54 protein-coding genes and 2 pseudogenes (2 of these 56 running past the window's edge) are annotated in these 56,283 nt (G+C 67.7%); 37 read left to right on the forward strand and 19 right to left on the reverse strand.

All coding sequences use genetic code 11. The features are described 5' to 3' along the window. Positions 1-1,244: the 5' portion of a MinD/ParA family ATP-binding protein gene (locus RMCN_RS08655; RefSeq protein ID WP_067388408.1), read on the reverse strand. The gene continues 70 nt to the left of window position 1, outside the view; only the first 1,244 of its 1,314 coding nucleotides appear in the window; it begins with the start codon at positions 1,242-1,244; its stop codon lies off the left edge, out of view. A gap of 503 nt (positions 1,245-1,747) precedes the next feature. Between RMCN_RS08655 and RMCN_RS08660 the strand changes: the two genes are divergently transcribed. The 13 genes from RMCN_RS08660 to eccD all read left to right on the forward strand — a co-directional run bounded on the left by RMCN_RS08660 (position 1,748) and on the right by eccD (position 16,079). Then, positions 1,748-2,074 carry a type VII secretion target gene (locus RMCN_RS08660; RefSeq protein ID WP_067388410.1) on the forward strand — a complete coding sequence of 109 codons (327 nt, stop codon included), beginning with the start codon at positions 1,748-1,750 and terminating at the stop codon, positions 2,072-2,074. A 56-nt stretch (positions 2,075-2,130) separates the two neighbouring features. Continuing rightward, entirely contained in the window at positions 2,131-2,910 is a 780-nt protein-coding gene (locus tag RMCN_RS08665; protein ID WP_110765800.1) for an ESX secretion-associated protein EspG, read from the forward strand. Further along, a complete protein-coding gene (locus RMCN_RS08670) occupies positions 2,903-3,382 on the forward strand; it encodes a secretion protein EspD (protein ID WP_067388414.1) in 480 nt (159 codons plus the stop codon). The genes RMCN_RS08665 and RMCN_RS08670 overlap by 8 nt, the downstream gene beginning before the upstream one ends. Next, positions 3,375-5,096: a type VII secretion AAA-ATPase EccA gene (eccA, locus tag RMCN_RS08675; RefSeq protein ID WP_067388772.1), complete on the forward strand. Its 1,722-nt coding sequence runs from the start codon at positions 3,375-3,377 to the stop codon at positions 5,094-5,096. Before RMCN_RS08670 ends, eccA begins: the two co-directional genes overlap by 8 nt. A 2-nt stretch (positions 5,097-5,098) precedes the next feature. Continuing rightward, complete coding sequence (gene eccB, locus RMCN_RS08680) at positions 5,099-6,574, forward strand: type VII secretion protein EccB (protein ID WP_067388416.1); 1,476 nt, start codon at positions 5,099-5,101, stop codon at positions 6,572-6,574. Then, on the forward strand, positions 6,571-8,802 hold the full coding sequence (gene eccCa, locus RMCN_RS08685; protein WP_067388418.1) for a type VII secretion protein EccCa: 2,232 nt from the start codon (positions 6,571-6,573) through the stop codon (positions 8,800-8,802). The genes eccB and eccCa overlap by 4 nt, the downstream gene beginning before the upstream one ends. Continuing rightward, positions 8,799-10,556, forward strand: a complete 1,758-nt coding sequence (gene eccCb / locus RMCN_RS08690; protein ID WP_067388420.1) for a type VII secretion protein EccCb — start codon at positions 8,799-8,801, stop codon at positions 10,554-10,556. The genes eccCa and eccCb overlap by 4 nt, the downstream gene beginning before the upstream one ends. Positions 10,557-10,723: 167 nt before the next feature. Beyond that, positions 10,724-11,017: a PE family protein gene (locus RMCN_RS08695; RefSeq protein WP_064401019.1), complete on the forward strand. Its 294-nt coding sequence runs from the start codon at positions 10,724-10,726 to the stop codon at positions 11,015-11,017. Between the two features lie 47 nt (positions 11,018-11,064). After that, positions 11,065-12,363 carry a PPE family protein gene (locus RMCN_RS08700; protein WP_067388422.1) on the forward strand — a complete coding sequence of 433 codons (1,299 nt, stop codon included), beginning with the start codon at positions 11,065-11,067 and terminating at the stop codon, positions 12,361-12,363. Between the two features lie 85 nt (positions 12,364-12,448). After that, on the forward strand, positions 12,449-12,748 hold the full coding sequence (locus tag RMCN_RS08705; RefSeq protein WP_064412997.1) for a WXG100 family type VII secretion target: 300 nt from the start codon (positions 12,449-12,451) through the stop codon (positions 12,746-12,748). A gap of 27 nt (positions 12,749-12,775) precedes the next feature. Then, entirely contained in the window at positions 12,776-13,075 is a 300-nt protein-coding gene (locus tag RMCN_RS08710) for a WXG100 family type VII secretion target (protein ID WP_064412998.1), read from the forward strand. 83 nt (positions 13,076-13,158) lie between these two features. Next, positions 13,159-14,556, forward strand: coding sequence for a MinD/ParA family ATP-binding protein (locus tag RMCN_RS08715; protein WP_067388425.1), 1,398 nt, complete (start codon positions 13,159-13,161; stop codon positions 14,554-14,556). Next, the gene (gene eccD, locus RMCN_RS08720) at positions 14,553-16,079 is read left to right on the forward strand and encodes a type VII secretion integral membrane protein EccD (protein WP_067388427.1); all 1,527 of its coding nucleotides are present in this window, start codon (positions 14,553-14,555) and stop codon (positions 16,077-16,079) included. The genes RMCN_RS08715 and eccD overlap by 4 nt, the downstream gene beginning before the upstream one ends. Before the next feature lie 10 nt (positions 16,080-16,089). Here the strand turns inward: eccD and RMCN_RS31950 are convergent, their stop codons facing one another. From RMCN_RS31950 to RMCN_RS08740, 4 genes are all read right to left on the reverse strand, one after another. Further along, positions 16,090-18,114, reverse strand: coding sequence for a serine/threonine-protein kinase (locus RMCN_RS31950; RefSeq protein WP_067388429.1), 2,025 nt, complete (start codon positions 18,112-18,114; stop codon positions 16,090-16,092). A 71-nt stretch (positions 18,115-18,185) separates the two neighbouring features. After that, positions 18,186-19,472 carry a DUF7373 family lipoprotein gene (locus tag RMCN_RS08730; protein WP_084377284.1) on the reverse strand — a complete coding sequence of 429 codons (1,287 nt, stop codon included), beginning with the start codon at positions 19,470-19,472 and terminating at the stop codon, positions 18,186-18,188. Between the two features lie 84 nt (positions 19,473-19,556). Next, positions 19,557-20,291 (reverse strand): sensor domain-containing protein, encoded by a 735-nt coding sequence (locus RMCN_RS08735; RefSeq protein ID WP_064413003.1) that lies wholly within the window; start codon positions 20,289-20,291, stop codon positions 19,557-19,559. Between the two features lie 30 nt (positions 20,292-20,321). Further along, positions 20,322-21,497 carry a sensor domain-containing protein gene (locus RMCN_RS08740; RefSeq protein ID WP_084377286.1) on the reverse strand — a complete coding sequence of 392 codons (1,176 nt, stop codon included), beginning with the start codon at positions 21,495-21,497 and terminating at the stop codon, positions 20,322-20,324. Positions 21,498-21,781: 284 nt separating this feature from the next. Between RMCN_RS08740 and RMCN_RS08745 the strand changes: the two genes are divergently transcribed. Continuing rightward, positions 21,782-22,948 (forward strand): FHA domain-containing protein, encoded by a 1,167-nt coding sequence (locus RMCN_RS08745; protein ID WP_067388434.1) that lies wholly within the window; start codon positions 21,782-21,784, stop codon positions 22,946-22,948. 90 nt (positions 22,949-23,038) lie between these two features. Continuing rightward, entirely contained in the window at positions 23,039-24,517 is a 1,479-nt protein-coding gene (locus RMCN_RS08750; RefSeq protein WP_067388436.1) for a neutral zinc metallopeptidase, read from the forward strand. Positions 24,518-24,529: 12 nt separating this feature from the next. On the opposite strand, the gene RMCN_RS08755 is transcribed toward RMCN_RS08750, so the two are convergent. The 3 genes from RMCN_RS08755 to RMCN_RS08765 all read right to left on the reverse strand — a co-directional run bounded on the left by RMCN_RS08755 (position 24,530) and on the right by RMCN_RS08765 (position 27,158). Continuing rightward, a complete protein-coding gene (locus RMCN_RS08755; RefSeq protein ID WP_067388437.1) occupies positions 24,530-25,342 on the reverse strand; it encodes a DUF427 domain-containing protein in 813 nt (270 codons plus the stop codon). 29 nt (positions 25,343-25,371) lie between these two features. After that, complete coding sequence (locus tag RMCN_RS08760; RefSeq protein ID WP_067388440.1) at positions 25,372-26,754, reverse strand: acyl-CoA dehydrogenase family protein; 1,383 nt, start codon at positions 26,752-26,754, stop codon at positions 25,372-25,374. Positions 26,755-26,858: 104 nt separating this feature from the next. Beyond that, entirely contained in the window at positions 26,859-27,158 is a 300-nt protein-coding gene (locus RMCN_RS08765) for a hypothetical protein (protein ID WP_067388442.1), read from the reverse strand. A 271-nt stretch (positions 27,159-27,429) separates the two neighbouring features. Between RMCN_RS08765 and RMCN_RS08770 the strand changes: the two genes are divergently transcribed. Beyond that, on the forward strand, positions 27,430-27,738 hold the full coding sequence (locus RMCN_RS08770; RefSeq protein ID WP_064413010.1) for a hypothetical protein: 309 nt from the start codon (positions 27,430-27,432) through the stop codon (positions 27,736-27,738). Between the two features lie 69 nt (positions 27,739-27,807). Here the strand turns inward: RMCN_RS08770 and RMCN_RS08775 are convergent, their stop codons facing one another. Next, positions 27,808-28,077 (reverse strand): hypothetical protein, encoded by a 270-nt coding sequence (locus tag RMCN_RS08775; protein ID WP_067388444.1) that lies wholly within the window; start codon positions 28,075-28,077, stop codon positions 27,808-27,810. 99 nt (positions 28,078-28,176) lie between these two features. On the opposite strand from RMCN_RS08775, the gene RMCN_RS08780 reads away from it, so the two are divergent. After that, positions 28,177-29,145: a pirin family protein gene (locus RMCN_RS08780; protein ID WP_067388446.1), complete on the forward strand. Its 969-nt coding sequence runs from the start codon at positions 28,177-28,179 to the stop codon at positions 29,143-29,145. Here RMCN_RS08780 and RMCN_RS08785 read toward each other — a convergent pair. Continuing rightward, positions 29,126-31,294 (reverse strand): FUSC family protein, encoded by a 2,169-nt coding sequence (locus tag RMCN_RS08785; protein WP_067388448.1) that lies wholly within the window; start codon positions 31,292-31,294, stop codon positions 29,126-29,128. The genes RMCN_RS08780 and RMCN_RS08785 overlap by 20 nt on opposite strands. Positions 31,295-31,308: 14 nt before the next feature. Further along, positions 31,309-31,875 carry a TetR/AcrR family transcriptional regulator gene (locus RMCN_RS08790; RefSeq protein WP_067388449.1) on the reverse strand — a complete coding sequence of 189 codons (567 nt, stop codon included), beginning with the start codon at positions 31,873-31,875 and terminating at the stop codon, positions 31,309-31,311. A 145-nt stretch (positions 31,876-32,020) separates the two neighbouring features. Between RMCN_RS08790 and RMCN_RS08795 the strand changes: the two genes are divergently transcribed. The 9 genes and pseudogenes from RMCN_RS08795 to RMCN_RS08835 all read left to right on the forward strand — a co-directional run bounded on the left by RMCN_RS08795 (position 32,021) and on the right by RMCN_RS08835 (position 40,335). Next, entirely contained in the window at positions 32,021-32,656 is a 636-nt protein-coding gene (locus RMCN_RS08795) for a TetR/AcrR family transcriptional regulator (RefSeq protein ID WP_064413115.1), read from the forward strand. A 63-nt stretch (positions 32,657-32,719) separates the two neighbouring features. Then, on the forward strand, positions 32,720-33,655 hold the full coding sequence (locus RMCN_RS08800) for a class I SAM-dependent methyltransferase (protein ID WP_067388451.1): 936 nt from the start codon (positions 32,720-32,722) through the stop codon (positions 33,653-33,655). Positions 33,656-33,847: 192 nt separating this feature from the next. Continuing rightward, on the forward strand, positions 33,848-35,248 hold the full coding sequence (locus tag RMCN_RS08805; RefSeq protein ID WP_067388452.1) for an aldehyde dehydrogenase family protein: 1,401 nt from the start codon (positions 33,848-33,850) through the stop codon (positions 35,246-35,248). A 61-nt stretch (positions 35,249-35,309) separates the two neighbouring features. Beyond that, the gene (locus tag RMCN_RS08810; protein WP_064413017.1) at positions 35,310-36,173 is read left to right on the forward strand and encodes an SDR family oxidoreductase; all 864 of its coding nucleotides are present in this window, start codon (positions 35,310-35,312) and stop codon (positions 36,171-36,173) included. Between the two features lie 5 nt (positions 36,174-36,178). After that, a pseudogene (locus tag RMCN_RS08815) lies at positions 36,179-37,139 on the forward strand (NADPH:quinone oxidoreductase family protein). After that, on the forward strand, positions 37,139-37,846 hold the full coding sequence (locus RMCN_RS08820; protein WP_067388454.1) for a haloacid dehalogenase type II: 708 nt from the start codon (positions 37,139-37,141) through the stop codon (positions 37,844-37,846). The pseudogene RMCN_RS08815 and the gene RMCN_RS08820 overlap by 1 nt, the downstream one beginning before the upstream one ends. Before the next feature lie 77 nt (positions 37,847-37,923). Next, the gene (locus RMCN_RS08825; RefSeq protein WP_067388455.1) at positions 37,924-38,667 is read left to right on the forward strand and encodes a methyltransferase domain-containing protein; all 744 of its coding nucleotides are present in this window, start codon (positions 37,924-37,926) and stop codon (positions 38,665-38,667) included. 9 nt (positions 38,668-38,676) lie between these two features. Then, complete coding sequence (locus RMCN_RS08830) at positions 38,677-39,162, forward strand: DUF456 domain-containing protein (protein ID WP_064413021.1); 486 nt, start codon at positions 38,677-38,679, stop codon at positions 39,160-39,162. A gap of 9 nt (positions 39,163-39,171) precedes the next feature. Further along, on the forward strand, positions 39,172-40,335 hold the full coding sequence (locus RMCN_RS08835) for an LLM class flavin-dependent oxidoreductase (protein ID WP_067388457.1): 1,164 nt from the start codon (positions 39,172-39,174) through the stop codon (positions 40,333-40,335). 7 nt (positions 40,336-40,342) lie between these two features. Here the strand turns inward: RMCN_RS08835 and RMCN_RS08840 are convergent, their stop codons facing one another. The 3 genes from RMCN_RS08840 to RMCN_RS08850 are packed head-to-tail and all read right to left on the reverse strand — an operon-like array spanning position 40,343 to position 42,684. Beyond that, positions 40,343-41,146: a tyrosine-protein phosphatase gene (locus RMCN_RS08840; protein ID WP_067388459.1), complete on the reverse strand. Its 804-nt coding sequence runs from the start codon at positions 41,144-41,146 to the stop codon at positions 40,343-40,345. After that, on the reverse strand, positions 41,147-42,406 hold the full coding sequence (locus RMCN_RS08845; RefSeq protein ID WP_067388461.1) for an acyl-CoA dehydrogenase family protein: 1,260 nt from the start codon (positions 42,404-42,406) through the stop codon (positions 41,147-41,149). Positions 42,407-42,429: 23 nt separating this feature from the next. Then, a complete protein-coding gene (locus RMCN_RS08850) occupies positions 42,430-42,684 on the reverse strand; it encodes a hypothetical protein (RefSeq protein WP_064413025.1) in 255 nt (84 codons plus the stop codon). 216 nt (positions 42,685-42,900) lie between these two features. On the opposite strand from RMCN_RS08850, the gene RMCN_RS08855 reads away from it, so the two are divergent. Both RMCN_RS08855 and ahpD read left to right on the forward strand, forming a co-directional pair. Further along, a complete protein-coding gene (locus RMCN_RS08855; RefSeq protein WP_067388777.1) occupies positions 42,901-43,488 on the forward strand; it encodes a peroxiredoxin in 588 nt (195 codons plus the stop codon). 2 nt (positions 43,489-43,490) lie between these two features. Beyond that, complete coding sequence (gene ahpD, locus RMCN_RS08860; protein WP_067388463.1) at positions 43,491-44,024, forward strand: alkyl hydroperoxide reductase AhpD; 534 nt, start codon at positions 43,491-43,493, stop codon at positions 44,022-44,024. A 54-nt stretch (positions 44,025-44,078) separates the two neighbouring features. Here the strand turns inward: ahpD and RMCN_RS08865 are convergent, their stop codons facing one another. Continuing rightward, positions 44,079-44,321 (reverse strand): hypothetical protein, encoded by a 243-nt coding sequence (locus tag RMCN_RS08865; RefSeq protein ID WP_067388465.1) that lies wholly within the window; start codon positions 44,319-44,321, stop codon positions 44,079-44,081. 180 nt (positions 44,322-44,501) lie between these two features. On the opposite strand from RMCN_RS08865, the gene RMCN_RS08870 reads away from it, so the two are divergent. Together RMCN_RS08870 and RMCN_RS08875 are read left to right on the forward strand one after the other, a co-directional pair. Continuing rightward, complete coding sequence (locus tag RMCN_RS08870; protein ID WP_110765802.1) at positions 44,502-45,152, forward strand: response regulator; 651 nt, start codon at positions 44,502-44,504, stop codon at positions 45,150-45,152. A gap of 7 nt (positions 45,153-45,159) precedes the next feature. Then, complete coding sequence (locus RMCN_RS08875; RefSeq protein WP_067388467.1) at positions 45,160-46,344, forward strand: sensor histidine kinase; 1,185 nt, start codon at positions 45,160-45,162, stop codon at positions 46,342-46,344. Here the strand turns inward: RMCN_RS08875 and RMCN_RS08880 are convergent. Further along, positions 46,341-47,480, reverse strand: coding sequence for an acyl-CoA dehydrogenase family protein (locus tag RMCN_RS08880; RefSeq protein ID WP_067388469.1), 1,140 nt, complete (start codon positions 47,478-47,480; stop codon positions 46,341-46,343). The genes RMCN_RS08875 and RMCN_RS08880 overlap by 4 nt on opposite strands. Positions 47,481-47,549: 69 nt before the next feature. Beyond that, the gene (locus tag RMCN_RS08885) at positions 47,550-48,500 is read right to left on the reverse strand and encodes a DUF4436 domain-containing protein (RefSeq protein ID WP_234787619.1); all 951 of its coding nucleotides are present in this window, start codon (positions 48,498-48,500) and stop codon (positions 47,550-47,552) included. 114 nt (positions 48,501-48,614) lie between these two features. On the opposite strand from RMCN_RS08885, the gene RMCN_RS08890 reads away from it, so the two are divergent. From RMCN_RS08890 to RMCN_RS08910, 5 genes are read left to right on the forward strand one after another with little or no spacing between them, the layout of a single operon-like run. Then, complete coding sequence (locus tag RMCN_RS08890) at positions 48,615-49,730, forward strand: Re/Si-specific NAD(P)(+) transhydrogenase subunit alpha (protein ID WP_067388471.1); 1,116 nt, start codon at positions 48,615-48,617, stop codon at positions 49,728-49,730. Continuing rightward, positions 49,730-50,068 (forward strand): NAD(P) transhydrogenase subunit alpha part 2, encoded by a 339-nt coding sequence (locus tag RMCN_RS08895; protein ID WP_064348579.1) that lies wholly within the window; start codon positions 49,730-49,732, stop codon positions 50,066-50,068. Before RMCN_RS08890 ends, RMCN_RS08895 begins: the two co-directional genes overlap by 1 nt. Then, entirely contained in the window at positions 50,065-51,498 is a 1,434-nt protein-coding gene (locus RMCN_RS08900) for an NAD(P)(+) transhydrogenase (Re/Si-specific) subunit beta (RefSeq protein ID WP_064413031.1), read from the forward strand. The genes RMCN_RS08895 and RMCN_RS08900 overlap by 4 nt, the downstream gene beginning before the upstream one ends. Positions 51,499-51,526: 28 nt before the next feature. Further along, the gene (locus RMCN_RS08905) at positions 51,527-52,144 is read left to right on the forward strand and encodes a DUF3159 domain-containing protein (RefSeq protein ID WP_067388473.1); all 618 of its coding nucleotides are present in this window, start codon (positions 51,527-51,529) and stop codon (positions 52,142-52,144) included. A gap of 43 nt (positions 52,145-52,187) precedes the next feature. Beyond that, positions 52,188-52,715: a DUF2231 domain-containing protein gene (locus tag RMCN_RS08910; protein ID WP_067388475.1), complete on the forward strand. Its 528-nt coding sequence runs from the start codon at positions 52,188-52,190 to the stop codon at positions 52,713-52,715. Here RMCN_RS08910 and RMCN_RS31240 read toward each other — a convergent pair. Beyond that, positions 52,712-52,825: pseudogene (locus tag RMCN_RS31240) on the reverse strand (CAP domain-containing protein); the annotation flags it as partial. The gene RMCN_RS08910 and the pseudogene RMCN_RS31240 overlap by 4 nt on opposite strands. 135 nt (positions 52,826-52,960) lie before the next feature. On the opposite strand from RMCN_RS31240, the gene RMCN_RS08915 reads away from it, so the two are divergent. Together RMCN_RS08915 and RMCN_RS08920 are read left to right on the forward strand one after the other, a co-directional pair. Continuing rightward, positions 52,961-53,644, forward strand: coding sequence for a TetR/AcrR family transcriptional regulator (locus RMCN_RS08915; RefSeq protein ID WP_064413034.1), 684 nt, complete (start codon positions 52,961-52,963; stop codon positions 53,642-53,644). Continuing rightward, entirely contained in the window at positions 53,641-55,437 is a 1,797-nt protein-coding gene (locus RMCN_RS08920; protein ID WP_067388476.1) for an acyl-CoA dehydrogenase, read from the forward strand. The genes RMCN_RS08915 and RMCN_RS08920 overlap by 4 nt, the downstream gene beginning before the upstream one ends. 3 nt (positions 55,438-55,440) lie before the next feature. On the opposite strand, the gene RMCN_RS08925 is transcribed toward RMCN_RS08920, so the two are convergent. Then, on the reverse strand, positions 55,441-56,283 hold the 3' portion of the coding sequence (locus RMCN_RS08925; protein ID WP_067388478.1) for an alcohol dehydrogenase catalytic domain-containing protein. The gene runs 264 nt beyond the window's last position; the window shows 843 of its 1,107 coding nt (coding positions 265-1,107); its start codon lies beyond the right edge, outside the window; the stop codon is at positions 55,441-55,443.

Raw genomic sequence — 56,283 nt, forward strand, 5'->3', positions numbered from 1 at the left:
AACCGCCGCCGGGTCTTGACAGACATCTCCGATGTGCCGTTGATGACACCGCCTGGTCGAAGATGCCCGTCGAACGGAACCTCGATGACTCTTTGACCCTGACCCGAAAACTGTTGGGCCAGAATCGAACGCGTGCGCTTGTCGGCGTGCCCGTCGGAGTCGTTGAGCACGATCACCGTGCGCTGCAGGAGTCGCGTCAGCCCCCGCGCGGCCAACCAGTCCAGTGTCTGGCCTGCCACGGCCGCGCCGTCGACCCACGGTGAGGACACCACGACCATGGCGTCCAGATCGCGAAGCACCTCCTGGGTGACCGGGGAGTCCATCGTCGAACTGCAGTCGATGATCGAGATCGTGAAGTAGCGGTCCAGCCGAGAGGTGGCTTCCCGGTAGATCGCCGGGTCGAGCACGCGGCGGCGCGCGGGCGTGCCTTCACCGGCGAGCACGAACAGCCCGGCGGCGTTGTTTCCGACTCGGCTGCGGACGTCGGCGAAGGTCTCCAGATGCTGGTCGGAGGCCAGTTCCCAGTACGAGCCCGGCGCCTTGGGGTCGACGCGACTGCCCAGCTTGCCGAACGCGGTGTCGGCGTCGATCGCGACGACCCGGTCGTCCTGGCGTATCTCGGCGAATACGGAGCCGATGCTCGCCGAGACGGTCGTCTTACCGACCCCGCCCTTGCCCATCACACCGATCTTGTAGTGACCCCGCAGCGCGCCGCGAATCTTCGCCTCCAACTCGGCCTGGCGCACCTCGTCCGGCCCCGGCCCGAGGTTCAGGTGTCCGAAGGTGGCGCGGTAGAGGGCGAACCGCCACCCACGGGTGGGCGCGGGCTTACGCGGAGGCACCAGTTCGTCGGGCCTGATCCGTTCGGCGTAGGAGCCCGTCGGTTGCGGGACTGCGGCCTGGCCTTGCGGGCCGGGTCCCGGCCAACCGGCAGTGGTCGGCTGGCCGGGCTGCTGCGGAGGGCGAGGCGGCGGCTGCTGCTGTCTGGTCGGATGGCCCCACATCCGTGGGTCGGGGCGCGGCGCGGCAGGCACCGGCCCGGTGTCGCGGAGAGAGTCCGGAGGCGGGCCGAATTGGGACGGCTGTTCGCGGAAACTGGCGCGCGGCGCCTCCGGATCCGGAAAACCCGGTGGCGGCGGCTGCGCCGGCTCGGGTTCGGACGCCGGTGGCGGCGGCTCCGGCTCGGACTCATCGGGGCTCGCCCAGCCGAGTTCTTTCCGCAATGCGTCATCGCGCTCGCTCAATGCGATCTCCTCAAAGAAGTTGTCGGTCGGTCCCCGGGCTCAAGTATCAACCACGGTCCCAGATACCCCTCGTCTGCTCTCTCAGCTAACACCGGCCGAGATTCGCGGTGACCCCTCGCGAGCCGACGTTTGAGCGACCGAGCTGCCGTCGCACGCGCTTGCCGGGGGAAGCGGCTGCTCGCGGCTTCAGCACGGCTGAACGGTGACCAAGCGCATCAACACAGTTAGCTGTAACCGGCATAGGCACGCTTATGCCGCTGGGATGGAACCCTGCACATTAACTGGGATGCGCTGTGCGCGACCGTGGACGGACCCCGAGGAGCCGAAAATTGGTGACTTTGGGGGTGCTCAACCGCTGGTACGCTAGCTCGCGGCGACGGGGCCTGCGTATTCGGTTCCGGCCTTGTGACGGGGTTCGCGGCAAAAGGCTCTCGGTCTGTGCGCAAACGGGCGGTGCCGGCAGATGCTTGTCACCGCACGACGAAGGGAAGGGGTGAACGGCGATGTCCGATGACGATCTGCGGGTCTCCGCCGCGCACCTCGACGATCTGGCCGCCCGGCATGACCGCACGGCCACCGACACGCTGGCGATGAGTCGTATCGCCGACGACCTGCCGGCGGCGATCGCGAACACCCACGGCACGATCGCGGCGCCGACCGCCGGTGCGCTCGATGCCGTCCTGACCTCGCGAGACCACGCGGGCGTCGCGGCCGCGGAATCGTCGACCGCGCTGTCTGACGAGCTGACCGACGCCGCCGCCCGCTACGACCGGGCCGATGAGGCGGCGGCCTCGACGCTGAGCACCCAAATGCGGACGGATCAGCCGTGAGCGCGGAAGCCACGCACATCGACGACGTCGTGGGCGTCGAGGTGACCATCGACGGCATGCTGGTCATCGCCGACCGGCTTGGCCTGATGGAATTCCCCACCGCGTTGGGCATCCGTCCCAACATCCCCCAGCCCGAACTGCGCGACCGCGTGTGGGACCAAGTCGCCCGCGACCTGTCCGCGCAGGGTGTGCTCGACGTGTTCGGTCATCCGCACCCGGAGGTGGCGGCGATGGTCGACACGTTGAGCCGGGCGGACCGCACGTTGGAAGCTCGCTGGTGGCGCCGCGACGTCGGCGGCAAGCTGATCAGGTTCGTGGTCTGTCGCAAGGGAGACCGCCATGTCGTCGCGGCCCGTGACGGCGACATGCTTGTGTTGCAGCGAGTGGCTCCCCAGGTCGGTTTGGCCGGCATGGTAGCGACGGTGCTGGGCACCGCGACACCAGCCGACGTCGAACCGCTGACGGGCGTGGCAAGCAAACTCGCCGCGTGCCGCGACGCAAACCAGATCGCCGCCTACGGAATCGGGCCCTCGTCGGCCCGCGCGTACGCCGAGATCATCGCCGACCCGGCGAGCTGGGCGGAGATCACCGCGATCGAGCGCCATCCCGGCGGCACGTTCACCGCAGCCGGCGTCGCGGCGGGCGTGCTCGACTCCAAGTACGGGCGGATCGTGTCGATTCCCCGGCGGGTCAGCGGTGAACTGTACGGCAGCTTACTGCCCGGCAGCACCGACAACCTGCAGCGCGCACTTGACGGATTGATCGAATTCCTGCCGTCGCGAACGTGGTTCGAGCACGCCACGCTCGATCCCGCGGAGGCTTCGCACGGTGGATGAGACGTCCGAACGCCATCCCGACGACGAGCGCGACGACTTGGCCGCGCTCGATTTCAGCCCGCCGGTCGTATCCGATGACTCCGTGCTCGATGCACTGGATGTCTACGGCCCGGCCGGAACCGGCGGCGCCGAACCCCCGGTGCCCGTCGTCACCGTGACCAATCCGCCGGGAACCGTCTCCGTCAGCGCCTTCCTCGACGGCCGGATCAGTCGAATCGAGCTGTCGCCGAAGGCAAGCGGGCTGACGGAAGCCAAGCTCGCCGAAGAGGTCGTCGTCATCGCGGGGTTCGCCAGTCAAGACGCGAAGAGCGCGCAGTACGTCAGCATGCTCGAGGGCATGCGCCAACAGGGCCACGACGACGCGGCGACCCGCGACTTCCTCACCCGTGATCTCGGCCTTCCGAGCCCGGAACAAGCCCGCGCCGAGCGCACCCGCGTGTTCACGACAAGATATGCCGGTGACCATGACTGAGCACCTCTCCAGCCTGTTCGGAAGCGCGGTCGGCATGTTGGCCAGCACCCCCGCGCGCGCATTCGAGATCTTCACGGAGATCACCACTTTCGACGAATCGGCCTGTGATGCGTGGGTGGGTCGCATCCGTTGCGGCGACACCGACCGGGTCACGTTGTTCCGCGCGTGGTACTCGCGGGCCAACTTCGGTCAGCTCGCCGGCTCGGCCGAGATCTCGATGAACAGCCTCAACGCGCGGGTGCCGATCGGCGGGCCGTTCGGCGACATCACCTACCCGGTGAATTCGCCGCTGGCCATCACCATGGGTTTCGCCGCCAACGAGGCGTCGATCGGCAACTACGCCGACGCGATGGAGGCTCTCGAAGACGCCCCGGCCGCCGGGGCCGAGCACCTGGTGTCCTGGATCAGGGCCGTGATCTACGCCGCCGCCGCGCGCTGGACCGATGTGATCGAACAGGTCCGCGGCGCCGCGGCGTGGCCGGACAAGTTCCTCGCCGCGGCCGCCGGCGTGGCGCACGGCGTCGCGGCGGCCAACCTCGGGCTGTTCACCGAGGCCGAACGACGGCTCACCGAGTCCAACTCCTCACCGGCGGGGGAGGCGTGTGCACCGGCCATCGCGTGGTTCCTGGCGATGACCCGCCGGAGCCAGGGCAACGAAGAGTCGGCGGTCGCGCTGCTGGAGTGGTTGCAGGCCACCCATCCCGACCCCAAAGTCGTTGAAGCGCTCCGTGATCCGTCATACCGGCTCACCACGACGACCGCGGAGCTGATCGCGGCGCGCAGGGATCCGTGGGATCCGGGCAGCGTCGAGGCCGACACGACCGGTCGGGACCGGTTGCTCGCCGACGCGCAAGCCGAACTCGATCGCCAGATCGGGTTGACGCGGGTGAAGGAGCAGATCGAGGCCTACCGCGCCGCGACGCAGATGGCCAAGATCCGCGCGGCGCGCGGTATGAAGGTCGCGCAGACGTCGAAGCACATGATCTTCGCGGGACCGCCCGGCACGGGGAAGACAACGATCGCTCGCGTCGTCGCCAATATCCTGGCGGGGCTTGGCGTCACCGCCGAACCCAAACTCGTGGAATCCTCCCGCAAGGACTTCGTCGCCGAGTACGAAGGGCAGTCGGCCGTCAAGACCAGCCGCACCATCGACCGCGCCCTCGGCGGCGTGTTGTTCATCGACGAGGCCTACACCCTGGTGCAGGAACGCGACGGCCGTGCCGACCCGTTCGGCACCGAGGCGCTGGACACGCTGCTCGCCCGGATGGAGAACGACCGGGACAGGCTGGTGGTGATCATTGCCGGCTACAGCGCCGACATCGACCGCCTTCTGGAATCGAACGACGGTCTGCGCTCGAGATTCGCCACCCGTATCGAGTTCGACTCGTACACCCCCGACGAGATCGTCGAGATCGCCGAAGTCATTGCCCGCGCGAATGATTCGTCGTTGGATGAGCAGGCCGCCAAGCAGGTGCTCGAGGCCGCCACCCTGCTGAGCAGCCGCACACTGAACGGCAAACCCGCGCTCGACATCGCGGGCAACGGCCGCTACGCCCGCCAGCTGGTCGAGGCCGGCGAACAGAACCGTGACATGCGGCTGGCCCGTTCGCTCGACATCGACAGCCTCGGCGACGAACAACTCAGCGAGATCAACGGTGAGGACATGGCCGCCGCCATCGGCGCGGTGCACGCACGTCTGAGCATCGGCGACTAGACATGGCGGGATTCCGGCTCACCACCAAGGTGCAGGTCAGCGGTTGGCGCTTCCTGCTGCGCCGCGTCGAGCACGCGATCGTGCGCCGGGACACCCGGATGTTCGACGACCCGTTGCAGTTCTACAGCCGCGCCGTGTCCGCGGGCGTGGTCATCGCGGTGCTCATCTGCCTGGGCGCCGCCCTGCTGGCGTACTTCAAACCGCTCGGGAAGCAAGGGAACGACACGCTTCTCGTCGATCGCAGCACCAACCAGCTCTACGTGATGCTCCCGGGTAGCGGTCAGTTGCGGCCGGTGTACAACCTGACGTCGGCGCGACTCGTCCTCGGCAACGCCGGAACCCCGGTGGCGGTGAAATCCGACGAGTTGAACCGCATGCCGAAGGGGCAGTCGATCGGGATCCCCGGCGCGCCCTACGCAACGCCGGTCGGCGCCGCGAACTCGATGTGGACACTGTGCGACACCGTCACCAAGCCGCAGAGCGTGGCGCCGAACCTGGAGTCGTCGATCATCGTGCGGCCCCTGGTCGCCGATGCCTCGGTCGCCCCGATGCGCCCCGACCAGGGCATGTTGGTCTCCTACGAGAACGACACGTGGCTGGTGACCGAAAGCGGCAGACACGACATCGATCTCGCTGATCGCGCGCTCACCTCGGCGGTCGGCATCCCGGTGACGGCGAGGGCGACGCCGATCTCGCGGGGCCTGTTCAACGCGCTTCCCAACGCGGGTCCGTGGCGTCTTCCCGACATCCCGTCCTTCGGGGCCCCCAATTCGGTCGGGCTGCCGCCCAACCTCGTGGTGGGCGCGGTGTTCAAGGCGTTGACCGAGGACGGTGAACAGCATTTCGTGGTGCTGCCCGACGGTGTCGCGCAGATCAACGACACCACCGCCGCTGCGCTGCGCGCGACGAATTCGTTCGGGCTCGTCACACCGCCGTCGGTGGAGGCCAGTGTGGTCGCGCGGATCCCCGAACACGTCTTCGCCTCACCACTACCCGACAGACCCTTGGAGATCCTGCTGCGCGATGACGCCCCGACGTTGTGCTGGGCGTGGCAGCGGGAGCCCGGTGATCAGGCGCCGAAGACGACGGTGATCGCGGGGCGGCGACTGCCCATCCCACCATCGGCGATGGGCACCGGGATCAAGCAGATCGGCGGTGATGCAACGGTTTACATCGATGGCGGTCAGTATATCCAGTTGCAGTCGCCCGATCCGCGGTACGGCGAGAGCCTCTACTACATCGACCCCCAAGGTGTGCGGTACGGGCTGCCGAACGAGGACACCGGCAAGACGCTCGGGCTGACCGGTCCGACCACCGCGCCGTGGCAGGTGGTGGGACGTCTGGTGGACGGTCCGGTGCTGTCGCAAGAGGCGGCACTGATCGAACACGACACCCTGCCCCCGAACCCCAACCCGCGAAAGATCGGTGGCGACTCAACTGCGCAACCGGCCGCGGCCCCGTCCGGAGGCGGCGGATGACCACCAAGAAGTTCACCCCGATCATCAAGCGCGGACCGCGGCTGACACCGGGTGAGATCAACGTCGCACCGCCCGAAGACCTGGGCGTCGAGATCCCGCCATCGGGCATCCAGAAGGCGCTGCCGTGGGTGATGGGCGGCGGCATGCTCGGCATGATCGCGATCATGATCTTCACCGGCATCCGGCAGCTCTCGCCGTACATGCTGATGATGCCGTTGATGATGATCATGGCGACCGTCGGGTTCATGGCAGGGGGCGGCCCCGGCGGCAAACGCGTTCCCGAAATCAATGCCGACCGTAAGGAATATCTCCGCTACCTGGCCGGGCTCCGCACGCGGGTCACCTCGTCGGCGGCCGCTCAGGTGACGTTCTTCAACTATCACGCGCCGCACCCAGAGGATCTGCTGTCGCTCATCGGTGGCAACCGCCAGTGGTCCCGGCAGACCAACGCCGACTTCTTCGCCGCGACCCGAATCGGACTGGGCACGGAGCCTGCGGTCGACCGACTGCTCAAGCCCGCCGTCGGCGGAGAACTGGCGGGTCCGCAGGGCGCGCCGCAGCCGCACCTGGAACCCGTGAGCCACATGTGGGTGACGAAGTTCCTGCGCACCCACGGACTCATCCATGACTGCCCGAAACTCCTGCAGCTGCGCACGTTTCCGACCATCGCCATCGGCGGCGATCCCGACGGCGCGGCGGGTCTGCTCACGGCCATGGTCTGTCACCTCGCGGTGTTCCACCCGCCGGACCTCCTGCAGATGCGGGTGCTCATCGACAATCCCGAAGACCCGAACTGGTCCTGGCTCAAGTGGTTACCGCATCTGCAGCATCAGACCGACACGGACGCCGCGGGTCCCACCCGCATGATCTTCACCCGGCCCGACGGCCTGAGCGACCTGACCGCACGCGGCCCCCACACCGCCGATGCGGCGCCGAGCGGACCCTATGTCGTCGTCTTCGACCTCACGGGCGGCAAGGCCGGCTTCCCGGTCGACGGCCGGGCCGGCGTCACCGTCATCACGCTCGGCAACCACCGAGGATCGGCGTACCGCATCCGCGTGGCGGCCGACGGCACCGCCGACGATCGGCTGCCCAATCAGACCTTCCGGCCGATCACCTCGAGGGTCGACCACTTGACGTCGGACCAGGCCGCCCGCATCGCGCGCAAGCTGGCGGGTTGGTCGATCACCGGCACGATCATCGACAAGAGCGTCCGCGTGCACAAGAAGGTCGCCACCGAGTGGCATCAACTGGTCGGGGCACAGTCGATCGAGGAGGTGACCCCGGCACGGTGGCGCATGTTCAGCGACACCGACCGCGACCGGTTGCGCATCCCGTTCGGCCATGAACTCAAGACCGGCGACATCATGTACCTCGACATCAAGGAGGGCGCCGAGTTCGGCGCCGGCCCGCACGGGATGCTCATCGGCACAACGGGTTCCGGGAAGTCGGAGTTCCTTCGCACCCTGATCCTCTCGCTGGCCGCCACCCACCACCCCGACCAGGTGAACCTGCTGCTCACCGACTTCAAGGGCGGCTCGACATTCCTGGGTATGGAAAAGCTGCCGCACACCGCCGCCGTCGTGACGAACATGGAAGAGGAAGCCGAGCTGGTCAGCCGCATGGGCGAGGTGCTCAGCGGAGAGCTGGACCGCAGGCAGTCCATCCTGCGCCAGGCCGGTATGCAGGTCGGCGCGGCCGGTGCGCTGTCCGGCGTCGCCGAGTACGAGAAGCATCGCGAACGCGGCGCCGACCTACCGCCGCTGCCAACCCTTTTCGTCGTCGTCGACGAGTTCGCCGAGCTGCTGCAGAACCATCCCGACTTCATCGCACTGTTCGACCGGATCTGCCGGGTGGGCCGCTCGCTGCGGGTGCACCTGCTGCTGGCGACGCAGTCGCTGAACACCGGCGGTGTGCGCATCGACAAGCTCGAACCCAACCTCACGTACCGGATCGCGTTGCGCACGACCAGTTCCGCCGAATCGAAAGCCGTGATCGGCACGCCGGAGGCGCAGTACATCACGAACAAAGAGAGCGGCGTGGGCTTCCTTCGCGTCGGCATGGAGGACCCCGTCAAGTTCCACAGCGTCTACACCGGTGTCAACTATGTCCCCACATCGGGGCGACAGGACGACGGGGAAGTGAGGCCGCAGGCCAGACGGCCGAGCCGGCCGCGGATCCGTCCTTTCACCGCGGCGCCGATCCCGGAGACGGCGGTGAGGTCATGAGCATCGAACCGGACCAGCGGGTGCTCCGCGAGGTGGTGCTGGACCAGCTCACCACCGGCGAAGCCCGCGCCTATCGGATGTGGTTGCCGCCGTTGGCCGATCCGACACCGGTCAACGAACTGATCGCCAACGACCACCAGCGCCAGCCGCTGCGCTTCGGCCTGGGCATCATGGACGAACCGCGCCGGCACCGCCAGGAGGTGTGGGGCATCGACACCTCGTCGGCCGGCGGCAACATCGCCGTCGGCGGTGCACCACAGACCGGCAAGTCCACCTTCCTGCAGACGCTGATCCTGTCGGCGGCCGCGACGCATACGCCCCGGCAGGTCCAGTTCTACTGTGTCGACCTCGGCGGCGGCGGGCTGCTCTACCTCGAGGACCTGCCGCATGTCGGCGGCGTCGCGACACGCTCGGAGCCCGACCGGGTCAACCGGGTCGTCGCCGAGATGAAAGGCGTTCTGCGGCAACGCGAAGCGATGTTCAAACAGTACCGCGTCGGATCGATGGCGGCGTATCGCGAGATGCGCGACGATGCGAACCACCCGTTGGCGGCCGATCCGTTCGGCGACGTGTTCCTGGTCATCGACGGGTGGCCGGCGTTCGTCGCGGAGTTCGGCGACCTCGAGGCCGTCGTGCAGGATCTCGCCGGCCAGGGCCTGCAATTCGGTGTGCACACGGTGATCTCCACGCCGCGCTGGACGGAGCTCAAAGCACGCGTGCGCGACTACCTGGGCACGAAGATCGAGTTCCGGTTGGGCGATGTCAATGAGACCCAGATCGACCGCATCACCCGCGAGATACCGGCCAACCGACCGGGCCGTGCGGTGTCGATGGAGAAGCACCACTTGATGATCGGGGTGCCCCGCCTCGACGGTGTGCACAGCGCCGACAACCTCGTCACCGCCATGTCCGACGCGGTTCAGGTGATCGCAGCGCGGCACACCGACCAGGCGCCCAAGGTGCGCGTCCTGCCCGAGCGCATCTACCTGCACCACCTGGATCCCAACCCGCCCGGCCCGGACGCCGACTACCGCACCCGGTGGACGATCCCGCTGGGACTGCGCGAATCCGACATGGGTGTCGCCTACAACCAGATGCACACCACTCCGCACATGTTGATCTTCGGTGGCCCCAAGTCGGGTAAAACCCGGATCGCACATGCTGTCGCACAAGCGATTTGCGCTCGCAACAGCCCGGACCAAGTTCGGTTCATGCTGGCCGACTACCGGTCCGGTCTGCTCGACGCGGTGCCGCAGTCGCATCTGCTGGCAGCGGGCGCCATCAACCGCAACAACGCGAGCCTGGAAGAGGCGATCAAGGCGTTCGCCATCAACCTGCAGCGCCGCCTTCCGCCTGCGGACCTCACCACGGCCCAGTTGCGCGCCCGGTCCTGGTGGAGCGGGCCGGATGTCGTGCTGCTGGTCGACGACTGGCACATGATCGTCGCCGCCAGCGGTGTGGTGCCGCCGATGGCTCCGTTGTTCCCGCTGTTGCCCGCGGCCGCCGATATCGGCCTGCACATCATCGTCACCTGCCAGATGAGTCAGGCGCACCGCGCCACCATGGACAAGTTCGTCGGAGCCGCGTACGGCGCCGGATCTCCGACGCTGTTCTTGTCGGGGGAGAAACAGGAGTTTCCCTCGAGTGAGGTCCGGCTCAAGCGCCGTCCCCCCGGCCAGGGATTTCTGGTCTCACCGGATGGGAAGGAGGTCATCCAGGCGGCTTATGTGGACCCCCCAGAAGAAGTTGTGTAACGAGCACCCCCGGACCGCCCTTAAGATGATTCGAGACGCGCCAGCAAATTCAGTGGCGATGCGATAGCAAAGAGGTCGGGGGACCGGTTCCTGGCTGGCGGACAGCGGTGTCCGAGTGTGCACAAGTTCATACGCATTGAATTCATGACCGACGAGGAGATCTGCAAATGGAACCGTTGATGCACAATCCTGGCGCCGTGGGAGTCGGGGCACAGGTGGTGGCTAACGGCACCCGGGGCCTCGCCGCGGGCACGACGGCGGGTGCTGCGGTGACCGCGCTGGTGCCGGCCGGTGCCGACGAAGTGTCGGCGCAGGCGGCGGTCGCGTTCGCCGCCGAGGGCGTGGAAACGCTGGCAATGAACACGTTCGCCCAGGAAGAGTTGGCTCGAATGGGCGCGGCCGTGATCGAGAGCGCCGGAATCTACACCGCCGTGGACGGCGCCAACGCCGCGACGTTCTGATCGCGGCAGCCACCCTTTTATTCGACGGACCAGGGAAGACCTAGACGATGTTCTGGCATGCCATGCCGCCAGAATTCAACACCGCCCGGTTGATGGCCGGCGCCGGAGCGGCGCCGATGCTGCAGGCCGCCGCGGGGTGGGAGGCGTTGGCGATCTCGCTGGAGACGCAGGCCGACGAACTGGCCGCGAGCCTGGTTTCCCTGACCTCGGTATGGAGCGGTGCGGCCAGTGAGCGGGTCGTGGCCGCCACGATGCCGATGGTCGCGTGGCTGCGGACCGTGTCCGCCCAGGCCCAGAAGCGCGCGCTGCAGGCGACCGCGCAGGCAAACTCCTACAGCCTCGCGATGGCCACCACGCCACCGCTCGCCGAGATCGAGCAGAACCACATCACCCACGCGGTGCTCGAAGCCACCAACTTCCTCGGCGTCAACACGGTCCCGATCGGCATCAACGAGTTCGACTACTTCGTCAGGATGTGGAACCAGGCAGCCGGGGCGATGGACGTCTACCAGGCCGAGACCGCCCTGAACCTGCTCTTCGAACCGATCATGCCACCGAAGCCGATCGTCATTCCCGGTGTGGCCGCCGCAGGCGCGGCCGCCGCGGTCGGGCACGCGGCGGCGTCGGCGCCGATGACCGCCATGCGGAACGCCGTGATCACCCAGGTGGGTGTGCAGGCCTCGATGGAGTCGGCGGTGCTGCAGGGAGGACGCGCGACCGCGCAGATCGGCATGTCGGCCCAGCAGGCCCAGGGTCAGGTCCAGAAATCGGAGAACCTCGCCCAGCGGGCGGCGAGCCCCAATCAGATGACACAGCAGGGCATGCAGATGGGCGTGCAGATGGCGTCGCAGCTGGGCTCGACGCTGGCGCAGGTGCCGCAGCAGGGCATGCAGATGGTCATGCAACCGGTGCAGCAGATGACCCAGCCGTTGCAGCAGGTCACGTCGCTGTTCACCCAGCTCGGCAGCAGTCTGGGCAGCGAGAAGACGCAGGTGGGTCTGGTCGGGGCCAGCCCGCTGTCGAATCATCCGCTCGCGGGCGGTTCCGGTGCGACCTCCGGCGCCGGCCTCGTGCGTGCCGCGTCGCTGCCCGGTGCCGGCGGGACGATGGCCCGCACCCCGTTGATGGCCGAACTCATCGGCCAGCCGACCACGGCGTCCGGCGGCGCGGGCGGCGCGGCAGGCGGAAACGGCGCGGGTCTCGCACCGGTCGGCGCAGGCGGTGGCGGTACCGGACCGATGGGGCACATGGGCCAGCGGGCAAGCAGCGGTGGCAGCAGGAACGGGTTGACGGCGCCGCGGGTCCTACCCCAGGACCTCGGCGAAGACGAGGACGACGACTGGTGATCGTCCACCAAGACTTCCCGGTCACCCGACCGGAAAGACTCGCCATCGATGGTGAGGACAGAGGAAGAGAGAAAGAGTATCCAGCATGGCAATGAATACCGACGTTGCTGTCCTCGCCAAGGAGGCAGCGAACTTCGAACGGATCAGTGGGGAACTGCAGGCCGTGATCCGCTACGTGGAGGCGACGGCCGGCTCCCTGCATGTCCAGATGCAGGGTGACGCCGGTACGGCAGCCCAGCACGCCCTGTTGCGTTTCCAGGAGGCGGCCGATCGTCAGGTCCAGACGCTGACCGACATCTCGGCCAACATCCACACCGCCGGCGTTCAGTATGCCGCGACCGACGACGACGGGGCATCCACGCTGTCGACGGCAATGCAGTTCTGACCCACTGACACGAACGGAGTACATGACATGACTGAGAAGGTTTACAACTACGCCGCGATCGACGGTTCGTCATCCGAGTTGAGCGCCGCCGTCGCCCAGACCGAAGGTCTGCTCACAGAGGGCAAGGGGTCCCTCACCGCACTGGCGGCCGTCTGGGGCGGCGCCAGCTCCGAGGCTTACCAGGCCGTCCAAATGCGTTGGGATACCGCATCGGCGGAGCTCAACGCCGCACTGAAGAATCTTGCCGCCACCATCCAGGAGGCCGGCGGCACCGGGGGAACCATGTTCCAGGCGGACAGGCTCATCGAGAGCTCGTTCGGAGCTTGACGCTGCACGCGGGTGGGCAAGCTCGTCCTTCGGGGGGTCTTGCCCACCTCGTGCGTTGAATCACTGACTGAAGAGAGGTACCCATGTCGGCAGACTATGACCGGCTTTTCCACTCCGCGGGAGACGCTGTCCAGACAGCCGACGACGACGTAGTGGATCGCGACGATGCCACCGGATCGAAGCCGTCCGCACCGGCGCCCGCAGCGACACCGCCGCCCATCGGCCAGGCTCCCGTCGAGATGACGGGGCCCACGGTGCCCGTCACACAGACCAAGGTGGGTCAGGCGCCGCCGCCGCAGCCGAACGAGATCACCACGCAGATGCCGGCCGCACGGTCGGCAACGCCTCCGCCACAACCGAATTCGATGATGAGGGTGCCGATGAGCGGTGCGCCGGCGGGCGCGCGGTTCGAGCAGGCGCGCTCGGCGCCGCCACAGATGCCGCGGCCGGCGACCGCCCCTGCACCCAGCCAGCATTTCGCAGAGCCCCAGCCCGAGACGAGCGGAGCCTTCGTAGCGCCGGCTCAGACATCGGCTGCCACCATCGGCAATCACCGCGCGATCGACGCCCTCTCCCATGTGGGGGTGAAGTCGGCGGTGAAGATGCCGTCACAGCGGGGCTGGCGGCACCTGCTCTACTTGCTGACGCGTATCAATCTCGGCCTGTCGCCGGATGAGCTCTACGAGATGGAGCTACACAGCCGAATACGGCGGAATGCCAGGGATTCCTACCAAATCGGGGTGTTCGGGCTCAAGGGTGGCGTCGGCAAGACCGCCGTGACCGTCGCCCTGGGTTCGGCGATGAGCAAGGTGCGGGGGGACCGGATCCTGGCCGTCGACGCCGATCCCGACGGCGGCAACCTCGCCGACCGTGCCGGACGCCAGTCCGCGGCCACCGTGGCGGATCTTCTCTCCGACAAGGATCTGGCGCGCTACAACGACATCCGCGCTTACACCAGCATGAACGCGGCGAACCTCGAGGTGCTCTCCAGCGAGGAGTACAGCGGAGCGCGTCGCGAGTTCAACGACGAGGACTGGAAGGGCGTGACGAACATCGTGTCGCGCTATTACAACCTCGTTCTCGCCGACTGCGGCGCGGGGCTGTTTCAGCCCGCTGCCCGCGGTGTCCTGTCGACGGTCTCGGGGTTGGTCATCGTCGCGAGTGCCTCCATCGACGGTGCGCGGCAGGCTGCGATGACCATGGACTGGTTGCGGCAGAACGGATACCAGGATCTGCTGAGCCGGTCGTGCGTGGTGATCAACCACACCGTGCCGGGTAAGCCGAACATCGACGTCGAAGACCTCGTCGCACAGTTCGAGCGCCATGTTCCACCGGGGCGGGTGGTCGTGTTGCCGTACGACAAGCACATCGCGGCGGGAACCGAGATTCAGCTGGACTTGCTGGGCAAGGCATTCCGTCGGCGCACCATCGAGTTGGCCGCCGCCCTGTCCGACGACTTCGACAGGCTCGAACGGCGGTGACCTCCACGGCCGCAGCACCATCCGCGTCGGGCGTCACGCCCGGGCGGCCGTCTACCACACGGGTCACGATCCTGACCGGCCGTCGCATGACCGATCTGGTGCTGCCCGCGGCGGCGCCCATCGAGACCTACATCGACGAGACGGTGGCCGTGTTGGCCGACCTTCTCGAGGACACCCCGAAGGACGTGCTCGGCGGCTTCGACTTCAAGGCGCAGGGGGTATGGGCCTTCGCGAGGCCCGGCGCTCCACCGTTGAAGTTCAACGAATCCCTGGACGACGCCGGGGTTGTCGACGGGTCGCTGCTGACGTTGGTGTCGGTCAGCCGCACCGAGCGTTATCGGCCCCTCGTCGAGGACGTCATCGACGCGATCGCCGTTCTGGACGAGTCGCCGGAGTTCGACCGGTCCGCGTTGAACCGCTTTGTCGGGGTGGCGATTCCGCTCGTGTCGATCGTCATGACCGTGATGGTGTTGCTGGCGTGGTCGCGGGCCGGACACGACTGGTGGTGGGCGGTCGCGCTCGGTGTGCTGGGGTTGGGTCTGCTCGGCGGCAGTGCGCTGGCGACCAACCGCTACCGCAACATCGACCTCGCGGAGAGCCTGCTGATTGCGGCGCTACCTACCCTTGCGGGGGCGGTGGCCCTGGCGGTGCCGTTACCGCGCGGCGCCGCCGGACTGGGTGCGCCGCAGATCGCGGGCGCCGCCGCGGTGGTGTTGTTGCTGACGCTGGCCACCCGGGGTGGGCCGCGCCGACGCGCGGAGTTGGCGTCGTTTCTGGCGGTGACGTCGATCGCGGCGACGGGGGCGGCGATCGCGTTCGGCTACGGCTGGCAGCACTGGGTGCCCGCTGGAGCGCTCGCGTTCGGTTTGATCGTGGTCACCAACGCGGCCAAACTGACCGTCGCGGTTGCCCGCATCGCGCTGCCACCGATACCCGCACCGGGTGAGACCGTTTCCAACGACGAACTGCTCGACCCGGTCGCGGCGTCCGGGAGCGAGGAGGAGTCGCCGACCTGGCAGGCCATCATCGCGTCGGTTCCCGATTCCGCTGCGCGCCTGCACGAGCGCAGCCAGTTGGCCAGGCGGCTGCTCATCGGGTTCATCGCGGCGGGAGCGCTGGTGCTGTCGGTCGGCGCGATCACCGTTGTGACACAAGGCCACTTCTTCGTGCACAGTATGATCGTCGCTGGGCTGACCGCGGTGATCTGTGGCTTCCGGTCTCGTCTCTACGCCGAAAGATGGTGTGCCTGGGCGTTGTTGACGGCTGTCGTGGCCATTCCGACTGGTGTGATGGTTCGGTTGTGCCTCTGGTATCCGGACAAGTCGTGGCTGGTGCTGGCCGTCTACGCGCTCGCGGGGACCATCGCGCTGATCGTCGTCGGGGCCACCGCGGGCGTGCACCGGATCTCGCCGGTCACCAAACGCATTCTCGAACTGCTCGACGGCGCGGCGATCGCGGCCGTGATCCCGATGCTGCTGTGGATCGCGGGCGTGTACGACCTGCTGCGCAATCTGCGCTTCTAGAAGCGCGAGATCATTGCACTTCGCGGGCCAGTGCCGGTGCGAAGTTGGCGTCGAGATACCGGCTTGCGAGGTAACCCCCGGCGCCGGTGAGCGCGGCGATGGTGTCGGCTTCATCCACCACGACCATCTTTCCCTGATAGCCGAGGAAAGGCCTGGGTAAGCCCTCGAACCCGCCTCCGCCGGCCCGGTTGTCGGTGCGGATGACCACGAGTACGTCGGTTTCGATGCGGTAGACACCGGTGGGGTCGGGCATGGGCCGCGTGTCGCCGGTGTCGGTTCCGGCGCGGACGAGCTCCTGGCTGTAGCGCAGTCCGAGCGCCTCGAGGTAGTCGGCGGCTGTGGACGGGGTCAGCATCTGCGACACCCCCGTATCCGCGTTGATCACTGCTGCGACGGATTTGCCGATCCACGATGGGTTCTGATTCTTCAGATCGTCCTGCTGCGAACGGATGTCGTTGATGAGTTCTCTGGCCTTCGCCTCGTAGCCGAGGATCTCACTGATCCAGACCAGCCGGTTCTGCCACGTCCATTGTTCGGCCGCTTGGTCTTTCGGCCTGGTCACCGTTGGCGCGATGGCGGCGAGTTTGTCGTAGGTGGCCTGGTCGATGGGGCCGGTGGCAATGATGGCGTCGGGCGCCGCGTCGGCGACCGCGGCGGTGTTGGTGAATCCGGTCAGCACGGTCGGATCACCGGTCAGTGCCGACTTCTCCCAGCTCGGCAGCGCGCTGGTCGAAGAGCCGATCACCACGGGTTGCACACCCAGGGACAGCACGGCATCGCCGTCACCGGGGCTCACCGCTGCCACCCGTTGCGGACGAGAGGTGAGTTCGGTGGCGCCGTATTGGTGGGTGAATGTCTGTGCCTGGTAGGCCGGTTCGTCCGGCCCGCGATCCCACAGCACCACACCGGTGACGCTTGCGGCGACAACGAGCACCGCGACGGCGGCGGCGATGAAAGCCCTTTTTCGGCGGCGACTGAGTCGGCCGCCTCCACGTCCGCGCTGCGCGGGGTGTATCGGTGGTGGGTGCTGTGGTGGCGCCCAACCGCTCGGATAGGTGATCGCATCCGAAGCGCGCGGCGGCCCACCGGGCGTCGGGTACCCCGGCGGTGGGCCGATCGGCTGACCACCGGTGGGGACCGGTGGCCCCCACTCGGCCGGCGGTCGCGTGGGGGCTGGTGTGGTCCTCAATTGCACGGTTGTGTCGTCGAGGGCCGCGGCGGCGGCCGCTGCGAGGTCGCCGGCGTTCTGGAAGCGGTGGTTCGGATCCTTGGCCATCGCTTTGGCGATGACCGCGTCGATCGCCGGCGGCGCGTGGGGTATCCGGTCGGTGACCTTCGGAGGCGGCGCCGACAGGTGGCCGGCCACCGTCGCCCCGACGTCGGCGCCCGGGCGGGCGAACGGGGTTTGACCGGTGAGCATCGTGTACAGGCTGCAACCCAGGGCGTAGATGTCGGCGCGGTGGTCGGCGCGTTCGCCGGTGAGGGTTTCAGGTGCGGCGTAGGCGATCGAGGCCATCACCATACCGGTCTGCGTCAGCCCCGCCGCCTCATCGCTACGCTTGGCTATTCCGAAGTCTGCCAGGAAGATTCGTTGATCGTTGGCCGCCAGCAGAAAGTTCGCGGGCTTGACGTCACGGTGGAGTAAGCCGCGCTGGTGGGCATAGTCGAGCGCGTCGGCCACCGCTGCGGTGATGCGCAGCGCGCGCGCCGGCGTCATGCGTCCGGCCTTCAGCTCGCGGTGCGCATCGCTGCCATCGACGTACTGCATGGCGATCCACAGGTGTCCATCGGGGGTTTCGCCACGGTTGTAGACCGACACGATGTGGGGGTGATCCAGTGTTGCGGCCAACTCGGCCTCGCGAAGAAACCGGTCGCGAAAGTGCTTGTCCAAAGACAGGTCTGACGACAACACCTTGAGAGCGTCCGAGCGTGGCAGGGTGGGGTGGGCGGCGCGATATACCGTGCCCATACCGCCCCTGCCGAGAACCGCTTCGATACGGTAACCGGCCACTGTTGAGCCCACGCCGAGCGCCATCTGTATGTTCCCTCGCTATGTTCGGTTCAGCGTATTCTCCGGCCGTGGACCGGTCGCTGGAGCCGGCCCGCTCACGCGGCCGTCAGCATGACGTATTGCGCGGCGGTCAACTGATGAGCATCGGTCGGCTGCGGTGAGGCCGCTTCGATGACATACCGGTCGGCGACTGCGAAGCACGTGACGTAGGTGCTGAGTTGCGCCTCGCGCCGGATGCAGCGCGAATCGGGCATGTTCGGGACGGATGCGACCGCCTGGCCTTTCGCGTCTGTCAACTCGGTCGCGAACTGCTCGAGCATGTTGGCAGCCGATTGCTCGTCGCGGACGCGGTACACCGCGGCTCTACCCCTGGACCACACATCCATTCCGGTGTCGGCGAACAACTCCGCCGAAGTCTGCGGGAACGTCTGGAAGTGCGGAGCGGCGTGCGGACCGTAGGTCTGGTTCACACCGGGAGGCGGGTTCTCCTTGATTTCTGGAACCGTACGCGCCAAGACTCCGCTCGCATCCACCGGGAGATTGGCGAGCTCCGATACTGCGGTAGGTGTGAACGCGTCGATCGCTGCGATCTGCTGATCCAGCGTCTTGGCGACCATGTCGGCGGTCGGGTCCACCCCGTCAGGGGATTCCGCCGACTGAACGAGCACGAACGGCCCGTGCGCCGTATAGGCGTTGACGTTGGTTTCCATGATGGGTGAACCCAATTGAGGGAGGTCGTACGTGGAGGCGCGAGTCTCGGGGTGCTCGCGCACGGAGACGGGTCGGGCTTGGGGCACGTAGTCCATGAGGTCGGGCTGCAATGTGATGTCGCCGAACTCGGCGGCCGCGGCTGCGGCTGCCTGGGGATCGGGGAACCGCAACACCGCGTTGACGAGGCTTGCGCGGTCGGGCTCGGTGCGCCGGGCCGAGCTGAAACCCGTGACGAAGTTGTGCTTTGCCGCGGCCGCCGCGACCTTTTCGGGCAGCAGCATCTTGAGCGCCGCAACGTCTTTCACGATGCTGGTCGGCATGACAAAGTGCGAGAGTTCGGGGTTGACCTCCCACGGCCCGACGACGTGGTCGGCCATCCGCCCGGCCTCGATCAGCCCGCCCTTTGCCGGACTGCCTGCGACACCCATGGGAGGGACGGGTAGCGTGGCGTAATTGCCGGTGTCGAGCAGAGCCACGTCGACCGAGGGCCCCGATGATTCCCCCGGTGGCCGCTGCGCCGTTCCGTCCACCACGGCGGTGCACGCTGTGGCGGTCAGCAGCGCAGCCACCAGGCCCGCGCCGAACGCCGCACGGCGCGACCGATGCGCCAGTAGCGCGCTGAAGGTGGCACTGGATGGGCCCGCTGTCGGTCGGTGCGGGAAGAACCTCATAAGCCGTACATTAGCGGCACATGTGCCGTACGACGCGCTCGATCGCCTCACTGCGACCGACCGCTGCGGTATGCGGTGACGAGGCTACGACGGCACTTTGGCCAGTATGCGATCGGTGAGCGTGTTGGCCGGGGCCGTGCTGTCACCGTCGGTGCAGACGACGACATCGACAAGCACGTTGGCCCGGTGTGCGACCACGTGGTGACAGTTGCGTGGCAGCCCGTCGCGCTGGAAGGTCGTGCCGATGCGGTCGGGCCCGGTGGTGACCGGATAGGGCACCCAACGCTGGACGTTGTCGGGGCCGAGCTCGATGAAGAAGATGTCGCCGTCGGGGCAGTTGCGCCATTCGTGTTCGATGATCCACATCGCCTCACCTTGACCCGTGATGTCGGCGGGGTTTTCGAAGACGGCAACCATCTGTGTGACCGCCTGTCCCTGCGTACCGCGATTGGCATTGCCCACCACGGTCGGCTTCTTCGCCCAGACCCCGGTCTCGCCGGCCAACGCGCGCGATCGGCACGGCCACGGCTCGATGTCCACGTTCGACCGCTGCGCCTCGGTGTAGGCCTGCGTTTCGACGAGATCGGTGTCGCCGATGATGGCGCCGAGTTCGCTGCGTTTGAGCAGCAAGTCGCCTCCCGCTGCCGCCGGCACCAGCGTCGGTGTCGGCGTGGCGGTAGTCGTCGAGGGGGTCGCTGGCGCCGATTGCGTTGTCGGCACGGGGCTTTCGGCCCGTCCGGCATCCCCGTCGACGGTAGCCGAGCACCCGGCCAACACCACGACCGCACACACGGCCACACCGGCGTGGATGGATCCCATTGCTGCGTTCCCTTCAGATCATCGGTCGGGTTATGGCGCCGGGGCGATCTTGTCTGCGATCGCTCTTGCGATCGAGAGCCCCGCGCTGCCGACGGTCGGCGAGCACGCACGGACATCGACGACCACGTTGCCCCGCACGGTCATATCGCGCTCACACTGCTGACCGGCGGTCTTCGAGGTCGTGGGAATGATCATCACCGACAGGATGTCGCCGGTGAACGCCGGGACGCCGATGTCGGCCTCGGTGACACCGCCGTACTCGTACCTGATGTGTTCGGATTTGCAGACATTCCACGCAACACCTTGTGCGATGTAGAACTCCTTGGCCGAGGTCGTATCGGGGAACGAGACGACGGCCTGCACGACCTTGTGCGTCGGGTCGGCGTTTATCCCCTGCACGGCCACGCCGGTGAAACCCGATCCGCGGTAGGTGACCTCGTAGGCGGGACCCCATGCGCCGGTGCAGCGTTCAGGCGTGGCGGCGCCGGGCAGCAGTCGGTGTACGACCGGCCCGGCTGCCATGCCGGGGGCGTTCATCCGTTGGCTCACCTGCTCGGGGGGCAGCAGCAGTCCGGGCAGCGCTTCCACGGCGAGGACCGGCCCGGGTGGCGGTGGTGGCGGCGCAGCCGGGGGCTGCGGCGGCGCGGCGGTCGGGGTGGCAGGCACGGTGGTGGTGGGACCAGCGGGCACCTGCGCCGGACTGGTCGGGGGCCCGTCGTCGGAGGAGCTGTCGTTCCCGCCGCTGACCGCGACGAGCACGATGACCAGAACGACGACGAGGGCTGCGGCACCGCCGATGACCCACCAGCGATGCTTCGAAACCCGTTCCGCCAGTGTGGGTTTCACCACGGGATTGATGGCCGGCGGGCGCTGAAATGCGGCGGGTCCGGGCACCGGCTGCTGGTAGGGCGCAGCGTACCCGCCCGGTCCGGGCTGGTGGGGTGGCGCGGCCCAAGGCGTAGGCCCGGCCGGGCCCGACGAAACCGGCGGAGGACCGCTCGGAGGAGCGGACGACGGGGGTCGCTGCTGTGAGCGGAGGAATTGCGCTGCGTCCAAGGTGGTTTCCTCGTGGAAGCCGCGTGGCCTCGCCGGGGTGGGCCGGGTGGCCTCCTCCTCCGGCGGCGTCTGTGCCGGCGGGTTCTGACCGATCGGCCAGTCCGTCGTCTCCTCACCGCGAGGCCCGCTGTCCGGGTCGTTCGCGTTCATATCCGCCCCTCACCATTCGGTGTTCTGCGCCCACTACGTCGGTCGGTCCACACGGGCTGGGCCAACCCAAAAATCATCGCATGAACCATCGCACCGCCAGTGCACAAATTTCTCCGGCTCGGGTGCCCACTGCGAAGAATGGCGGCTTCAGCAGCGTGAACAGCGGGATACGATGGGCACACATCGTTGCTGGATTCGCGGCGAAACCATAGCGTCGAGGCGTCAAACGATCGCATTGGCGTCCCTTCGCTGACCACCCCCAGCGAGCTGTGCGAGGAGGCTTCATGGATGAGGGAAGACCAACGGTCCTCGGCGCGACAACCGGGGATCTGCCCTCCCTGGTGATCACGGTCGCCGGCAGCGACTACACCGCACACCCCGGTGATGGAGTGGTCACGATCGGGCGCGAATTACCCGCGCAGATCCGCGTCAGCGAGCCGGGGATCTCCCGCACGCATGTCCGGATCGAACCCGCAGGCGACCACTGGAACCTTGTCGACTGCGGTAGCAGAAACGGCACATATGTCGGAGGACAGCGCGTCGATTCCGTCGTCCTCGACCGCGAGGTCAGCGCATATCTGGGCAACCCCGAAGGCATCTTGGTTCGGGTGAGCCCTCGGCCGCGCACGCCAGCCGCCGGGACCGAGACGTTCGAAGGCCCGCCCACCGACGAGCAGGAACGCGACGACGCGGACGCCACCGAGCGCTCCACTGACGACCCAGCCGACGATCCCGGCGATCAACCCGATCCCGACATCGCGCGCGCAGGGGCCGCCGTGGCAGCGCGGCGTGAGGAACTGGGGCTGTCTCAGCGCAAACTCACCGACGACCACGTCATCAGCCAAAGCGTGCTGGTCAAGTTCGAGCGCGGCAGGCATTGGCCACGCGAACGCACTCGCGCCAAGATCGAGGAGTACTTGCATTGGGCGCCGGGGACACTCGCGCGGATCAGGGCGGGGGAGCCGGTTCCCGAGGAAGACACCACCGAGGCGATCACGCCGACCGTTCAGGTGGCGATTGCCATCGACGCGGCCGACATCGCGCTGCGCGGAATCTATGCGCGGGCCGCGCTGCTGCCCATGGGCGACGACCCGCGTTTCGCCGGTGAAGCGGCCGCGCTGCTGGCCGAACTGCGCCGCCTGGAGACATCGCTGACCAACGCCGCGCGGACCGCCACCGGCCGGCCCGAGCTGGCGATCACGCTGGGTGAGGTTCGGCGGGCGTACACCGATCTCGTGCGGCGCGCCGCGGCCGCCCCGACGGCGACACTCGGTCAGCGGCTCTACATGGCCCGCCACCATCGCCAGCTGACGGTGCAGGAAGCCGCCAATGCCGCCGGCGTATCGGCATCCGACGTCACCAATGCAGAGTCCGAAAGCGCGGTGCCTGATCCGGTCGCGGCGACCCTGCAGCGGTTCGTCGACATGCTCGAGCGGCCCGCAGAGCGGTGACGGGGCGTAGGCCGCCCAAATTGGTGTCGGGAGGCCCCTTCCAGCGCCGTTAGCATCAGATCGACAAGGCTGCAGGCCGAAAGGGAGGCCATGAGGGTTACCGGTGAAGCGCGGCGCGGTCGCCGTGGGTGGTTGCCGGCCGCGGTATTGGCCGCGGTCAGCGCCGTGGTGCTCTCCGGCTGCTCGGAGGTGAAGGGGCAGGCGGTGTCGAGCCTGTACAACCCCAACACCGTGGGCGGACTGACCGTCGCCGACGGCCCGAGCGGCCTGCGACCCGATGCGGGTGAGCCCACCGGTGAGGTCCGCTACAGCGATGACGGACCCGTGGACCGGATGGCGCTGTTGGCGGTCAACGATCTCGTCGAGTACTGGGAGAAGCACTACAGCGAGGCGCTGGACGGGACGTTCGAACCGGTCGAGAACCTCGCCTCTTACGACTCCGAGGACCCGCTCGGCCCGGTGTTGTGCGGTCAGATCCTCTACGAGTCACCCAACGCGTTCTTCTGCCCCCGCAGCGACCTGATCGCTTGGGACCGAGGGGTTTTGGTGCCCACCGGCCAGAAGTTCTTCGGCGACATGTCGGTTGCGGCGCTGATCGCCCACGAGTACGGCCACGCAGTGCAGAACATGGCAGGCCTGGTCGACCGCACCGTCCCCACCATTGTTCGCGAACAGCAAGCCGACTGCTTCGCCGGCAGCTACACCCGCTGGGTCGCCGAGGGATCGTCGCCACGCTTCCAGATGAACACGGGCGACGGGCTGAACAGGGTGCTCGCCGGCGTCATCACCATCCGCGACCCGATCCTGACCCCCGAGGACGTCGAGATGATCGAAGGCGGACACGGCACCGCGCTGGATCGTGTCAGCGCATTCCAAACGGGGTTCGTCGATGGCCTCTCAGCCTGCGCGGCAATCGATTTGGACTCGATCGAACAAAGTAGAGCCGGCCTGCCGATCGTTCTCGATGTCGATGACAGCGGCGCGCTGCAGACCGGTGAGGCTCCGCTCGACGAGGAGCTGATCAAGACGGTGATCGAGGCCCTCAACCTGCAGTTCACCCCCGCGCAGCCGCCCACGTTGTCGATGCAGCCGGCGCAGTCGTGTGCGGATGCCAAGGTGACCGAGCCGGTGTCGTATTGCCCTGCGACCAACACCATTTCGGTGGATCTGCCGAAACTGCAGGCATTGGGCACTCAAGCAGATACCGCGGAGGGCGTGCTCGTCCAGGGTGACAACACCGCGATCTCGGTGCTCACCTCTCGCTATGCGCTCGCGTTGCAACACCAGCGACAGGCCGACCTTGACTCGGCTGCGTCCGCCTTGAGGACCGCCTGCCTGACCGGGGTGGCGCAGCACGGGATGATCTCCGAGGTCGAGCTGCCGTCGGGCGCCACCATCATGTTGACCGCGGGCGACCTCGACGAGGCGGTCGCCGGGCTGTTGAACAACGGCTTGGCGGCAAGCGATGTCAACGGCAACACCGTCATGGCTGGCTTCACGCGCATCATGGCCTTCCGGTCGGGTCTGACGAAGCCAGACGCCGACGCCTGTTACACCCGCTTCCCGTGAATCGCTCGGCGCTCAACTCCACTGGGTTGTGGGGCGTTCCCGGCGCACACCATCCACGGTGACGTCGACGCGCTCGTCGAAAAAGCAGATGCGGTCGCGGACGCGTTCGCCGTCGGGCAGCGGATCGCGGTACGTCCACGCGGCGTCGGGCGGCCCGTCGGGAACCGAGAAGTACGACGCCCGGCCCTTGTACGCGCAGTAGGAGATGGTGTCGCTGTCGACGAGGTCGGCGACGACGTCCTCGCGCGGCAGGTAGTACCGCACCGGCAGATGCGTCTCGAACAGCAGCAGCGGGCGCGTGGACTCCGCGAGCAGCTGGCCGTGCGATTCGATGCGGACGTGGCGGCTGCTCGTCAGGATGTCGATGCGGTGGTACGGGTCGTGCGGATGGCTGACGATCGGCTCGTCCTCCTCGTGCCACTCGAACGCGCCGAAGTCCAGCACCGCATAGCCGGCGAGGTCGGGATCCTCGGGTTGGAAGGCCGCTGCGGGTGCCGTCTCCTCGCCGGCGATGACGTCGAACTCGGCGCCGGGACACGAATGGGTGCCGAACGGAACCGTCGGATCGAGCACGGCGCGGTCGATGCCGGGACGATCCGCGTCGTCGTCGCCGGACTCGGCGCCCGCGGGCACCAACTGCCCGGCGAGGTCGGTGAGCGGGACCGCGTACGTCGGCAGGATCCGGCGTGGTTCCCACACCAGCAGGGCGTCACACGTGTCGACGAGGGGTTCACCGGCCAGGGCTACGCGAATCCGCTTCGGCGTCGGTTCGTATCGCAGGGCGTCGAGGCTTCCGCGCAGGAGGTCGGCCATCCGAACGGCCATCGGGCACCTCTTGTCTGCTTATCTGCGAGTCATTTACGCGGCGGGCGCAATACGTTCATCGCCAACCGCATTATCGGCGCGGGCACCCGATCCTTGGCCGACAGCGCGGCGTCGGCGGCCCGGCCCCGCAGCGGCGTGCCGCGACCGAACATCCTGTTGAACGGGCCGCCGGTGGGTTCGAGGTCGAAGTGCAGCGGAGGCTTTCCGTCGGCGGCGCCGAGCGCATTGGCGATGACGACCCGCTGAATCTCGCTGGTGCCCTCGAAGATGGTGTACAGCTTGGCATCCCGATACCACTTCTCGACGGGATGATCCTTGATGTAGCCCCAGCCGCCCATTGTCTGAATGGCGCGCTCGGTGGCGCGGACCGCGACCTCGCTGGCCGCCAGCTTGGACATCGAGCCCTCGCCGCGTTCAAACGGGACACCGCTGGCAGCCATCCACGACGCCCGCCAGGTGAGCAGGCGGGCGCCGTCGAGCGTGGTCGCCAGTTCGGCGAGCGGGAACGCGATGCCCTGATTGTCGATGATCGGGGCGCCGAACGCCTCCCGCCGGTTGGCGTACTCCGTGGCGTATTCCAGTGCCGCCCGGGCGATTCCGAGCGCCTGAGCGGCGACCATCGGCCGCGTCTGCTCAAAAGTGCCGAGCGTCGCCGAACCCGAGTGCTTGGCCCCTTCGACGGCCTCGCGGGCCTTGCCGAGCTTGTAGTCGAGTTTCTCCTGGCCGCCGAGCAGGTTCTCGCCGGGGATGCGCACGCTGTTGAACTTCAACTCCGCGGTGTGCGAGGCACGGCAGCCGAGCTTGTCGAGTTTGCGGACCATTTCCAGTCCCGGGGTACCGCCGGGGACGATGAACAGCGCCTGGCCCTTGTGGCCGAGCTCCTGGTCGACGACGGCGTTGACGACGTGGACGTTGGCGATGCCCCCGTTGCCGATCCACATCTTGTGTCCGTCGATGATCCAGTCTTCACCGTCGCGGCGGGCCGTGGTGCGCAGGTTGCGAACGTCGCTCCCGCCCTCGGGCTCCGAGATCGCCAGCGCCGCCAACTTGAGATCACCTGGCGTGCCGAAGCATTCGGGTGCCCACTGCAGCATCTGTTCGGGTGAGGCGGCCTGGCCGATGGCCGACAGCGCGAGCGCCGGCATCACCACGGCCAGGCCGATGCCCGCGCATCCCCAGAACAGCTCCTCCATGAACATCGGCAGGGAGAGCCCGGTCGGGTCGCCGATCAGGTCGCGGTAGAACAGGGGACTGTAGAAGCCGCGGGCGGCGGCCTCCTCGAGAACCGGCCAGGGGAACTCCTGGCGCTGGTCGTAGTCAAGCGCTACGGGACGGATGCACTGCTCGGCGAATTCGTGGGTCCGTCGCGCCAGGTCGTGCTGCGCCTCCGTGGGCGTCAGGTCGAAAGCCACGACAGTGTGTTAGCCGCGCTTCGGCAATCCGAAACACTTGTTCGCTGAAATGGACGGCCCCCGGATGCCAGGGGGTGCATCCGGGGGCCTGTCTCGCGGGGTGGCTACTTGACGTCCAGGTAGATCGTCTTGTTGATCACCCGGGTGTTGCGGTCACCGCCGACGCCCAGGCTGTCGGTCTGGGTGTAGGTCTGACCGGGGCGCACCGCCACCACCGACGCCTTGTCCAGCGGGGCGTTGCCGATGCGGTTCACGACCACGTGGTAGCCCTGCGATTCCAGCTCGCTGATGGTCTGCTGCGCGTTTCCGGGTCCGGACGGTGCGGCCGCGACGGGCGAGGCCAGTCCGATCAGGGCGGCGGCAAAGGCGCTAGCGGCGACGGTAGCGATACCAAACTTCTTCATTTGGGAGCCTTCTTCGGTTGTTCGTTTCGTATCCGAGCCGTGGCATGTGTCGCGGTTCGTAGCTGCAGCTGATCTTGGAAACCGCGTGGTCAAAGGTTTTAATTCCGATGGCAGAAATTGATTGCCGGATGGCAGGAATCGTGCCGAGGGACCGCCGATCGCCCAGGTTCGGGTGTCCGAATTGGCCCGCCGCGGACGCGTGTGAGCGGTGGTGTCGGCGGTCGCGGACAACCCGCATTCAGCGGCGGCGCTTCGAACGTATGATCGAACAATGGGTGAGCTGAAGGGCATCGGGTACAACGGGCAACCCGTTCAGCAAGCCTTCCGGCGGGTCGATCCGCCGATCGCCGTGCTCGTCGACCTGGCCGCGGTCTTTCCCCGCGAGCCGCACGCCGTCGGCGGCTACAACCCGGCCGGTCTGCAGATGCATGCGGTGGTCGAAGGGCGACTGACGTGCTGGGGGTTGTGCGAGCAGGGCTGCTGGTGGGGGTGGGTCACCTACGAGATCGCCTACGGCGCGCGCCGCAAACCCGTCACGCACTGGATCCCCGCTTGGACGCTCAAGCCCAAGGCGGAGTAGCGGCGGCGTCGATGGGCAACGCGTCGAGGGCCTTCGCACCCTCCCACGATCGGTAGACCCAGCTCATCGCTACGACGCGGCCTGACCGAGCCGCCGCTGCGCCTCTCCGGGGGAGATTCGCAAACGCCGAGCCACGTCCCGAGGCGTCGCGCCCCGATCGAGGAGCAGCCGGCCGAACAGCCGTTGTTCGAGTGCCGCCGCTTGGTGGTCGAGCTTGTCGAGCTGGTCGATCAGCGCGTACAGCTCGGTACGTGTCAGACCGTCGAGCCGGAGGGCCGCGAGCTCTCGGTACAGCGACTCCAGCGCGGTGAGCACTTCGGAGATTGGATTCGAACGCATGTACGAAAGGCTAGCGCGCGGGTACGACAAGCCGCCCTGGCGACAGGTCCGATGCGCCGGCCGGGGAATGAATCGGACCTCAGTCCGGTTAACCAGAGTATGCCTGCGATTACCGCCGATACGCTCACGCTTCCCCGCATCGCCGCGGCCGGACCGTCCGACACCGACCGCCCCGTTCGGTCGATCACCACGGGCCCGCGCGGCTTCGAAGGCGAGGGTTTCCCCGTCGTCCGCGCCTTCGCCGGAGTCTCGGCCGCCGAGCTCGATCCGTTCGTTCACATGGACCAGATGGGTGAGGTGGAGTACGAACCGGGAGAGCCGCGAGGCACCGACTGGCATCCGCACCGCGGGTTCGAAACCGTCACCTACATGATCGACGGCCGATTCGCGCACCAGGACTCCCACGGCGGCGGCGGGCTGATCACCGACGGCGCCACCCAATGGATGACCGCCGGCTCGGGAATCCTGCACATCGAGACGCCACCCGCCGAGCTCGTCGAGAGCGGCGGCATGTTCCACGGCATCCAGCTGTGGGTCAACCTGCCCCGCAAGGACAAGTTCGCGACGCCGAGATACCAGGCGATCGAAGGCGGCCAGGTCACGCTGTTGTCGTCCGACGACGGCGGCGCGCTGGTGAGGGTCGTTGCCGGTGACATCGGCGGCCACGTCGGCCCCGGGGCGACGCATACTCCGATCACGTTGGCGCACAGCTCGATTCAGCCCGGAGCCCGGCTTGACCTGCCGTGGAGGCGCGACTTCAACGCGCTGGTCTACGTGTTGTCCGGGCGCGGAACGGTCGGCCCCGTGGCACACCCGATCCAGCAGGGGCAGCTGGCGGTGCTCGGCCCCGGTGACCGGATCCGAGTGCAAGCAGACCGGAGCCAGGACGCTCACCGTCCCGCCCTTGAAGTGCTGATCCTGGGCGGTCTTCCGATTCGCGAACCCGTGTTCCAGTACGGACCTTTCGTGATGAACAGCAAGTCCGAGCTGATCGAGGCGCTCGAGGATTACCAGGCCGGCAAGTTCGGCCAGATCCCTCCGAACGCCCTCATGCCTCACCGCCCTTAGTCGAGGGAGCGGGGGCGGGCTTGGGATAGAGCAGGTTCAACGCCCCGAGATGGGCGGCGACGGCCACCAACGGCATTGCCGCGGATACCGCGAGATCGTCGTCGGTGGCCTCGGCCCGCAGGGACGTCACGAAGTCGTCGCTGAGCGGCGGTGGGGAATGGACCGTACCGCCGGTGACCCTCGCGCAGATCGCCTCGGCGTGGGTTTCGAGCACCTGCCTGGTCTGCGGATAAATCCCGTGCGGCGGGGGAACGACGTCGGCGATCAGTTCGGCGGCGGCGCGGAGCCTGACGGCCCGGTTTGCCGATCGCACCGCGGGCCCGCGGATATCGGTCGGGCCGCTACTCTCTGAAAGGAACTGTCGCACTGCGTCATCCACGGTCCGCGTCGCCCGTAGCGCCTGCTGGCTCAGCGCGAGCACCCGATCGGTGGCCTCCTCCGACGCCCCGCGGGTCACCCTCAGCACCGCCGCCTTGAGGAATGTCGCGCCAACGGCGAACGCGTCGTCGATGGCCCGCCCCAGCCGGTTACCCACACCCCGTGGCCACAACAGGACCGACACGACCACTCCCACGAGCGCGCCGACCACGACGTCCTCGACGCGTATGAGGCCGACGCTCCAACCCGTCGGCGCAATCAGGTTGAAGATGATCAGCACCATCATCGTGAAGGCGGCCTGCCCGGCGATGAAGGACGCGACCTCCGGAACGAAGGCCGATCCGAAAGCCACCAACGGCAACAGCATCCACATGACGACCGGATCGACGCCGACGAGCTCGATGAGCCCGACACCCAACAGAAATCCGAGCGCGGTACCGGCGACGGCCCGTAGCATCCGTGTTCCGGTGGTCAGCGCGCTGCTGCGCAGTACCGACATCGCTCCGAGTACGACCCAGAATCCGTGCTCGAGGGGGAACAGGTGGGTGACGGCGACGGCCAGCGCCAACCCGAGGCCCGTGCGGATGCTGTTGCGCAACACCACCGCCCGGGTGGCCAGGAACCCACGGGTGATCGCAGCGACGGCGGTGGTCTCGGGCATCACCCAGTCCGCGGTCCCCGTCTTGGGAAGGCCACGGCCCAGCACCCGGGCCCACACGGGGCGGGCGTCGGCGGCCGCGGCATTGCGGATGATGCGGCCGGTGACCCCGACCGTCGCCGAGAACGTGCGTCGCCCAAGGAGGTTGCGGCCCACGGCGATCGCGTCCGCGTCGTCGGAGGATGCGAGGATCTCGAGGATGTCCTCCCGGTAGCGGCCCTGGGCGATCTCGCGGAGTTCGGTGAGCGCCGCGTCCAGGTCGGCGGTGCGGGCGGCGCGGGTCGAGACGTCGGAGATCTGCAGTACGGCAGCCGAATCCCGCAACACCCGAATCAGCGGGTATTTCATCTCGCCGAGGAGTCGCCCCGTCCCGTCGGTGATCCGGTCCGACAGCCAACCGAGGTCGTCGACCACCCGGACCAGGGCGCGGCTGCCCGCGGTGAGCGCGACGGGTCGGTAGTCGGCACCCAGGAACGTCTCCCACAGATGGTTCATCGCCCGGGTCACGTTCTTGGCCGGAGTGGTGCCCTGCAGACAGTCGGCCAGCCGGTCGCACACGCGCGCGGCGCCGCTGCGCAGCTCGTCGTGATGGCGCGGCGGCAGCAGGAACAGGGCGGCGGGCACACAGAACACGAGCGCGATGAACCAGCCGAGCAGCCGATCGGGGATGGGCCCGGCGGGAGTACACGCGGGCAGCACGAACGTCATCAGCGTGGCGCGCTGCCCGGCGGCGATGATCTCGCTGAGCACCCCCGAGAACGTGACCACCACCCCGAGGACGAACATCGCCGCGACGCTGAGCCACGGATGCGGTGCCACCAGGGTGCCGAGCGTGATCAGGACGGCGCCGTTGACGGCCAGCCCGAGGTAGGCCAGCGCGCGCGCCGGCCGGTTTCCCGGGAAGTCGACCAGGATCAGCAGCGCGACCGAACCGAAGATCGTGATCATCGGCGTCTGGGTCCCACCGCCGACCGCGAAGCTCACCGCGGCCGCGATCGGCAACACGATGGCTGCCCGGATCGCACGGCGCAGCGCGTCGAGTTCGGGATCGCGCCGTCGCAGGCGGTCCTCCGCGTGGCGCCACACCGGGGCGACGACTTCAGTGAGCGACAACCCCGCTGCCCGCGCTAATCGACGTCGGGGACCGACGCGAACCGACCGTCGTCGAGCGCCTCGCGCAATTCCCCGGAGATCCACCGCAACCCCTCGGGGTCGCGCGGCAACGTCGTCTGCTCATAACCGACGAAGACGTAGCTCGCGCATTCGGCGAACAGCTGCGCCTGCCTCTTGTGCTGCAGGATTTCGAACGCCGATTCGTACAAGATGTCGAAGCGCTGCTGATCGACCGCGACCTGCACCTCGTGCACGTGCGGGTCCAGCGCACTCCACACCCGGATGGCGGATTCCGCGCTGTGCGGCACGTCGAGGGCGGATTCGAACAGGGCGTCGATGCGCCGCCGCGGGTCGGGCTCGGCGCGCACCGCTTCGATCACCCGCACGGTGCGCTCCTGCGTCCAGTGCGCGAGCAGCTCCCTGGTGTAGGCGGGCCAGTTCGGGAAGTAGTGGTAGAACGACCCGGTCGTCACGCCGAGGCGTTGACAGACCTCCGCGAGCTTCAGACCGCCGTATCCCAGATCGGACAGGATCTCGATACCCACGTCGAAGTAACCGTCCCGCGATACGACGCTCCCCATTACCTGGACATTAGTTCTAAGGTGGGCCGATTCTCTACGTCGAATTTCTCGGCGGCGAAAACCGCAATTTGCTGATAAAAGGCAGGTCGGAACCCCGGGGAAGCTGACGACTGAAGGACCACGTGACGTGTGGCACAATTTGACCGTGCCGCATACGGCGAGTAGAGGTCCGGGTCGTCCTCCCGCAGCGAAGGCTGCCGAGACGCGTGAGCGCATCATAGGAGCCGCGCGCGAGGTTTTCAGCGAACTCGGATACGACGCCGCCACCTTCCAGGCGATCGCGATTCGCGCGGATCTGACCCGCCCCGCGATCAACCACTATTTCGCCAACAAGCAGGTTCTATGGCGCGAAGTCGTGCAGCAGACCAACGCCGCGATAGTCAGCGCGGGGAAAGCGCGCGCACAAGACGAAACCAGTCTGCTCGCCAGATTGTCGGCCTACTTCACCGCAGCGATGCAGGCTGACTCCGAAGATCGTTCGGCCGCAGCATTTTTGGTGACGTCGGTGCTGGAGGCGCAGCGCCATCCGGAGCTCAGCGACGAGGAGCACGATTCGCTCAAGCACTCGCGCGAGTTCGTGGCCTGGGCGGTCAACGACGCGATCGCGCGCGGCGAGCTCACCACCGACACCGAGGTCGACTCGCTCGTCGAGATGCTGGTCGCGGTCATGTGGGGCATGGGTTTCTACGCCGGATTCGTCGGCAGCCACGACGAGCTCAAAGCGGTGGTCCGCCAGTTCGAGCTGCTGATGTCCAACAACCTGTGGCGTCTGCAGACCTGACGGCGGGGTGACCTGCCCCACTGCTCGATAGCCTGCCTAAGTTCTTCGGTATCCTGGCGTCCGATGAGTTCGCTGCGCACTGAAGACGACACCTGGGACATCGCCACCAGCGTGGGCACCACCGCGGTCATGGTGGCATCCGCGCGGGCCGCCGAGACCGACCGAGACGACGCGCTGATCCGTGATCCGTTCGCCAAAGTGCTGGTCGCGGGTGCCGGTGGCGGTGTCTGGGACGTCATGCTCGACCCGCAGACCCGCGTGAAGGTCGCCGAGGCGGATGAAGACGTCGCGGCGATCTTCGAGCACATGGGCAACTACCAGGCGGTGCGGACGCACTTCTTCGACGAGTACTTCACCGATGCGGTCGAGGCGGGTATCCGGCAGGTCGTCATCCTGGCGTCGGGGCTCGACTCCCGCGCGTACCGCCTGCAGTGGCCCGCGGGTACGACGGTGTACGAGATCGACCAGCCCAAGGTGCTCGAGTACAAGGCCGCCCGGTTGGCCGAGCAGGGCGCGTTGCCGACCGCCAAGCGCGTCGCGGTCGCCGTCGACCTGCGCCAGGACTGGCCGGCCGCGCTGCAGGAGGCGGGCCTCGACCCCGACGCCCCGACCGCGTGGCTGGCCGAGGGCCTGCTGATGTACCTGCCCGCCGACGCGCAGGATCGGCTCTTCGAGCAGATCACCGCGCTCAGCGCGACCGGTAGCCGCGTCTCGGTGGAGACGGTCGGAGTGCAGGCCGAGGAGCGGCGCGAGCAGATGCGGGAACGTTTCGAGCGGGTCCGGGCGCAGCTCGGCATGGAGGAATCCGTCGACGTCGCGGAGCTGATGTACAACGATCCCGACCGCGCGGACGTCTCCGAATGGCTCGACGCGCACGGCTGGCGCTCGACCGCGGTGACCTCGCAACAGGAGATGCGCCGGTTGGACCGCTGGGTGCTTCCCGAGGAATACACGAACGACGACGGGTTCTCCGAGTTCGTCATCGCGTACAAGGTCTGATCTACCGCGCGTCGGGCACCGAAGCTCGCGCGAGCGACCGCGTTTGTACGCTGATTCGCGGCGTGTCGAGGGACGAACACGGTCGCTCGCCCGATTGCGCGGGGTCCACGTACAAGGAGTGAGAGAGGCCTTCTGGGCGGCCCAACCGGTTGGTTAGGATCGGGGCATTCCTCGGGTCAGGAAGGACTCCCCATGACCACCGATATCGCCACGTCGGCACAAGCCACCGAAGACATCCCCAGCATCGTGCGCCGCCTGCGCGACACCTTCAAAACCGGCCGCACGCGGGATATCGAGTGGCGCATACGCCAGCTCAAGGCGATCGAACGCCTCGCCGTCGAGAACGAGGAGGCCATCGCCGCCGCGCTCGAACAGGATCTGGGGCGCAACCGCTTCGAGGCGTGGCTGGCCGACATCGCGAGCACCGCGGGTGAGGCCAAGGACGCCGCGAAGAACGTCAAGAAGTGGACCAAGCGCCGCTACCGGCTGCTGGAGATGTCGCAGCTGCCCGGCCGCGGCTGGGTCGAGTACGAGCCGTTCGGCACGGTGCTGGTCATCGGCGCGTGGAACTTCCCGTTCGTGTTGACGCTCGGCCCGGCGATCGGGGCGATCGCGGCGGGCAACACCGTGGTCCTCAAGCCCTCGGAGGTCTGTCCGGCATCGTCGGCGCTGATGGCCGAACTGGTGCCGCGCTACCTCGATTCCGACGCGGTCGCGGTGGTCGAGGGCGACGGCTCGGTCAGCCAGGAGCTCATCGCGCAGGGGTTCGACCACATCTGCTTCACCGGCGGCACCGAGATCGGCCGCAAGGTCTACGAGGGCGCCGCACCGCATCTGACGCCGGTCACGCTCGAACTCGGCGGCAAGAGCCCGGTGATCGTCTCCGCCGATGCCGACATCGACGTCGCGGCCAAGCGCATCGCGTGGACCAAGCTGATCAACTCCGGGCAGATCTGCATCGCGCCCGATTACGTGCTGGCCGACGCGAAGATCCGCGACAAGCTGGTCGACAAGATCAAAGAGGCGGTGACGACGTTCGAGTCGGAAAACCCCGACGGCAAGCGCATTGTCAACGAACGGCACTTCGGGCGGCTGACCGAAGCGTTGGCCGCGACCAAGGGTGAGGTGGTCGTCGGTGGCGGTTCGGACGCATCGAAGATCAGCATCCAGCCGACCGTCGTCGTCGATCCCGACCCGGCGGAACCGTTGATGACCGACGAGATCTTCGGCCCGATCCTGCCGGTGGTGACGGTCCAATCACTCGACGACGCAATCAGTTTCGTCAATTCCCGGCCCAAGCCGCTGGCGGCCTACCTGTTCACCAAGACCAAGAGCATCAGGGAACGGGTGATCAAGGAGGTGCCCGCGGGCGGGATGGTGGTCAACCACCTGCTGTTCCACTTCGCCACCAACAAGCTGCCCTTCGGCGGCGTCGGCCCCTCGGGTATGGGCGCCTACCACGGCAAGTACGGCTTCGAGCAGTTCAGTCACAAGAAGACCGTGATGACCAAGCCGACCCGACCCGATGTCGGTGCGTTCATCTATCCCCCGTATACAGAGAAGGCGCTGAAGCTCGCCAAACGCCTGTTCTAGCGGTTCCGGTGGCGCCCGGCGCATCTGATCCGAAACCGCAGAATGTTCAGAAAGGAACCCCATGCCAGGAGTGCAGGATCGCGTCATCGTCGTCACCGGGGCCGGAGGTGGGCTCGGGCGCGAATACGCGTTGACGCTCGCCAAGGAAGGCGCCAGCGTCGTCGTCAACGACCTCGGCGGTGCTCGTGACGGCACCGGCGCCGGCCACAACATGGCCGACCAGGTCGTCGCGGAGATCAAGGACGCCGGTGGCCGGGCGGTGGCCAATTACGACTCGGTCGCCGAGTCCGAGGGTGCCGAGAACATCATCAAGACCGCTCTCGACGAGTTCGGCAAGATCGACGGCGTGGTCTCCAATGCGGGCATCCTGCGCGACGGCACGTTCCACAAGATGACGTTCGAGAACTGGGACGCGGTGCTCAAGGTGCACCTCTACGGCGGCTACAACGTGATCCGCGCGGCCTGGCCGCATTTCCGGGAGAACAGCTTCGGGCGCATCGTCGTGGCCACCTCGACCAGCGGCCTGTTCGGCAACTTCGGCCAGGCCAACTACGGCGCCGCCAAGCTCGGCCTCGTCGGCCTGATCAACACGCTGGCCCAGGAGGGCGCGAAGTACAACATCAAGGCCAACGCGGTCGCCCCGATCGCGGCCACCCGGATGACGCAGGACATCCTGCCGCCGGAGGTGTTCGAGAAACTGACGCCGGAATATGTTGCGCCGGTGGTGGCCTACCTGATGACCGAGGAACTGCCCGACACCGCCTCGGTGTTCATCGTCGGCGGCGGCAAGGTCCAGCGCACCGCGCTGTTCCAGAACGAGGGCATCACCTTCTCCGAGGTTCCCTCTGTCGACGACATCGCCGCGAAGTGGGGCGAGATCACCGATCTGTCGGCGGCGCAGCGGGCGACGTTCAGCCTCGGCTGAGTTCGATGAAAGCGCTTGTCGCGCAGGAACTCACCGGCCCCGCCGGACTGGTCTACACCGACGTCGATGATGTCGGCGGCGAGGATGTTGTTGTCGTCGACGTCGGTGCGGCCGGGGTCAGCTTCCCCGACCTGTTGCTGCTGCGCGGCGAATACCAGCTGCGGCTCGAGCCACCGTTCGTCCCCGGCATGGAGGTCGCCGGGGTGGTGCGCTCGGCGCCGTACGAGTCGGAATACCAGCCCGGGCAACGGGTGACGGCGCTGTCCATGCTCGGCGGATGGGCCGAGCAGGTGGCGGTCTCGCCCGACAACCTGACGCCCACCCCGGACGGCCTCGACGACGCGCAAGCCGTTGCGCTGCTGGGTAACTACCAGACGATGTACTTCGCGCTGGCCAAGCGCGGTGCGCTGCGGCCAGGTGAGACGGTGCTGGTGCTCGGATCGGCGGGCGGCATCGGGGTGGCGAGCATCCATCGCGAAGGCGTTGGGCGCCAGGGTTATCGCGTTGGTGCACCGGCCGCATGCCATGGAGTTCGTCGAGTCGCTCGGCGCCGACGTCGTGCTGCCGTTGACCGACGGGTGGTTGAAGGCGGTCAAGGAGGCGACCGACGGCCGCGGCGTCGATCTGGTGGTCGACCCGATCGGCGGTGACGCGTTCGACGATGCGATCCGCGCGCTCGCCGTGGAGGGTCGGCTGCTGGTGATCGGCTTTGCCGCGGGCGGTATTCCGACGGTGAAGGTGAACCGGTTGTTGCTGCGCAACGTCGCGGTGATCGGTGTGGGCTACGGCGAGTACGTGAACCGCAAGCCCGGTTCGCAGTCGGTGTTCGAGTTCGGCGTGGCACAACTCGTCGAGGCCGGTCTTCGCCCGCCGCCGCCCATGCGCTATCCGCTGTCGAAGGGCACCGACGCGTTGCAGGCACTCGCCGACGGCGGGGTGCTGGGCAAGGTCGTGCTGGAGCCGTAGTGGCGCCGCGCGCGTTGGCGTTCGACACGTTCGGCACGGTGGTCGACTGGCGGTCGAGCATCATCCGCGAGCTCGAGGAGTTCGGCAGCGACCTTGGCGTGCACCGGGACTGGGCCGGGATCGCCGACGATTGGCGGGCCGGCTATCCGCCCGCCATGGATCGGGTGCGCCGCGGCGAGCTGCCGTGGACCAACATCGACGGCCTGCACCGCATGATCCTCGTCGAGCTGCTGGAGGCGGCGGGCATCGAGGGCGTCGACGATGCCGCCGTCGACCATCTCAACCGGGCCTGGCACCGCCTGGACCCGTGGCCCGACGCTGTCGAGGGTCTCACCCGATTGAAGGCCCGCTACCTCATCACGACGCTGTCCAACGGCAACGTCTCGCTGCTGACGAACATGGCCAAGCGGGCGGGACTGCCGTGGGACTGCGTGATCTCCGCCGAGCTGTTCCGCCATTACAAACCCGATCCCGAGGCGTACCTCGGATGCGCCGAGCTGCTCGACGTCGCGCCCGGCGAGCTGATGCTGGTGGCCGCGCACGCCAGCGATCTGCGCGGGGCCAAGCGCGCGGGCCTGATGACGGCCTACGTGGATCGGCCGCTGGAATACGGAGCCGGCCGACGCCGCCCGTCGAAGATCGAAGACGGTGAATTCGACGTCATGGCAGCAGATTTCGTCGATCTGGCCGACCAGCTCGGGGCGTAGCGCAGTGGGGATTTGTGAGTGAAAACGCTCGCACAGCGAACGGAATCACTCACAAGTCGCGGGGGTAGCGTGGAAGCGTGACCGATGCATCCTCGCTGCCGCCGGCGCTGCGCCGGGCGGTCGAGCTGTTCGCCGAACCGCCGACGCGCCTCGATCTGCGCGACGGCTACCTTGACCTGCTCGACGACGCGGCATCGCCGAACCAGGCTCCGCCCGAGAACAAGGGTCTGATCCAGGCCGTGTGGGCCTCTGGTCCGGGGTCGATGTTCTACGACTACGCGCAGGGCTTCGCCCGCAGATTCGTGGGCGCATGGCAGTTGCCGATCGAGTGGCTCGACATCCCGAAGGGCGGTGTCGCGCTCGACATCGGAAGCGGGCCGGGCAACGTGACCGCCTCGCTGGCCCGCGCGGCCGGATCCGACGGGCTGGCGCTGGGCATCGACATTTCCAGACCGATGCTGGCGCGGGCCGTCAGCGCACAGGCCGGGCCCAACGTCGGATTCCTGCGCGCGGACGCCCAGCGGTTGCCGTTCCGGGACGCGACCGTCGACGCGGTGACATCGCTGGCGGTGGTGCAGCTGATCCCCGAGCCCGCCTCGGCGGTGGCCGAGATGCACCGGGTGCTGCGGCCCGGCGGACGGATCGCCATCATGGTGCCGACCGTCGGCAGCGTGCCCCCGCCGTTGCGATGGTTGTCGCGGGGCGGGGCGCGCTTCTTCGCCGAGGACGAACTGGGCGACCTGTTCGAACAACGCGGATTCGAGCGCGTGCGCACCAAGACCATCGGCAACATGCAGTGGGTGCGGGCCCAGCACCCGTAAATTCGACGCATGAGCGCCGGTGGGATCGTGCTTGTCGCGTTGGCCATCGCGGTCGGCATCGTCGGCATCGTGGTGCCGCTGCTTCCCGGCACGCTGCTGGTGTTCGGGGCGATCGCGGTGTGGGCCGTCGTCGAGAGCGAGCCCACCGCGTGGGTGACGCTGGCCGTGGCGACGGTGCTGCTCGGCGCAGCGGCGCTGATCAAGTACACGTGGCCGGTGCGGCGGATGCGCGAGGCCGATGTGCGCACCCCGAGCCTGTTGGCGGGCGGGGTGCTCGGCGTGATCGGTTTCTTCGTGATTCCCGTTCTGGGGCTGGCGATCGGTTTCGTACTGGGTGTCTATCTCGCCGAACTCACCAACCGCCACGACCGGCGCGCGGCGTGGACGTCGACGAAGCACGCGCTCAAGGGCGTCGCCCTGTCGGTCGGCGTCGAAATGGCCGGAGCGCTGCTCGCCACCGTCGTTTGGGTCATCGGGGTGTACCTGACGCAGTAGCTTGCAGGCATGGCCAAGCTGCGTTTCGGATACTTCATCGCACCGTTCCACCGCGCCGGCACCAACCCGACGCTCGCGTTGCAGCGCGACCTCGAGCTCATCGAGCACCTCGACGCGCTGGGCTTCGACGAGGCGTGGATCGGCGAACACCATTCGGCGGGAAGCGAGATCATCAGTTCGCCCGAAGTGTTCATTGCGGCGGCCGCGCAGCGTGCCAAGCGGATCCGGTTCGGCACCGGGGTCATCTCGCTGGCGTATCACAATCCGCTGTGGGCGGCCGACCGGCTGATGCTGCTCGACCACCTCACCCACGGCCGCATCATCGGCGGCATGGGGCCCGGTTCGCTGCCCACCGACTCGGCGATGATCGGCCTGACGCCCACCGACACCCGCGAACTCCTGGAGACCAACCTCGACATCGTGGTGCGGTTGCTCAAGGGCGAAACGGTCTCGGCCAAGACCGCCACCCACGAACTCCACGACGCCAGGCTGCAACTGGCGCCTTATGCGGAGGACGGCATCCCACTGGCCGTCGCGGCGGTGGCCTCGCCGACCGGTGCGCGGCTGGCCGGCAAGCACGGGATCGGGCTGCTGTCGATCGGGGCGACGCTGGTCGTCGAGGGATTCGACGCGCTCGCGCACCACTGGGGCATCGCCGAGGAACGCGCGGCCGCGTTCGGCACCACGGTCGATCGCCGCAACTGGTCGCTGGTGTGCCCCATGCACATCGCCGAAACCGAGGAGCAGGCACGCGCCGACGTCCGCTTCGGCATCGAGCACTGGTACCGATACTTCCAGAAGGTCGCGGCGTTCCCGCAGATGGAGGTGCCCGGCGAGAACATCGACGAGGTCGTCGACATCATCAACGGCGCAGGCGCCGGCGTCATCGGAACGCCGGAACAAGCCCGCGCCCAGGTGCAGCGGCTGTGGGACCAGTCCGGCGGCTTCGGGTGCATGCTGCAGATGGGGCATGAATGGGCCAACCCGGCCGCCACCAAGCGCTCGGCGGAGCTGTTCGCCGCCGAGGTCATACCGCACTTCCAGGGTCAGGCCCAGCCGACGCTCGACGCCGCGGAGCGCGCCCGCGATGTGCGCCAGGAGCTGGCCCAGACGCAGCTGTCCGCGATCGAGCACATGAATCAGAAGTACGAGGCCGAAAAAGGCGGGAAGTGACGGCGTTTCAGCCGAGCAGGACGGCGCGCAGGCGCACGACCTCGTCGTCGGTGACGCCGGCGGCTTCGAGGTAGCCCCGCACCGAGCCGTAGTTCTCGACGATCGAACGTCGCGCGGTCTCGAGGTAGTCCTCGCGCACACCGAGGACCTCTTCTGTGAGTCGCGCCTCGGCGAAGGTGACGATCTCGTCGGTGGCGTCCTCGGACCGGTTGCGGATGGACTCGAGGATGCTCTCGCGCAGCTGCGACACCGCCTCGTTGCTGCGAAGGAAGTCGGCCACGATGGCGTCGCGCTCCACACCGACCGCCTCGAGCACCGTCGCGACCGTGAAGCCCGTGCGGTCCTTACCCGCGAAGCAGTGCGCGATGACCGGGCGTTGCCCGGCGAGCATCGAAATCACCTGGCGCACGGCCAGGTGCGCACCGGGCAGCGTGGGGAACTTCTGGTACTCCTCGGTCATGAACCGCCCCGCGGCCACCGCCACGTCCTCGTCATCGGGTTTCTCGGTCATCATGCGCTGGAAGCTCTGCTCATGTGGGGCCTCGGCGCCGGGCTTGGCCAGCTCGTGAAACGGCAGCCGGTGTATCGCGACGCCATCGGGCACCCGTCCGGGCCCGCGCCGCTCGACCTCACGATCCGAGCGCAGATCGGCGACATCGGTGATGTTCAAGCGGCGCAACAGCTCCCGGCCGGTCTCGTCCAGACCGCTCAGCTCGCTCGACCGGAAGAACTGCCCGGGTCTGATGCCGGTCTCCTCGGCGATGTCGCGGAAGTTCCACGCCCCTGACAGGGCGTCGGGGTTGCCCGCCACCTACCGAGCCCCGCCCGTCGCCGCGGGGCCGCCAGTCGCCGCCGTCGCGAAAGCGCTTTTCTCCCTGCCCAGTTCGGCGCGGGCGATGGTCCGCATGTGCACCTCGTCGGGCCCGTCGAACAGCCGCATCGCGCGGTGCCAGGCGTAGAGCCGCGCCAACGGCACATCGTCACAGATTCCCATGCCTCCGTGCACCTGAATGGCGCGGTCGATGACGTCGCACGCCATCTGCGGGGCCACCGCCTTGATCTGCGCGACCAGGACCTGCGCGTCCTTGCTCTTGTTGCCCTGCTGATCGATGGTCCACGCCGCCTTGTGGCACAACAGGCGGGCCTGGTCGATCTGGTTGCGCGACTTGGCAATCGACTCGCGCACCACACCCTGCTCGGACAGCGGCTTGCCGAACGCCACCCGCTTCTGCACCCGGTCGATCATCAGCGCCAGCGCCCGCTCGGCGGCGCCGATCGCGCGCATGCAGTGGTGGATCCGGCCGGGGCCCAGGCGGGCCTGGGCGATCGCGAACCCGCTGCCCTCTTCGTGGAGCAGGTTCTCGGCGGGCACCCGCGCGTTGTCGAAGACGATCTCGCAATGCCCGTGCTGATCCTGCCAGCCGAACACCGGCAGCGAACGCTGGATGTCGACGCCCGGGGTGTCGGTGGGCACCAGGATCATCGACTGCTGCTGGTGGCTGGCCGCATCCGGATTGGTCCGGCCCATCACGATCATGATCTTGCAGCGCGGATCGGCCGCGCCGGTGATCCACCACTTGCGACCGTTGATGACGTAGTCGTCCCCGTCGCGCAGCATCGTCGTCTCGATGTTGCGGGCATCGCTGGAGGCGACCGCGGGTTCGGTCATCGCGAACGCGCTGCGGATCTCGCCGGCCAGCAGCGGTTCGAGCCACTGCTTGCGCTGCTGCTCATTGGCGAACAGGTGCAGCGTCTCCATGTTGCCGGTGTCGGGGGCCGCGCAGTTGGTGACCTCGGGCGCGATCTCCATGCTCCAGCCGGTCAGCTCGGCCAGTTGCGCGTACTCGAGGTTGGTCAGACCGGACTCGGCGGGCAAAAACAGGTTCCACAGCCCGCGTTCCTTGGCGAGCTTCTTGAGCTCCTCGACGATCGGCGGGACGGTGTGGTCCTTCGGACCCGCCTCTTCGCGGTAGCGGTGGTACTCGGCTTCGGCGGGGAAGACGAATTCCGTCATGAAATCGCCCAGGCGCTGGTGGTAGTCGGAGGCCTTGGCCGACATCGCGAAGTCCATGCCCGCCACGATATGTCACCTCCTCAGACGGGTTTGTGCTGCGTCGGGCTTTGCCCGGACTCCCACTTGGCCTCCAGGCTGCGGGTCACCCGGGCGCCCGCGGCGTACTCGAGCTGAAACGTCGTACCGTCGTCGAGCTCGTAGGTGATGACGGCAGTGCCGTCGTTGACGTCCTTGTGCACCACCTTGCAGGGGACGGATTCGGCGCCCCGGTCGACGAGGACGATGTCGCCGGGCGTGACGTCCTCGATGCGGTCGTTCTCGGAGATGTTCGACATCCATCGACCGTAGCAACGTCGTAGTCGCGACGGTGCGCGCGCTCTTCGATGACTGCGTCCCACCGGGCCCCGAAATACGCTGACAGCGAACCTATTTCAGGGTGGCGGTGTGGCCACAATCACGTTCGTTTAGCTTGCCTTCGCATCGAGAAAGGTCGAGTACCGAGTAGGTAATCTGGACTGAATCCAAACTAAGCGATAAGGATGGTGCTCGCGATGGCATTGTTGACAATCGGTGACCAGTTCCCCCGGTACGACATGGCGGCGGTGGTCGGCGGTGACCTCTCTGAGGTCGATGCCAAGCAGCCCGACGACAATTTCACCCGCGTGACCAGCGAGGACCACGAGGGCAAGTGGCGGATCGTCTTCTTCTGGCCGAAGGACTTCACCTTCGTGTGCCCGACGGAGATCGCCACGTTCGGCAAGCTCAACGACGACTTCGAGGACCGCGACGCGAAGGTCATCGGCGTGTCGGTCGACAACGAGTTCGTCCACTTCCAGTGGCGCGCCCAGCACGAGGACCTCAAGAAGCTGCCGTCCCCGATGGCTTCGGACCTCAAGCGTGAGCTCTCGCTGGCGACCGGTGTGCTCAACGCCGACGGCGTGGCCGACCGGGCGACGTTCATCATCGACCCGAACAACGAGATCCAGTTCGTGTCGGTGACCGCCGGGTCCGTGGGCCGCAACGTCGACGAGGTGCTGCGGGTGCTCGACGCGCTGCAGTCCGACGAGCTGTGCGCCTGCAACTGGAAGAAGGGCGATCCCACGATCAAGCCGGCCGAGCTGCTGGCAGAGGCGGTGTGACCATGAGCATCGACAACATCAAGGAAGCGCTGCCGGAGTACGCCAAGGATCTGAAGCTGAACTTCGGCAGCATCGTCAAGAGCACCGAGCTGTCCGAGGAGCAGCTGTGGGGCGCCCTGGTGGCGACCGCCGCGGCGACCAAGAACGAGCGACTCCTGCGCGAGATCGCCGAGGACGCCCTGGACATCCTCAGCCAGGAGGCCTACAACGCCGCTCTCGGCGCGGCCGCGATCATGGGGATGAACAACTTCTTCTACCGCACGAAGGGCCAGCTCGACGGCGCCTATGACGACCTGCGTGCCGGGTTGCGGATGAACATCATCGGCAACCCCGGTGTCGCCAAGGAGGATTTCGAGCTGTGGTCGCTGGCGGTGTCGGCGATCAACGGATGCGGCCACTGTGTCGCCGCGCACGAGAAGACCCTGCGCGATGCCGACGTGTCGCGCACGGTGATCTTCGAGGCGATCCGGTTGGCCTCGATCGTCTCCGGCGTCGGCCAGGCGTTGCAGACCGCCGAGGTGCTGACCTCGGTCTGATCGCATACATGAAGCGGGGGCACCGAATCGGTGCCCCCGCTCTTGTGTCTGGACTCAGCGGTAGTAGCCCGGCTCCTCGACGTGGATGTGGTCGATGCGGTGGCCGTGGGTCCCCGACTGAACCGACGGAGCGTGGACGTTGGGCGTCGCGACGATGCCCGGTCGCGGGGTGTTGTCGGGGGTGTAGGTCCCTGCGCTGGCGGCTCCGGCGAAACCGAGTGCCCCGCCGAGGATCCCGGCTGCGAGGACCGGCAGCGCGACGAAACGGGCGAGGCGGCGATTGGTGTTGGTGGTCATTTCGAATCTCCTTTGATTCCTGGTTCTGTGTTCTTGACCACCGGGATGTTCCGGCGATGACTCAAGAGTGCTGCAACACCAGCTCGCTGTATGTGGGGCGACCGGCCCTCGGACGGGATGAATCTCATGTCCTCCAAATGGAGGAGGCGGTCGGCCCGCTGTGCCAAGCTGACACCCGTGGTGAGCGGCACGGCCGGTGAGAAGGTCCGGGTGGTGGTGGGCGACGACCACCCGATGTTTCGCGACGGCGTGGTCCGCGCGCTGGTCTCCAGCGGACAGATCGAGGTGGTGGCCGAGGCAGACGACGGCGTCGCCGCGCTCGAAGCGATCCGCTCGCATACCCCCCAGGTGGCGCTGCTGGACTATCGCATGCCGGGCATGGACGGGTCGGAGGTGGCGGCCGCGGTCATTCGGGACGAACTGCCCACCCGGGTGTTGCTCATCTCGGCGCACGACGAGTCCGCGATCGTCTACCAGGCGCTGCAGAACGGCGCGGCGGGATTCCTGCCCAAGGAGTCCACTCGATCGGAACTCGTCACTGCGGTGCTCGACTGCGCCAAGGGCCGAGATGTCGTCGCACCCAGTCTGGCCGCCGGCCTGGCCGGTGAGATTCGCAAGCGCTCCGAACCCAGCGGGCCGACGCTGAGCCCGAGGGAACGCGAGGTGCTCAGGCTGATCGCGTCCGGTACCAGCATCCCGGCGATGGCCAAGCAGTTGTTCCTCGCGCCGTCGACGGTGAAGACCCACGTGCAGCGGCTCTACGAGAAGCTCGGGGTCAACGACCGCGGCGCAGCCGTCGCCGAGGCGATGCGCCGCAAGCTGCTGGACTGACGCCGTCGTGTTGGACCGGATCGCGAGCTTCTTCGCCGAGGAACCCGTGCGCGTTTCGGCGGTGCTGAGGCTGCCGCTGCTCGCGCTGATCGGTGTGCTGGTGGCGATCTGGGAGGTCGACCACTGGCTGCCGGGCCTGTACGCGGCGGTGCTCGGGGTATGGGCGGTCGCGGCGGTGCTCTGGCTTGTCGCGGTCCTGCGCGGCCCGGTGCCCTGGTGGGGCGGCTGGGCCTCCACCGGCGTCGACGTCCTGATGATCCTGGTGCTGTGTCTGGTGTCGGGTGGCGCCACCGCCGCTCTGCTTCCGGTCTTCTTCCTCCTGCCCATCGCGGTGGCGTTCCAGGACCGGCCGCTGTTGACCGCGCTGCTCGGAATCGGCACGGCGACGGCCTATCTCGGTGCGTGGGTGGTGTACTCGAAACGCGACGACACGGTCGGGTTGCCGAACGTCGTCTACACCCATTTCGGCTTCCTGCTGTGGGGGTCGCTGGCGATGACCGCACTGTGCGTGGTGCTGGTCCGTCGCCAGGCCCGGGTGGCGAAGCTGCAGGCGGTACGGCGGCAACTGGTTTCCGAGGCGATGCAGGCCGACGAGCGCCACAACCGGGAGGTCGCCGAGAATCTGCACGACGGTCCGCTGCAGACGCTGCTCGCGGCGCGTCTCGACCTCGACGAACTTCAGGAGAACAACGGCGATCCCGCGCTGGAGGCGGTCCGCGACGCGTTACAGCAGACCGCCGCGGCGCTGCGCTCGACGGTGACCCAGCTGCACCCTCAGGTGCTGGCCCAACTGGGTCTCACCCCGGCGGTACGAGAGCTGTTGCGGCAGTTCGAATCCCGCGGTCACTATGAGATCGAGGTGGATCTCGACGACGTCGGCAAACCCGAATCGCAGCAGTTGCTCTACCGGGCGGCCCGGGAACTGCTCGCCAACATCCACAAGCACGCGGACGCGACAACCGTGCGGGTCGGTTTGGCGCGCCGAGGGGACCGGGTCGTGCTGACGGTCTCCGACGACGGCAAGGGCTTCGCCCCGGCGATCGTCGAGCAGTACGTCGCCGACGGTCATATCGGCCTGGGCTCACTGCTGGCCCGGTTCGACGCGATGGGCGGGTCGCTGCAGGTGAATTCGGCGGAGGGTTACGGCACGCAGGTCACGGTCACCTCACCGCCCGAACCACGCGCCGACTAAGCGGTGAGCCCGCGGGCGATGACCAGGCGCTGAATCTGGTTGGTGCCCTCGAAGATCTGGGTGATCTTGGCTTCGCGCATGTAGCGCTCGACGCGGTAGTCGCGGGTGTAGCCGGCACCGCCGAAGACCTGCACCGCGTCGGTGGTCACCTTCATCGCGGCGTCGGTGGCGATCAGCTTGGCGACGCTGGCCTGCTGCGAGTACGGCCGCTCCTGATCGCGCCGCCGCGCGGCGTCGACGTAGGTCGCCCGCGCGCTGGCGACCGCGGCGGCCATGTCGGCCAACAGGAACCCGAGGCCCTGATGGTCGATGATCTTGCGCCCGAAGGTCGTTCGCTCGTTGGCGTAGGCGACGGCCTCGTCGAGCGCGGCCTGGGCCAGCCCGGTGGCGACCGCGGCGATGCCCAACCGCCCGGAATCCAGTGCGGAGAACGCGATCTGCAGGCCTTGGCCCTCGGCCCCGATCAGCCGTTCGGAGTCGATGGGGGCGTCGGAGTAGAACGCCGACGTGGTCGGGATCGCGTGCAGGCCCATCTTCTCCTCGGGCTGGCCGAAGCTCAGCCCGGGCAGGTCACCGGGGACCAGGAAGCACGAAATGCCCCGTGACCCCTCGCCCGTTCGCGCGAACAACGTGTAGAAGTCGGCACGCCCGCCGTGGGTGATCCACGACTTGGAGCCGTTGAGGACGTACCCGTCGGCCGTTTTGGTGGCCGCGCAGCGCAGCGCCGCCGCGTCCGAACCGGCCTGCGGCTCCGACAGGCTGTAGGCGCCGATCTGCTCACCCGACAGCATGCCGGGCAGCCAGCGACGCCGCTGCTCGTCGGAGCCGAACATCAACAGGGGATGCGACGACAAGCTGTGCACGCTGACCGCCACCGCGACGGCCGCCCACCGCGCCGCCAACTCCTCGAGCACCTGGAGGTAGACCTCGTAGGGCTGGCCCCCACCACCCCACTCCTCGGGCTGGGGCAGGCTCAGCAGCCCGGCCGCACCCAGCTGCGCCATCACGCCTTCGGGATAGCGCTCGGCCTTCTCGTGATCGTCAACGATCGGGTCGAGCACCTTGTCGGCGATGTCGCGGGTCAGCGCGATGAGATCTTCGGCGTCCGGGGTGGGCAGCAGCCGGTCGACAGCCATCCGATGGCCTCCTGGTTGTGCGGAATCGACACAACGATAGGCGGGCCCCGTCACGTGGCAGACGCGACGTCAGTCGCTGCGTCTCCACCAGGCGGCGAAGTACAGCACCATCGCGCCGGTCAGCGCCAGCAGCACCCACAACACCAGGACCTGATCGATCCACGCGCCCGGCGGAGGAGCGCCGGGCATGAAGTTGCGGATCGGGATGATCGCGAACAGCGACGCGGCGTACCAGGTGCCGAACGGCGGCAGGAAGTTACGCCGCCCCCGCAGCATCTCGATCGACACGAAGAGGGCCAGCGCGGGCAGGGTGATCAACACCAGGCACAGGCCGACATCGAAGGCGAGCGGTCCCTTCGCGCGCTTCAACGTCACCGTCTCGTAGTCGCCGTCGCGGGCGGACTGGGTGGCCGGTCCGCTGCGCGTGCTGGTGATGTCCCACCCGTCGAGCCCGCCGGTCACCACGACCCGTGCGGGCTCGAACGTGCGGTCGTCACCGCTTCCGATGAGCACGTCGGCTCCCAGAGCCCCGACGGTGTACGAGTCGAACGGCCACTTGTCCGGGTCGCCCTTCGCGGACAGCGTGGCGCTGATTTCGGCGGGCAGCTGGCCCTTGGGGGTCTGCAGGTCCTGGATGTCGATGTTGACCTCATTGATGAACAGCCGCACCGCGATATCGGTGTTGACCACGTTGAGGTCGTTGTTCATGTGGTCGTCGGACGGGAAGACGACGACCTTGACGTCGATCTCGTTGGCGACCGTGTGCAGTTCCGACAGGGTGACCTGGACGATGTTGTCGTCACTGGTGCCGAGATCGGGAGGCCCCAGGGATACGGGCTCGCCGGAGAGATAGTGATACCCGACCAGCGACGCGATGTAGACGACCAGGATGATCAGCACGGTGGCGATGTCGTTGATCCGTGTGCGTCTGCGACTGGGGGACCTCGGCGCCCGGTCTGCTGGCCCGGTCGAGGCTTCGGGCACCGTCGAGTGTTCGGGCACCTTCGAGTCTTCCGGCACCTTCGGGATGCTAGTTCGCGCGGCAGCCGTTTCCGGTGCGCCGTGCCGGTGGAAATCCGCGACTGGCCGTACCGATTTAGATGTGACCAGCGGTTGCGGTTAAGGTGTTCCGTCATGACAGAGCAGACGCATGCTGATGTCGCCGAGGGGACGGGCCCGACGGTCGGGGTGGTGCGCGAATCAGGAGCCGACGAGCGCCGTGTCGCGCTGGTGCCCAAGGCCGTCGCCTCGCTGGTGAAAAGTGGTGTCGCCGTCGTCGTGGAATCCGGCGCGGGCGAGCGGGCGCTTCTGCCCGACGACCTCTACACCGGCGCGGGCGCGACGATCGGTGACGCCTGGGCCGCCGACGTCGTGGTCAAGGTCGCGCCGCCGACCGCCGCGGAGGTCGCCCGGCTCACGAGCGGCCAGACGTTGATCGGCTTCCTCGCTCCGCGCAACGACGACAACCAGATCGCCGCCCTGAAGTCGGCGGGTGTGCGAGCCTTCGCCGTCGAGGCGATCCCGCGCATCTCGCGCGCCCAGGTGATGGACGCGCTGTCGTCACAAGCCAACGTCGCGGGCTACAAGGCCGTGCTGCTGGCAGCCTCGGAGTCGACGCGGTTCTTCCCGATGCTCACCACCGCCGCCGGCACCGTGAAGCCGGCGTCCGTGCTCGTGCTCGGCGTCGGCGTGGCCGGCCTGCAGGCGCTGGCCACCGCCAAGCGGCTCGGCGCGCGCACCACCGGCTACGACGTGCGCCCCGAGGTGGCCGATCAGGTCCGCTCGGTCGGCGCGCAGTGGCTCGAGCTGGGTATCGAGGCCGCCGGTGAGGGCGGCTACGCCCGCGAGCTGTCCGAAGAGGAACGCGCGCAACAGCAGAAGGAACTCGAGCAGGCGATCACCGGCTTCGACGTCGTGATCACCACCGCGCTGGTGCCCGGTCGGCCGGCGCCCCGGTTGGTGACCGCGGCCGCGGTCGAGGGGATGAAGCCGGGCAGCGTGGTCGTCGACCTCGCCGGCGAGACGGGCGGCAACTGCGAGCTCACCGAGCCGGGGCAGACCGTGGTCCGCCACGGCGTCACGATCGCCTCACCGCTGAACCTTCCCGCCACCATGCCCGAACACGCCAGCGAGCTGTATTCCAAGAACCTCACCTCGCTGCTGGACCTGCTGATCAGCGACGGCAAGCTGATGCCCGATTTCGACGACGAGGTGGTGGCGGCCTCCTGCGTCACCCGGGGAGAGAACTGATGTACGACAATCTGCTGGCCAACCTCGCGATCCTGGTGCTCGCCGGGTTCGTCGGGTTCGCCGTGATCTCCAAGGTGCCCAACACCTTGCACACACCGTTGATGTCGGGCACCAACGCCATCCACGGCATCGTGGTGCTCGGTGCGCTGATCGTGCTGGGCGATCTGCCCGCCGACGCGCCCTGGGGTGTGCGCACCATCGCGTTCGTGGCGTTGATCTTCGGCACGCTCAACGTGATCGGCGGCTTCCTGGTCACCGACCGGATGCTGGGGATGTTCAAGGGGCGAAGGCCCGATCCCAAGGCAGTCGAGACGACGGAAGCGGCGGCTGACAAGTGAACTATCTCGTCACAGTCCTCTATATCGTCGCGTTCTCACTGTTCATTCTCGGCCTGTCCGGGCTGACCGGGCCCAAGACCGCGGTGCGGGGCAACTGGATCGCCGCCACCGGTATGGCCATCGCCGTGATCGCCACGCTGATCAAGGTGCGCGACACCGCGCCGATCAACTGGGTGCTGATCGTGGCCGGATTGGCGCTCGGCGTGATTCTCGGTGTGCCGCCGGCCAAGAAGACCAAGATGACGGCGATGCCGCAGTTGGTGGCGCTGTTCAACGGCGTCGGCGGCGGCACCGTTGCGTTGATCGCGTGGGCGGAGTTCATCGAGACCGACGGCTTCGCGCATTTCACGCCCGACCAGCATCCGACGGTGGCGCTGGTGGGCGGGTCGCTGCTCGCCGCGATCATCGGCTCGGTGTCGTTCTGGGGTTCGCTGGTGGCCTTCCTCAAACTGCAGGAGTCGATCCCGAAGAACGTCGAGAAGCGACTTGTCGCCTCGGCGAAGCTGTTTCAGGCCGCCAATGTGCTGCTGCTGCTCGGTGCGACCGCCGCAGCCATCTACATCGGGCTCAACGCGGGAACCGGCAGCCCGGGCTGGACGATCGCGCTTGTCCTCGTGTTCGCCGGCCTGATGGGCCTGTTCGTGGTGTTCCCGATCGGCGGCGCGGACATGCCGGTCGTCATCTCCTTGCTCAACGCGCTGACCGGATTGTCGGCTGCCGCAGCGGGTCTGGCGTTGGACAACACCGCGATGATCGTCGCGGGCATGATCGTCGGCGCATCCGGTTCGATCCTGACCAACCTGATGGCCGTGGCGATGAACCGGTCGATCCCGGCGATCGTGTTCGGTTCCTTCGGCGGCGGCGCCGACGCGGTGGCGGGTCCGGGGGGCGACCAGGGCACCGTGAAGGCGACCTCGGCCGCGGACGCGGCGATTCAGATGGCGTATGCCAACCAGGTGATCGTCGTCCCCGGTTATGGGCTGGCTGTCGCGCAGGCCCAGCACACCGTCAAGGAGATGGCCGACCTGCTGGAGAGCAAAGGCGTCGAGGTGAAGTACGCCATCCATCCCGTCGCCGGCCGCATGCCGGGGCACATGAACGTGCTGCTGGCGGAGGCCGACGTCGAGTACGACTCGATGAAGGAGATGGACGACATCAACGGCGAATTCGGCCGCACCGACGTCACTTTGGTCATCGGCGCCAACGACGTCACCAATCCGGCCGCGCGCAACGACCCCTCGAGTCCGATTCACGGCATGCCGATCCTCAACGTCGACGAGTCCCGGTCGGTGATCGTGCTCAAGCGGTCGATGAACGCGGGCTACGCGGGCATCGAGAACCCGCTGTTCTTCCTCGACCAGACCTCGATGCTGTTCGGGGACGCCAAGAAGTCGGTCACCTCGGTGATCGAGGAACTCAAGGCGCTCTAGTCGACCGGCCGGCCGTAAGCTCGGGCGGGTGACGCAGGGACGTTCGCCGGTCGAGGTCTTGCTGGCCCGTGCGGGTGGCGTCCGCGGGCTGATCTGCTCCGCGCTGCCGGTCGCGGTGTTCGCCGTGTCGTCGCCGACGCTCGGCCTTCCGGTGGCCACCGGGGCCGCCGTGGGCGCCGCGGCGCTCATAGCGGCTTGGCAGCTGCTGCAACGAGGTTCGATACGGCCCGCCCTGTTCGGCTTCGCCGGGGTGGCGGTTTGTGCCGCCCTGGCATTGATGACCGGCCGCGCCAAGGACTTCTATCTTCCGGGCATCTGGATGTACCTGGGCCTGGCGATCGCGTTCACGATGTCGCTGGTGGTGCGGCGTCCGCTGGTGGGAGTGGTGTGGGCGTGGATCACCGGACGTGACGGCGCCTGGCGGCGGGTGCGGCGCGTGCGCCTGGCCTTCGACATCGCCACCGCGGTGATGGCCGCCGCCTCGTGGTCGCGCTTCGCGGTGCAGTTCTACCTCTACGACACCGACCGGGAGGGACTGCTCGCGGTGGCGCGCGTCGCGATGGGTTGGCCGATCTTCGTGGTCACCTCCTCGGTGATCTACCTCGCGATCCGTACGGCGCTGCGTACGCTGTCGCGCGCCGCTTGACGCCGAGCGGTTCAGCCGGCGACGCGCGGGTAATCCGGACGGCATGGACATGCACGCCCTTCTTCAGATCCCCGAATCGGCCGACTCTCTCGACGCGGTCGCGGACCGGATGGCCGATGCCGTCGACCGGGTGCTCGGCGACGGCGCGCTGGCACAGGGTCTGCGCGGTTCGTGGCTGGGCCACCCCACACATCCGCTGATGATCACCCTGCCCATCGGCGCGTGGATGTCGTCGATGGTGCTGGATCTGGTGTTCAAGGACCGCGACGCCGCGCGGCAGCTCATCGCGATCGGGTTGGCCGCCACACCGCCCGCTGTGCTGGCCGGGCTCGCGGAATTCCCGACGCTGGGCAAGCGGCAGCGACGGGTCGGACTCCTGCACGCGGCGGGCAACACGGTCGCGGCGGTGTCGTTCTGGGTGGCCTATCGGAAGTACAAGCGAGGCAAGGTGGGTGCGGCGCGCGCGTTCAGCGTGCTGGGGTTGACCGCGGTCTCAGTGGGCGGCGCGCTCGGCGGACATCTGTCCTACGCCCAGGGTGCGGGTGTGCACCGCTGGCAGTTGACGGCTTAAACCGGAGGGTAGGCCGGTGGGGGGTAGACGCCGCGAAGAATCCAGGCGAACCAGTTCGCTCCGTACTCCAGCTCGTCGCTCGCGTCATAGTCCGGATTCGGATCCATGGGGTCACCTCTCGAGTACGGGCCGGTTATGAGGGAAGTCTAGACCCGCCTTGCGGCCGGCGACACCCCCAACACCTACACTGCCAACCAGTTGATTGACACCCGGACGAGGTTCCGGCCTGCATATAGTGAGTCGCCATGCCCTCTTCGGACGCCGCCACCACGAACGGGAGGACCCGTCGCGACGAATTGCTGGCCGTCGCGACCAAGCTCTTCGCCGCGCGCGGCTACCACGGCACCCGGATGGACGATGTCGCCGATGCGGTCGGCCTGAACAAGGCGACGGTTTACCACTACTACGCCAGCAAGTCGCTGATCCTCTACGACATCTACAAGGGCGCGGCCGACTTCACCGTCGATGCGCTGCACGACGACCCCTCGGCGTCGGCCCGCGAGACGATCTATCACTTCACCCGCCGGCTGCTGGTCGGCATCGCCAGCGACATCGAACGCGCGGCCGTCTACTTCCAGGAGGGCCCCTACATCGGTGAGTGGTTCACCGAGGACCAGGTGGCCTATATCCGGGAGAAGGAGGCGCAGGTCTACGAACACGTGCGCGACGTCATCGACCGCGGCATCGCCAGCGGCGAGTTCTACGACTGCGATTCGCACGTGCTCGCCCTCGGCTACATCGGCATGACGTTGGGTGCCTACCGCTGGCTGCGGCCGCACGGCAGGCGCACCGCACAGGAGATCGCGGTCGAGTTCAGCACGGCGCTGTTGCGCGGCCTGATCCGCGACGAGTCGGTGCGGGCGGAGTCGCCATTGGGTATCGAGGTCGATGCGCTGCCCGGTGAACCCGACACCGCCACCGCACCGTGAAATCGCTACTGCTGTCGCGTCGCGACCTCGATTTCCTGCTCTACGAGTGGTTGCGGGTCGAGGAGCTGACCGAGCGCGAGCGGTTCGCCGAGCACTCCCGCGAGACCTTCGACGCGGTGCTGGAGCTGTGTGAGCAATTGGCGACGCGGTACTTCGCTCCGCACAACAAGAAGAGCGACGCCAACGAACCCACCTTCGACGGTGAGAAGGTCACCGTCATCCCCGAGGTCAAGGAGGCCTGGGACGCGTTCGCCGAGGCCGACCTGATCGCGATGTCGATGGAGCACCGGCTCGGCGGCGCGCAGCTTCCCGCGACCGTGGCGCAGGCCGCCTTCGCCTGGTTCTCGGCGGCCAACCTCAGTACGACTGGTTATCTCATGCTGACGATGGCCAACGCCAACCTGCTGGCCCGGTTCGGGACCGGCGAGCAGGTCGAGCGGTTCGTCAAACCGATGCTCGCAGGCCGCTTCTCGGGCACCATGGCGTTGTCGGAGACTCAGGCGGGTTCGTCGTTGGCCGACATCGTCACCCGCGCCGAACCGCAGGAGGACGGCACCTTCCGGCTGTTCGGGTCCAAGATGTGGATTTCGGGCGCCGAACACGAACTGACCGACAACATCGTCAACCTGGTGCTCGCCAAGATTCCGGGCGGACCACCGGGAACCAAGGGCATCTCGTTGTTCATCGTGCCCAAGTACCTGCCCACCGGCGACGGTGCGGTCGGTGAGCGCAACGACGTCGTACTGGCCGGGTTGAACCACAAGATGGGCCAACGCGGCATCACGAACACGGTGCTGAACCTCGGCGAGGGTGCGTACACACCCGGCGGGAAGCCGGGCGCGGTCGGATACCTGGTCGGTGAACCGCACCGCGGCATCGCCTACATGTTCACGATGATGAACGAGGCGCGCCTCGGCGTGGGGATGGGTGCGGTGGCGCTCGGTTACACCGGCTATCTGAAGTCGGTGCAGTACGCCCGCGAGCGCCCACAGGGGCGCCCGATCAGCGGCAAGGACCCGTCGACGCCTCAGGTGCCGATCATCGAACACGCCGATGTCAAGCGGATGTTGTTGGCGCAGAAGGCCTATGCCGAAGGCGGGCTTGCGCTGCTGCTGTACTGCGCCAAGCTCGTCGACCTCCAGCACAGCTCGGCCTCCGATGAGGAGCGGGACAGCGTCACCCTGCTTCTCGAGATGCTGACACCGGTCGGCAAGAGCTGGCCGTCGCAATGGTGTCTGGAGGCCAACAGCCTGGCGATCCAGGTGCACGGCGGGTATGGCTACACCCGCGAATACGACGTCGAGCAGCATTACCGCGACAACCGGCTCAATCCGATCCACGAGGGGACGCACGGCATCCAGAGCCTGGACCTGTTGGGCCGCAAGGTCCCCGCGCGCGGTGGTGCGGGGTTGGCGGCTTTGGGTGCGGCGATCGGGCGCACCGTCGCCGAGGCGGGCCCGCTGGGCGGCCGGATCGCCGAACACGCAGGACTGTTGGACGCGGCATGGCAGCGCCTCACCGCGGTCACCGCTGAGATGTTCGGCTCCGGGGACGTCGAGGCCGCGATGGCCAACAGCGTGATCTACCTCGAGGCGTTCGGCCACATCGTCGTCGCCTGGATCTGGCTGCAGCAGGAGATCGCCGCGCACGGACGCAGCGGGGACTTCTATGAGGGCAAGCGCCAAGCCGGCCGCTACTTCTTCCGGTACGAACTGCCCAAGACCGCACCACAACTCGACCTGCTCGCCAGCTTGGACCGCACCACGATGGACATGCGCGACAGGTGGTTCTGACGTTCAGTCGAAGCGGATGACCTGACGCACGGCTCGGCCGTCGGCCAATTCGTCCATGCCGGAATTGATTTCGTCGAGTGCGATCGTCGACGACACCAAAGACTCCACCGGCAACCGTCGCGCGCGCCACAGCTCGACGAAGTGGGGGATCTCTCGGGCGGGCACCGCTGAACCGAGGTAGCTGCCGATCAGTGAGCGTCCCTCGGCGACGAAACCCAACGGCGACAACGACACCCGTGCATCCGGCCGGGGCAGGCCGACCGTCACCGTGCGCCCGCCCGGCGCGGTGAGCTCCACCGCGGTCTCCAGGGCGCTCGGATGACCGACGGCCTCGATCACGACGGCGGCTTTGAACCCGCTGTCCCGGGCCTCTTGCGGGGTGTAGGCGTCGTGCACCCCGAGGCGGCGGGCCCGCTCGAGTTTGTCGGGTAGCTGGTCGATGCCCACCACGCGGACGTCCTCGGCGGCCAGTGCGGTCAGCGCAGCGGCCATCCCGACACCGCCGAGCCCGACGATGGCCACGGTGTCGCCCGGGCGTGGCCGGCCGGCGTTGATCACCGCGCCGCCGCCGGTGAGCACCGCACAGCCCAGCAGCGACGCCACCACCGCGGGAACGTCGTCGGGCACCGGCACGACGGAACGCCGGTCGACGACCGCGTGGGTGGCGAAACCGGAGACGCCGAGGTGGTGGTGGACCGGTTCGCCGTCCCGCGACAACCGGCGTTGGCCGGTCATCAGCGTGCCCGCCCCGTTCGCTGCCGAGCCCGGCTCGCAGGGGGTCAGACCGTCCGTCGCGCAGGCCCGACATTCACCGCACCGGGGCAGGAAGGTCATCACCACCCGTGT

The sequence above is a fragment of the Mycolicibacterium novocastrense genome (assembly GCF_001570485.1).
Classification (GTDB): domain Bacteria; phylum Actinomycetota; class Actinomycetes; order Mycobacteriales; family Mycobacteriaceae; genus Mycobacterium; species Mycobacterium novocastrense.

Excerpts from the sequence above, each read along its gene's own strand:
- RMCN_RS08660 (WP_067388410.1), top strand. The coding sequence starts at position 1,748 with ATGTCCGATGACGATCTGCGGGTCTCCGCCGCGCACCTCGACGATCTG.
- RMCN_RS08665 (WP_110765800.1), top strand. The coding sequence starts at position 2,131 with ATGCTGGTCATCGCCGACCGGCTTGGCCTGATGGAATTCCCCACCGCG.
- eccA (WP_067388772.1), top strand. The coding sequence starts at position 3,375 with ATGACTGAGCACCTCTCCAGCCTGTTCGGAAGCGCGGTCGGCATGTTG.
- eccB (WP_067388416.1), top strand. The coding sequence starts at position 5,099 with ATGGCGGGATTCCGGCTCACCACCAAGGTGCAGGTCAGCGGTTGGCGC.
- eccCa (WP_067388418.1), top strand. The coding sequence starts at position 6,571 with ATGACCACCAAGAAGTTCACCCCGATCATCAAGCGCGGACCGCGGCTG.
- eccCb (WP_067388420.1), top strand. The coding sequence starts at position 8,799 with ATGAGCATCGAACCGGACCAGCGGGTGCTCCGCGAGGTGGTGCTGGAC.
- RMCN_RS08695 (WP_064401019.1), top strand. The coding sequence starts at position 10,724 with ATGGAACCGTTGATGCACAATCCTGGCGCCGTGGGAGTCGGGGCACAG.
- RMCN_RS08700 (WP_067388422.1), top strand. The coding sequence starts at position 11,065 with ATGTTCTGGCATGCCATGCCGCCAGAATTCAACACCGCCCGGTTGATG.
- RMCN_RS08705 (WP_064412997.1), top strand. The coding sequence starts at position 12,449 with ATGGCAATGAATACCGACGTTGCTGTCCTCGCCAAGGAGGCAGCGAAC.
- RMCN_RS08710 (WP_064412998.1), top strand. The coding sequence starts at position 12,776 with ATGACTGAGAAGGTTTACAACTACGCCGCGATCGACGGTTCGTCATCC.
- RMCN_RS08715 (WP_067388425.1), top strand. The coding sequence starts at position 13,159 with ATGTCGGCAGACTATGACCGGCTTTTCCACTCCGCGGGAGACGCTGTC.
- RMCN_RS31950 (WP_067388429.1), bottom strand. The coding sequence starts at position 18,114 with ATGGCGCTCGGCGTGGGCTCAACAGTGGCCGGTTACCGTATCGAAGCG.
- RMCN_RS08730 (WP_084377284.1), bottom strand. The coding sequence starts at position 19,472 with ATGAGGTTCTTCCCGCACCGACCGACAGCGGGCCCATCCAGTGCCACC.
- RMCN_RS08735 (WP_064413003.1), bottom strand. The coding sequence starts at position 20,291 with ATGGGATCCATCCACGCCGGTGTGGCCGTGTGTGCGGTCGTGGTGTTG.
- RMCN_RS08740 (WP_084377286.1), bottom strand. The coding sequence starts at position 21,497 with ATGAACGCGAACGACCCGGACAGCGGGCCTCGCGGTGAGGAGACGACG.
- RMCN_RS08745 (WP_067388434.1), top strand. The coding sequence starts at position 21,782 with ATGGATGAGGGAAGACCAACGGTCCTCGGCGCGACAACCGGGGATCTG.
- RMCN_RS08750 (WP_067388436.1), top strand. The coding sequence starts at position 23,039 with ATGAGGGTTACCGGTGAAGCGCGGCGCGGTCGCCGTGGGTGGTTGCCG.
- RMCN_RS08755 (WP_067388437.1), bottom strand. The coding sequence starts at position 25,342 with ATGGCCGTTCGGATGGCCGACCTCCTGCGCGGAAGCCTCGACGCCCTG.
- RMCN_RS08765 (WP_067388442.1), bottom strand. The coding sequence starts at position 27,158 with ATGAAGAAGTTTGGTATCGCTACCGTCGCCGCTAGCGCCTTTGCCGCC.
- RMCN_RS08770 (WP_064413010.1), top strand. The coding sequence starts at position 27,430 with ATGGGTGAGCTGAAGGGCATCGGGTACAACGGGCAACCCGTTCAGCAA.
- RMCN_RS08775 (WP_067388444.1), bottom strand. The coding sequence starts at position 28,077 with ATGCGTTCGAATCCAATCTCCGAAGTGCTCACCGCGCTGGAGTCGCTG.
- RMCN_RS08780 (WP_067388446.1), top strand. The coding sequence starts at position 28,177 with ATGCCTGCGATTACCGCCGATACGCTCACGCTTCCCCGCATCGCCGCG.
- RMCN_RS08790 (WP_067388449.1), bottom strand. The coding sequence starts at position 31,875 with ATGGGGAGCGTCGTATCGCGGGACGGTTACTTCGACGTGGGTATCGAG.
- RMCN_RS08800 (WP_067388451.1), top strand. The coding sequence starts at position 32,720 with ATGAGTTCGCTGCGCACTGAAGACGACACCTGGGACATCGCCACCAGC.
- RMCN_RS08805 (WP_067388452.1), top strand. The coding sequence starts at position 33,848 with ATGACCACCGATATCGCCACGTCGGCACAAGCCACCGAAGACATCCCC.
- RMCN_RS08810 (WP_064413017.1), top strand. The coding sequence starts at position 35,310 with ATGCCAGGAGTGCAGGATCGCGTCATCGTCGTCACCGGGGCCGGAGGT.
- RMCN_RS08830 (WP_064413021.1), top strand. The coding sequence starts at position 38,677 with ATGAGCGCCGGTGGGATCGTGCTTGTCGCGTTGGCCATCGCGGTCGGC.
- RMCN_RS08835 (WP_067388457.1), top strand. The coding sequence starts at position 39,172 with ATGGCCAAGCTGCGTTTCGGATACTTCATCGCACCGTTCCACCGCGCC.
- RMCN_RS08845 (WP_067388461.1), bottom strand. The coding sequence starts at position 42,406 with ATGGACTTCGCGATGTCGGCCAAGGCCTCCGACTACCACCAGCGCCTG.
- RMCN_RS08850 (WP_064413025.1), bottom strand. The coding sequence starts at position 42,684 with ATGTCGAACATCTCCGAGAACGACCGCATCGAGGACGTCACGCCCGGC.
- RMCN_RS08855 (WP_067388777.1), top strand. The coding sequence starts at position 42,901 with ATGGCATTGTTGACAATCGGTGACCAGTTCCCCCGGTACGACATGGCG.
- ahpD (WP_067388463.1), top strand. The coding sequence starts at position 43,491 with ATGAGCATCGACAACATCAAGGAAGCGCTGCCGGAGTACGCCAAGGAT.
- RMCN_RS08865 (WP_067388465.1), bottom strand. The coding sequence starts at position 44,321 with ATGACCACCAACACCAATCGCCGCCTCGCCCGTTTCGTCGCGCTGCCG.
- RMCN_RS08880 (WP_067388469.1), bottom strand. The coding sequence starts at position 47,480 with ATGGCTGTCGACCGGCTGCTGCCCACCCCGGACGCCGAAGATCTCATC.
- RMCN_RS08890 (WP_067388471.1), top strand. The coding sequence starts at position 48,615 with ATGACAGAGCAGACGCATGCTGATGTCGCCGAGGGGACGGGCCCGACG.
- RMCN_RS08895 (WP_064348579.1), top strand. The coding sequence starts at position 49,730 with ATGTACGACAATCTGCTGGCCAACCTCGCGATCCTGGTGCTCGCCGGG.
- RMCN_RS08910 (WP_067388475.1), top strand. The coding sequence starts at position 52,188 with ATGGACATGCACGCCCTTCTTCAGATCCCCGAATCGGCCGACTCTCTC.
- RMCN_RS08915 (WP_064413034.1), top strand. The coding sequence starts at position 52,961 with ATGCCCTCTTCGGACGCCGCCACCACGAACGGGAGGACCCGTCGCGAC.